The organism is Methylophaga muralis (assembly GCF_001720165.1).
In the GTDB taxonomy this organism is placed as follows: domain Bacteria; phylum Pseudomonadota; class Gammaproteobacteria; order Nitrosococcales; family Methylophagaceae; genus Methylophaga; species Methylophaga muralis.
Window position 1 is genome coordinate 1 of sequence record NZ_MCRI01000020.1, and the last position, 46,712, is coordinate 46,712.

Sequence of the window (46,712 nt, forward strand, 5' to 3'; positions counted from 1 at the left end):
AAGCCCCATTAACCATATCATTTCGGTATTAAGCATCAATAACACCTGTTGTAAAAAACACACACTTTTAGCTCAAAATGAACTAAGTCGCATTTTTTTGTTGTAAAAGTGTTGCAATGAATTCCCAGATATGGAAAATACACTCTTAACCGAGCACGACTCTGGTTACGAGAGAAACTTAAAGTAATCTGTTAACAATTATAAGGTGGACAGACATGAAAAAAACTACACTAGCTTCATTAGTCGGCGCAGCAGCATTTGCAGCAGCCGGCGCAGCTAACGCGACAATCGTTGTTGGCGGCGAAAACGGATATGAATTCAGCGTTGACGGTAACATCAACCAATTCTATATCTACACTGATCAAAACAGTAACGGCGGCAACCAAGATAACTCTCAAGTTGCTAACGGTCTGTTACCTACATTCCTGGGTTTCAACGTTAAAGCACCTGAAATCAATGGCCTGACTGTTGGTGCACGTGTTTCTATCTCTCCATCTACTAACAATGGCAGCTACCTGCAAAATGGTAACGCTATGGAGCAACGTGAAGCGTTTGCTACAGTTGACGGTGGCTTCGGTCAAATCCTGATGGGTAAAGCGTTAGGCCTGTACTCTGCTAACAACATCCTGTTAGACCAAACATTATTCGGTGTTGGTGCAACTAGCTTTACTGCTAATGGCACACAAAACACTGGCGCAACTTCTTTAGGTCGTATCGGTTACGGTTATGAGTACGCTTACTGGCGTTCACAAATCCGTTGGACTTCAGTTGACATGAATGGCTTCCAGTTTGCTGCCGCTATCGTTGATAACGACACAACTTTTATGCCAGCTACAGTTAACGAAAAAGATCCACGTTACGAAGCATCTTTAAGCTATGCAACTGCATTTGACGGTGGTTCTGCCAAATTGTGGTTAGATGGTATGACTTCAAGTGTTGAATTGGACGGCAGCAGCGAGCGTTCAAATGCTTGGACTTTGGGTGGTCAGTTAGTATTCGGCGGTTTCGAAGCCGTTGCAGCTTACTATGACAGCAAAGGCCAAGGCGTTGCTGGTTTGGGCGGCTTAGGTGCATACACAACTGATGGTAATGCACGTGATGGTGATGGTTACTATGCACAGTTAGGTTACCGTTTTGGTGGTCAAACATTTGTAGCCGCTTCATACGGTGAGTCTTCTTTGAAACGTGATAGCCTCAACACATTTGCAGCAGGTGCTGCGATTGATGCTGATACTAATGCCTTCTACGAAGATTTCGACAAAAACAGCATGTGGACTCTTGGTGTTTACCATGATGTAACAGCTAACCTGAAATTGGTTGCTGAATACTCACAAATGGAAACTGAATACCACTTGCGTTCAGGTAAAGACAAAGTTGATGTTATCGCTGTCGGTGGTTTCATTAGCTGGTAATAAGTTTCATACTGAATCGCAAGATTTAGTTTAAAGCTGATAAAAAGCCTCAACCTTCGGGTTGGGGCTTTTTTTTGGTTTCCAGCCGCTCGTATTAACTTAGTCGACATGTTAAGACTTACTTATAAACTTGCCAGCAAAAGCAAAGGCAACTCGCTTATACGTTGCCTTTTGTTTGCCAAATGAAAGACCTAAAACTTAGGTTTGCCCTCCCCAAGCCCAACTCGTTCTGAACCTTTAAGAAGCTCGGCGCATGCCCACTTTTGGGGCTTTCTTATCAAAAGAAATACTTTTTTAGTGCATAGCTTCCTTTTATGCTGTCCTTCAAACTCGTCCAATATTCTCAAAAATGATTGTTTTTGACATAAGAAATACCATGCCATTATTCCGCAACTCACGCTATATGGTCATTTACAAACGTTCAATATCATCACTTAACTTCAGCAAATAAGCAGCTATCTTTTTTTCTCGTCATGGCATACATACTGCTATGCCAGTATTACCACATTTGTAAATCGTAATAATGACGAGGAATCCCAAATGAAAAAAAGCGTTTTTATTTCACTTATCGCGGGTCTATTTTTTGCTGGCAATGCCTATGCACAACCATTAAAGATCGGTTACAGCGACTGGCCAGGATGGGTAGCGTGGGAAATAGCAATTGAAAAAAAGATGTTTGCAGAAGTCGGTGTCGATGTTCAGTTTGAATGGTTTGACTATGTCGCAAGTATGGACGCTTTTGCTGCAGGTCAGTTAGATGCCGTGACCATGACTAATGGTGATGCGTTGGTCACCGGGGCGACAGGTGCTCAAAATGTGATGATTCTGATTAATGACTATAGCAATGGCAATGACATGATCGTCGGTGGCCCAGGCATTAATTCAATCAGCGATTTAAAAGGCAAAAAGGTTGGTGTTGAGTTAGGTTTTGTTGTTCATTTGTTATTAATGAATGGCCTGGAAAAAGCGGGAATGAAAGAAAGTGATGTCAACCTGGTAAATGTCCCCACTAATGAAACCCCACAAGTTTTAGCATCTCGTCAGGTTGATGCTATCGGAGCATGGCAGCCTAACTCAGGACAAGCTCTGCAATTGGTACCGGATTCTAAACCAATCTATACCAGTGCTGATGAACCTGGTCTTATCTATGATGTTTTAGCAGTATCCCCTTCCAGCCTTGCAGCGCGGAGAGATGAATGGAAAAAAGTCATTGATGCCTGGTACATGGCAGTGGATTACTTGAACGATCCAGAAACACGTGATGATGCTATCAGCATTATGGCTGCCAGAGTCGGTATTGAGCCGGCAGAGTATGAAGCCTTTATCGATGGCACCAAAATCCTGACCAAACAAGAGGCCCAGTCTTTTATGAAAAAAGCAGACGGGTTTGGCTCTTTATATGGTTCAACAGCCATTGCGGATCAGTTTAATGTCGACAATAAAGTCTATGCCGATAAACAGCCTGTTGATAACTATATCGATCCCTCACTTCTGTTAGACGAATAAAGCGAATAAATCTGTAATCAGGTACCGCTGTGTATCGGTACCTGATTTCTCTCAAGGTATTTTTTTGGTCGTTAACTGGCAGCAGATCGTTTTGTCTGGAAATTGTAAAGGTACTGACTATGTCACTTTTTTCAGTGAACAAACCGCTTAACCCACGTAGCCGAAAAACGGTGACAATCTGTAGTTTTATCTTGCCGATATTACTGTGGTGCGTGGTGAGTTATGTGCCTTTTATCTGGCATCCCATGGTGGAAATCACCCAGCCAGGTTCGGTGAGTTATTTCCGTGAAAACATGCTGGTTGATAAAGTGCTGTTTAAAACAGAATCAATCAATGCAGCAGAAAAAGGGACTGAACTTCCTGCAGGCATTCCAGCTAACCCTGTTTATCTCCCAGCACCGCATGAGGTAGTAAAAGCGTTTTACGCTTCGTTTACTACGCCGCCAACGCGAAGTAGCGAACTGTGGCTGCACGAAAGTCTGTGGAGCAGTCTTCAGGTTATTTTTTATGGATTTTTACTCTCATCCATTATCGGTATTCCACTTGGGATTCTCGCCGGAACCTATGACTTTTTTTCGCGATTATTTGAACCCTTTATTGAGTTTTTCCGGTATTTACCTGCACCGGCTTTCGGTGCATTGGCTGTCGCCATATTAGGTATTTACCAAGCCCCCAAAATAGCCATTATTTTTATTGGGACGTTTTTTCAGCAAGTTTTAATTGTGGCAAACACCACCAGAAAACTTGATCCCGCTTTGCTGGAAGCAGGGCAAACCTTAGGTGCCGGTAATCGTTCGATGCTGTTTCGAATTGTTTTACCCGGCATTCTTCCTGATCTGTATCGCGATACCCGAATTCTGCTGGGCTGGGCTTGGACATACTTAATTGTGGCGGAACTAATTGGCACCAGCTCGGGGATAACCTGGTTTATCACTCAACAAGCCCGTTATAAAAATTTCGACAATGTGTTTGCCGCCATCATCATTATCGGCATTTTAGGTTTAACCATTGATCTGTTATTGGCCTGGCTGGGTCGACGTTTTTTCCCTTGGCAAAACACAAATTAGGAGCACGATATGAGCGACTTAATATTACCCGACTATCGTGTGCAGACAGATGCCGTTCGAAATCGTTTTGCTCGCATTAAAAAACGTCCTGTCACCATGGAAGTAAAGGGAGTAAGCAAATATTTCAGCAGCAAGCACGGCACGATAACGGCATTAAAAGATATCAACCTGACAATACATAAGCGTGAATTTGTTTGTGTGATTGGCCCATCAGGCTGTGGTAAATCAACCTTGATTAGAATCATGGCCGGCCTGGAGCAAGCTTCCGAAGGTGAAGTCAGACTGGATGGAAAAGCCGTTGATAAACCAGGACCAGAACGCGGCATGGTATTTCAGGGCTATACCTTATTTCCCTGGCTTTCGGTCAAACAGAACATCATGTTTGGTTTACGTGAGTCGGGTTATAACAAAGGAAGCGCTGAAGCAGAAGCTCGACAGTGGATTGAATTGATTGGTTTATCGCGGTTTGAAAACAGTTATCCACATCAATTATCTGGTGGAATGAAACAACGGGTCGCCATTGCCAGGGCTCTGGCAAATAAACCCAAAGTCTTGTTGATGGACGAGCCTTTTGGTGCATTGGATGCTCAAACTCGCAGCAAGATGCAATCGCATTTGATGGAAATCTGGAAAAACATTGATGTCACCGTGTTTTTTATTACCCATGATTTGGATGAAGCCATCTATCTGGCTGACCGTATTCTGGTTCTGAAATCCAACCCTGGTGAAGTACAGGAAATCATCGAAGTCCCAATTCCACAGCCGCGTCATCCAGATCAGTTTTTAACCGCTGAGTTTTTAGCCACCAAAAAACATTTGGAACAACTTATTCATCCGGCAAATCAGGACGATGATGAAGACCACCTTAACCTCATCCGGATGGTGCCTGTAAACGATGACGTTGGGAGTGTTTTTTAAATGTATGAATTGAATCAAATGACGTGGGAAGAAGTTGCAGATGCTGTCAAAAATGGTGTCGACACAGCTTTGCTTCCTGTTGGGGCAACTGAACAACACGGTCCACATATGGGCTGCGGTATGGATTCAGCTATCGCGGATACCTTATGCCGTGAAGTGGCAAAAAATACGCCTGTTTTTTTATTACCCACCTTGCCTTATGGTTGTTCAATCGGCCATTCGAAACGCTGGCCTGGAACCATGGCGCTTAATCCTAAAACACTGATTGATGTGATTTCTGATATCGGCGATTGGGTCGTGTCTTCAGGAATTAAACGACTGCTATTGATTAATGGCCATGTCACCAATGCTGCGCCACTTCGTTGTGCATTAGAAATGCTCCGAGCTCGTCATGACGACTTGATGATCGGACTCATCAACACTGCACAAATCTCTGATCGTGTAAAAAAAGCTCATCACGATGATGCTGAAGACTGGCACGCAAATCAGGCTGAGACTGCCTGATGATGGCCTTACATCCCGGGTTAGTTCGTGAAGATAAATTAGCTGACGCTGATGATCCAGATCGAACAGATGGTTGTGTGTTCAGCCATCCGGTTAATCGTACAAGCCTGAATGGCGTAACAGGAAAACCCTCTGCAGCAACCAAAGTCGACGGTGAAAAATTGTTCAACTGGATGTGTGAAGACTTAACGCAGTTGGTGATGAAAGCGATTAATGAACATCCACCGCTGGATCACAGCTATCACCAGTCTCTCGTATTAAATAATTAATCTACAAAGGTATAAACATGATTAACATCAAATCAGATGACGAAATCAAAAAAATTCAAGAAGATCTGAAAAGCAAAGGGGTGAAATATTGCATGGGCACCTATGTTGATATTCATGGTATTCCCAAAGGCAAAGTCGTTCCACTGTCACATTTGCATCATATGGCTCACGGTTCAGAGCTTTATACAGCTATGCCGTTGATGGTTTGGGCCAACAACCCAATGACGATGAGATAGCATCCGTTCCAGACCTGGACCATATTATTCAAATGCCCTGGCAGCCAGAAATAGCTTGGATGCCGGCAGATAATACCTTGTATAAACAACCTTATATGCTCAATACCCGGGTTTTGCTCAAATCCGTGTTGGAGCAGGCAAAAACCTTGGGTTATGGCATGAACCTGGGCATTGAAGCTGAGGTATATCTGGTTAAGAAAAATGCTGATGGCACGCTATCGGTTCCCGATCCAGATGATAAGTTGAAAAAACCCTGTTATGACACTCGAGCATTTTTAAGTAATTTCACCTGGTTGGACAAAATGGCAACCAGTATTGATGATCTCGGCTGGGGACTCTATTCATTTGACCATGAAGATGCCAATGGCCAGTTTGAATTTGACTTTAATTATGCTGATGCCGTGACCAGTTGTGACCGTTTCACCTTTTTGAAAATGATGGCAAAAGAATATGCCAAACAAGAAGACTTGTTAGCGACCTTTATGCCTAAACCGTTTTCCAACAAAACCGGGACGGGTGCTCACTTTAATATGTCGTTATATGATTTGGAGACAGGCGCAAACTTATTTCAATGTAAACCGGAAGAAGATGAGCATGGTTTAGGGCTCACTAAATTGGGATACCAGTTCATTGCCGGTATTCTCAAACATGGTCCCGCTTTATGTGCCGTGTTTGCACCAACAGTAAACTCATACAAACGTCTGGTTCGTCAGGGCGATATGCCTTATTTCACCTGGGCGCCAGTTTTTAACTCATTTGGTTCAAACAACCGCACCAACTCTGTTCGAGTGCCTATGGGCGGTGGTCGTTGTGAATCTCGAAACGCCGATGGTGCTGTTAATCCATATCTGGCTGCAGCATTAGCTTTGGCCGCCGGGCTGGAAGGTATAAAAGAAGGTCTGGATCCGGGTAAACCGCAAGAAGGTAATTTATACGAATTAAGCGAAGTTGAACGCGAAAAATTAGGTATTCAGTTTTTACCCAGAACGTTGGATGAAGCCATTCAAGCCTTCGCTGCCGATCCATTTGTCGAAAAAGTCTTGGGTAGTGAGTTACGAAACGAATTTATTCGTTACAAACAAGCTGAGTGGAATGAATACCATACCGTGGTCAGTGCATGGGAATTAGAACGCTATAGCCACTTGTTTTAGGCGCAATTCACATCACCCCAGCAGAAAACTGGGGTGATGGTTTTCTCCTCGCAGCGTATCAACTAAAATAAATCAGCCTTCAAAATTGATACCAAGGCTCTAGGAGTAATGATGAGTAAGGAAAAAGTCTGTCGTATTAGCATTTCGATGCCAGAAGCCCTCTTGGATGAACTGGACGAAATGGTTGGCAAACGAGGCTTTGACAGTCGATCTCAGGCAATCTGCGATATGATTAATTTACAAATCAATGAACACCGGACCCAGCAAGGTGACACGGTAATGACTGGTACCGTTAATCTGGTTTATAACCATTCCATTCCAGGCCTGCAAAAGCGGCTTCATGATCTTCAATTCGAATATATTGATGAGGTTATTAGTAGCCTGAATGTCAATTTGACACATACCAATACTTTATCGGTCATTCTGGTGCAGGGCCCTGCCAATCGATTAAATATGATTGCCGATCAAATGATTACGCTTCGTGGTGTCGTCTGTGGCCGTTTATTACTTAACGCTGAAATTATTCCGCCTATTCATCCATTGCCTCCAAAACAAAAATAGAAATCTTTAATTAGCATTTATTGAGACAATTTATTCCGCTGAAGCATTCCAAGCGTTGCCTAGCGAGTTGACCTGATGATACTGATTCAGTAATTTGGCTCTCAATAACAAAACTACTGGCAATACTAATGACTGATACCAACATCTTGCCCCATTTGATTCAGGCAATTCAATCTGAAATGCTCAATAACGAAGAAGAAATCTCTGCTCTGGACCGAGCAATAGGTGATGGTGATCATCTCACCAATCTTTTACGAGGATTGGATGCAGTAGCCAAGCTCAATAATGAATTAATTCAGCTTGATTGGTCTGCAGCGCTTATGAAAATTGGCATGACGTTGATGTCAACTATGGGCGGCGCCTCTGGATCATTACTTGGCTCCATGTTTGTCAGTATGGGTAAAACAGCTAAAGATCATCAGCTGGATCTTGCCGGTGTAACGGCTATTTATACGGCTGGTGTCGAATCCATAAAGGCCAGAGGGAAATCTGACATCGGTGAAAAAACTATGCTCGATACTCTGATTCCTGTTATGAACACTTTACAAACCGCCGTTTTAGAATCGCAAGATAGATCCAGCGTATTGAAAAATATCAAAACCGCGGCAATTGATGGAATGCTGTCCACCAAAGAAATGCTGGCGACTAAGGGACGTGCCTCATTTTTAGGCGAACGTGCCAGGGGGCACATTGATGCTGGTGCCCGAACTAGTCAATTAATCTTATGTGTTATCGCTGATGAGCTCGGTAAAAATTAACACCCCCAACGAAGCGCTGCGGTATTCACTGGAGCATCCCATAATGCAATCATTTCATCATCGAGCAGGGTCAATGTGACTGAACAGCCGGCCATATCCAGTGAAGTGGTAAAGTTACCTACTAAAGAGCGTTTGATTTCAACGCCCTTGTCTTCCCAGAATTTAGCCGCCAGATCATAAACCAGATAGAGTTCCATTAACGGTGTGGCACCAAAACCATTTACATGCAGCAAAATCTGTTGGCCTGATTGAGGATTTAGTTCTTTATCAATCGCTGCAGTAATATGCTGAACCAGCTCCTCCGCAGAAGCCATAGTCATCGGTTCACGGCCTCTTTCACCATGGATACCTACGCCCATTTCGATCTCGTTATCACTGATATCAAAAGTTGGTCGACCAGCAGCTGGCACAGTGCAACTGCTTAAGGCAAATCCCATCGAAGCAGTGTTTTTGGCAACGTGATCACCCAGGGCTTTGCATTGACTCAGATCCTGACCTTGCTCAGCTGCAGCACCGACAATTTTTTCAACTATCAATGTTCCTGCAACACCGCGACGACCAGTACTATGGTTTTCGGGTAGTGACACATCATCTTTGACCAATACAGTGTCATGCTGACAGTCGAGCATTTCAGCCGCGATCTCGAAGTTCATAACATCGCCCGCATAGTTTTTGACAATAAATAAAACCCCTGCACCATTTTCAACCGATTCTGCAGCAGCCAGCATTTGATCGGGAGTCGGTGAAGTGAAGATTTGACCGGGACAAGCGGAGTCCAACATACCTTTGCCAACTAAACCGGTGTGGAGTGGCTCATGTCCTGCGCCACCGCCAGAAATTAAAGCGACTTTGGGGGTTGATGAAGCCGTAAGACGACGAACAAAGGTTGGTTGTTGATTTAGCGCAACAATATCCTGATGTGCTTTGGCAAAGCCATTAAGGCTTTCATCAAGCACATTATCGACGTGGTTAATTATTTTTTTCATTACTCTCACTCCCTTTTTCAGAGCTGTTTTAATAATGTCGTTATTTCCTGAATATCCTGGAAAATCCAGTCAGGACGATAATCAATTTCTGCCAGATCAACTTCTGACGAAACACCTGTTAATACCATCATACTGCGCATACCAGCATTAACAGCCCCAAGAATATCGGTATCCAGTCTGTCGCCAATGGCAATAGTATTGTGTTTATCGGTACCAAGAATTTCAAAAGCCTGTTGATACAAAATAGGCTCCGGTTTACCAATTACAATAGGTTTTACCCCGGTTGCTGCAGTAAGTGCCGCTAATACCCCACCATTTCCCATAACTTCACCAAGTTCTGTAGGTAGCGTGGTATCCGCATTGGTCGCATAAAACTCCGCACCAGCACGAATATTCAAGGTTGCCGTAGCTAACTTATCCCAACTCAACTTTCTATCTAAACCTGAAACGACAAGATCTGCCCAAATATTATCGGTAGTAGCTTGTGGCTCAGTCGGATAATAAGTAGATGTCACCTCAAAACCTTGTTGCTGTAATGGCTCAATCAGGCCCGACTCTCCTATTACAAACACACGTCGTTTAGCTGGGGATAATGTGTCTTTGAGGTATCGTGCAGTTGCCATACTGGAAGTTAGAATCTCATTCGGGTGAACCTCAACCTCCATATTGGCTAATTTATCAATATATTGTTGTTGCGTGAGACTGGCGTTATTTGTCGCAAGAACAAATGGAATATTGACCTTGCGCAAAATCGAAAAAAATTCTGTTAACCCCGGCAGCGGTTTATTACCGTGCCACAAAACTCCATCCATATCGATGATAAAGCCACCCAGGTTATTGATTGTCAGCATGATTACCTGCTTATTAAATAAATTTATATTATGAGAATGTGTCAGAAGCCTCGCACAGAACAAAATAGACTGTCCAGTAATGAATGAACGCGAAAATCGTTAAAAAACCGGAAAAATTGACAGAAATGAACATAGTGCTTTATAGTCTGCGAGCGTATTTTCAACGTAAAACTACAAATTAAATCAATTATTAGGAGCATGTCAGCATGGCAAAAGCACTTATCCAAATGGCTCTGGATTCTCTGGACTTCGATCAAACTCTCGCATTGGCAGAACAAGTTGCCCCTTATGTCGACATTCTGGAAGTCGGTACTCCTTGCATCAAATACAATGGCTTGGAAATCGTTACTGCCCTGAAAACCAAGTTCCCTAACAACCTGATTCTGGTTGACCTGAAAACTATGGATGCTGGTGAATACGAAGCAACCCCTTTCTATGAAGCTGGTGCTGATATTTGTACCGTTTTGGGTGTTTCTGATAAAGCTACAATGGGCGGCGTTATTAAAGCAGCCAACGCAAACAATGCAGAAGCTCAAATTGACTTGATCAGCGTTAGAGATAAAAAAGCTGTTGCAACTGAAGCTGCAAAAAATGGCGCACAAATCATCGGTGTTCACACTGGTCTGGACGCACAAGCAGCTGGTCAAACACCTTTTGCTGATTTACAAGCAATTGCATCTTTGAATTTGGGTGTTCGCATTTCTGTTGCTGGTGGTCTGAACAAAGACACTATCCAAAAAACAATTCAAGCTGGCGCAACAATCGTTGTTGTTGGTGCCGCTATCTACGGCGCACCTTCTCCAGCAGAATCTGCTAAAGAACTGCGTGCATTAGTTGATGCTGCATAAGCAGAATAAACAGTAGCGCAAATAAAACGAGTGGCCCAGTGCCACTCGTTTTTTTTAAGCTTTACTGACTCATCCGATTTTTTAGTGTGTTAGTTGTACCAGCAGTAAGTTATTGACCATGCAGATAAATTGGTCAAAAACACCAGAGCGTGATTATAATCCTACGTCTGAGCCTGCTGGCTTGCCACAAAGAATCTAAAATAGTAATTTACCCGTTGCACCAACCTCATCATGTTGGGCAGATGGGGTTAAAAAATGTAACAGGGGTATACTCATGAGTGATAAAGGTTTTTTTGCTTCAATCTGCAGCTTTTTTAAAGGTTTGTTTTCATCTGACAGTGATAGTTGCTGCAAACCAGAATCCAAAGCAGCAGCTGCACCAGCTTCGAAAAAAGCGAATGATGGTTTAACTGGTGTAGAACGTTATATCCGTGCCCAATCAAACAGTGGCTCAAAATTAACGGGCGTCGAAAAATATATTCGCAGTCAGTTGTCTTCAAATAAAACGATGACAGGTGTTGAAAAATATATTCGCAGCAAAGCTAATGCAGCACCGTTGACTGGCGTTGAACGTTATATTCGCAGTAAAGCTTAATACAACCCTCTACTAGCGGGCCCTGTTTTAAAATCAGGGATGATAGCGACCGGATTAACATCTGGCCGTGTATTTCGCATACGAATTTTACTTAAGCTCAATAGCTCCACAAACTAACTCATAAAGGTAAGAAAATGGCGAATTTACTTGATCAATTAAAGCAAATGACCGTCGTTGTTGCTGATACCGGTGATATTCAAGCAATTGAAAAGTACACTCCTCGTGATGCAACAACTAACCCATCATTGATTACTGCAGCGGCACAAATGCCACAATATCAAGGTATCGTTGACGATACTTTGAAAGCAGCTCGTCAATCTTTGGGTGCCGATGCACCTGCATCAGAAGTAGTCTCTTTAGCGTTTGACCGTTTGGCCGTTTCTTTTGGTCTGAAAATTCTGGAAATCATTCCAGGTCGTGTTTCAACTGAAGTAGACGCACGTCTCTCTTATGACACTGAAGCAACTATTGCCAAAGGTCGTGACCTGATTGCTCAATATGAAGCAGCTGGTGTTTCACGCGATCGTATTCTGATCAAAATTGCGGCGACTTGGGAAGGTATTCAAGCAGCTGCTGTGCTTGAAAAAGAAGGTATCCACACTAACCTGACATTATTGTTCGGTCTGCACCAAGCTGTTGCTTGTGCTGAGAACGGCATTACCCTGATTTCACCATTTGTTGGCCGTATTCTGGATTGGTACAAAAAAGACAGTGGTCGTGATTCATACGAAGCACATGAAGATCCAGGTGTATTGTCTGTCACTGAAATCTACAGCTACTACAAAAAATTTGGTTACAACACTGAAGTTATGGGTGCAAGCTTCCGTAACGTTGGTGAAATCACTGAATTGGCAGGCGTTGATTTATTAACTATTTCTCCAGGCCTGTTAGATGAATTGCAAAAAACTGAAGGTACTCTGGAACGTAAATTGTCGCCTGAAGTTGCTGCAAAAGCAGATGTTGCAAAACTGAATTTGGACAAAGCTACTTTTGATGCGATGCATGCTGAAAACCGCATGGCGGCAGAAAAACTGTCTGAAGGTATTGATGGTTTTGCCAAAGCATTGGAAACATTGGAAGAACTGCTGGCTACACGTCTGGCAAATCTGGAAAGCTAATTTCTTGATTAGCAATCTGCAGTCAGGTTGCGGCTAACCCTGCAACCTGACTCAACAGTTTTTGGCTCAATTGACTTGCCGCCAAATTCTGAACTATAGTCCCGCTCGCACTATTGCAGCGTGACAATAATTTTTTTAAATCTTAGGAGTAAAATAACATGGCTGAAATTCAAATGGCTCTGGATTCATTGGATTTTGACGCAACTATGGCGCTGGCTGAACAAGTCGCTCCTTACGTCGATATTCTGGAAATCGGTACACCTTGCATCAAATACAACGGTCTGAAATTAGTTAAAGCTCTGAAAGCTGCTCACCCAGACAAAAAAATTCTGGTTGACCTGAAAACTATGGATGCTGGTGAATACGAAGCAACTCCTTTCTTTGAAGCTGGTGGTGATATCACTACTGTTTTAGGCGCTTCTGATATGGCTACCATGAAAGGCGTTATCAAAGCTGCAAACGCTAACAATGCTGAAGCTCAAATCGATTTGATCGGTGTTGAAGATAAAGCTGCTGTTGCTAAAGAAGCTGCTGCTAACGGCGCGCACATCATCGGTGTTCACACTGGTCTGGACGCACAAGCTGCTGGTCAAACTCCATTCGAAGATCTGAAAACCATCGCTGGTTTGGGTCTGAATGTTAAAGTTTCTGTTGCTGGTGGTATCAACAAAGATACTATCCAAAGCACTGTTCGTGCTGGCGCTGATATCGTTGTTGTTGGTGCAGCTATCTACGGTGCTCCTTCTCCAGCTGAATCTGCTAAAGAACTGCGTGCATTGGTTGACGCAGCATAAGGATTAGTAAAATGACAATGCATCGTGATCTAGTTGTAAACAAAATCACTGATATCCTGAAAGCCACTGACAGTTCGCTTGAAGCTGAATTTGTTGCTATGTGTGATGATGCCAAGCGTATCTTCATCACTGGTGCAGGTCGTTCAAGACTGGTAGGAAACTTCCTGGGTATGAGGCTGATGCATAGTGGTTACACTGTCTATGTTCAAGGTGAAATCAGTACACCAAGCATCCGCGAAGGCGATTTGTTAATCGTTATCTCTGGTTCTGGTGAAACAACACAGCTGGTTTCATTTGCAAATAAAGCTAAATCTGAGAAAGCAAAAGTGGTTTTGATTTGTTCAAAATCCAGTTCAACGATTGGTGATCTTGCAGATAAAACAATTCAAATTGGTACCGATGACAGCTTTGCTCCTACAAAGGGCATGCCGATGGGAACCATGTTTGAATTGTCTACATTGATTTTCCTGGAAGCTATCGTTTCTCATTTAATTCATGAGAAAGGTATTCCGGAAGAAGAGATGAGATATAGACACGCTAATATGGAATAACCACTTTCCTTAGCAATAAAATAAGAACGGGCAATCTTCGGATTGCCCGTTTTTTTATGTCTGTCGTTCTCGTGTCTCAAAACGGTATAATGTTCTGCTATTAAAATTAATCCGGTTTGAGATGATATGTCTGCCAAAACGCTTTACGATAAATTATGGGATCAACATGTTGTTCGCAGTGAACAAGATGGCACAGCGCTGATTTATATCGATCGCCACCTGGTCCATGAAGTCACCTCTCCACAGGCCTTTGAAGGCTTACGTCTGGCGGGTCGTATACCCTATCGTTTAAATTCTATTCTGGCGACCCCCGATCATAACGTGCCAACTTCTCATCGCGAACAGGGTATTGCTGATCCTATTTCACGATTGCAGGTCGAAACGCTGGATCAAAATTGCGCACAATTCGGCATTACTGAATTTGGCCTTAATGATTTACGTCAAGGCATTGTGCATGTCGTCGGTCCTGAACAAGGGGCAACTCTTCCCGGAATGACTGTAGTCTGTGGCGATTCTCATACTTCAACGCATGGTGCTTTTGGTGCTTTGGCATTTGGTATAGGTACATCCGAAGTTGAGCACGTCATGGCAACGCAATGTCTGATTCAACGTAAATCCAAAAACATGCTGGTCAAAGTTGAAGGCCATGTTAATCCAGGCATTACAGCTAAAGATATCGTGCTGGCAATCATTGGAAAAATCGGCACCGCCGGTGGCACAGGCTACGCAATCGAATTTGCCGGGGAAGCCATTCAGGCGCTATCAATGGAAGGCCGCATGACGGTTTGTAATATGACCATTGAAGCGGGTGCCCGTGCCGGCATGATCGCTGTCGATGACACCACTATCAATTACTTGAAAGGTCGTCCATTTGCACCGAAAGGTGAAAATTGGGACAAAGCTGTCGAACTATGGCGCGAGTTGCACAGTGATGTCGACGCGCATTTTGATAATGTGGTTACTTTGGATGCCAGCCAAATCAAACCTCAGGTTACCTGGGGAACATCACCTGAAATGGTGGTTTCGGTAGATTCCAATATTCCAGATCCCGATGCAGAGAATGATGCTGTAAAACGTAACGGTATGTTAAAAGCCTTGAAATACATGGGTTTAAATGCAAACCAGCCAGTTCAAGATATCCGCTTGGACAGAGTATTTATCGGATCTTGCACCAACTCACGAATTGAAGATTTGCGAGAAGCTGCAGCTGCAATTAAGGGTGGCAAAGTCGCTGCAACGGTCAAACAAGCGATGGTCGTTCCTGGTTCTGGTTTAGTCAAACAACAGGCAGAACAAGAAGGTCTGGATAAAATCTTTGTTGAAGCTGGCTTTGAATGGCGCGATCCAGGCTGTTCCATGTGCTTGGCAATGAATGCTGATCGTCTGGAAGCTGGTGAGCATTGTGCCTCAACATCAAACCGTAATTTTGAAGGCAGACAAGGGCAAGGTGGTCGTACGCACCTAGTCAGCCCTGCAATGGCTGCTGCCGCGGCAATTGCTGGTCATTTCGTTGATATCACTGCACATTAATGGCAACAGATTATCAGGCCGCTGAGGCTGAACTCAGCACCTTGCGTGATTTTTTACGTTGGACGACATCCCGCTTTGAAGAAGCCCGGCTCTTCTTTGGTCATGGCAATAATGATGCGTTTAATGAAGCGACCCAGCTTATCCTGCATAGCCTGAAACTTCCGGTAACCGAGTTACCGGAAATATTTCTTGATGCCCGTTTGTGTAGTGCTGAAAAACACGCTTTATTACAATTGGTCAAACGTCGGATCGAGCAACGTGTTCCAGTCCCCTACCTGACACATGAAGCTTGGTTTGCTGGTCTGCCGTTTTATGTGGATGAGCGAGTACTGATCCCCCGCTCACCTTTTGCCGAATTGATTGATAGCCAATTTGCCCCATGGTTGCAAAATGCCGATTCGGTTGAGCGCATTCTGGATATGTGCACCGGCAGTGCGTGCATTGCCATAGCCCTGGCAATGACATTTGAACATGCAGAAGTCGATGCCGTCGATATCAGCGAGGAAGCACTGAAAGTTGCCCAGATCAATAAAAACAAACATCTGCTAGGCGATGAACTTAAGCTTATCAAATCGGATTTATGGACGGAATTGAACAGCTCACGGCAATATGATCTGATTATCAGTAATCCGCCGTATGTAGGTGACTTGGAAATGGCCAGCCTGCCTGCTGAATATCATCATGAGCCGGTGCATGCGTTGCAGGCCGATGATAATGGGTTAGCGTTAGTTGAACAGATAATTATCGGCGCAGCCCAGTTTCTGACACCGCAGGGATTACTGTTTGTTGAAGTGGGCAATAGCGATCTGGCAGTTGATGAGAGATGGCCGGAAACCCATTTTTTATGGCTTGATATGGAACAAGGCGGTCATGGGATCTTTATGTTAACTCAGCCACAATGCGCTGAATTTGCTAACAATTATTCCTGAGTTTCACGGATAGGCAGTTCCGATTCAGCTTGATAGATCCTGACACAGTTTCGCCCGGCCATTTTCGCTTGATACATAGCACGATCCGCCATCTCAAATAAGCTATTAAGTGTGTCCTGCTTGTCATGGCGCAATGTTGCAACACCAACACTGATAGTGATGCTGATGCTTGCCGGATTGAATCGTGTCAGGCGCTTCTGCATGCGTTGCATTAGTAGTGATGCCATCTGCTCATCACATCCCGGTAATAACAAAACAAATTCCTCGCCCGACCAACGCGCGATCATGTCGACATCACGCACATGACGTTTCAACCAGTTACCCAATTCGGCCAGCAAATTATCACCACGAACAAAGCCATACTGTTCATTAATAGCCCGGAAATGATCCAGATCGATAACCGCCATCGCTAAATCACGTTTAAAACGATAGGCTTCGCTTAGATATTTACCAGCGAACTCTCGCAATGCATGGCGGTTGAAGAGCTGTGTCAATTCATCAAGCATCGCCAAACTGCACAAGGAATTTTGCTGTGCTCTCAATTCACGGAAATTCTGGTAGCTGGTAATGTGGTTAAAAACTCGTTGGCGAAGCTCTTCACGGACAATTGGTTTAGAAACAAAATCATTAACGCCAAGATGGAACAACTCAATCTTACGCGACACATTATCAAACCCGGAAGTCGCGATAATTGGCACATTGCCATAGTCTTCTCGCAAACGACGGATCTTCCTGACTAAAGTGATACCACTCATGCTGCCTTCCAGCATGATATCGGTAATCACCAAATCATAATCCCCACCACTGAAAGCTTCCCATGCCTCTTCTGCAAAGGTGTAGGCGTCAACATCGAGCCCCATATCAGTCAGTAAATCGATAATAATGGTTTGTAATACGCGGGAGTCTTCGATGAATAACACCCTACCGGATAATTGGCGGGTTTCACGTTGGGCAAGACGTTGTACATAAATACCCAACTCAGACTCATCATGCTTACTAAAAATATCGGTGGCGCCAGCCAGTAATGCCTGTTTAAGAACTCGCGCATTATCGCTTTCGGTCATGACTAGCACCGCAGCATAATCATAACCATTGATAGCGCGTAATTGGCCACAAAATTCACTGCCAGCGATATCTGGCAGATCATCACTGCAACAGACTAAGCGATAGCGAGTTTGTTGAGCATATTCCAGCCCTTGGTAGCCGGTTTCGGCGATGTCTGCTTCAAACCCTGCGGCTGATAGTAGTGCGCGGGCTTTATTTCTGAATTCTGAAGAAGCGTCTACAACTAATGCATTGAGTTTTTGCACTAAACCAATCCTTTTTACTAATGTGCATTCTGCCTGTTGCTGAACATTAACAGCAAGCTTTCCCTGACAGAATTTGTTGTGTAAAGCTGGTACGAAGGTAAAAACCGCATGGATGATGCAATTCTACCTCCCCATCATGACCAATTTGACGATTGGTGATGCGGCTATGTGCGGCCTTGGGACGAATTTGCAGATAGCGTCCTAATTTGGCGGTAACCGCGCCTTCTGCAATCATAATTTCCATCAATTCTTCCCAATCCTGCCGCAGAACCGTTTCCTGTTGCTCTGAAGGTTGCCACAATATTGCCTGTCCAACATAGCGCTCCTCAAGTGGAATAGAGTTGTCAGCCTCAATGGGCAACCATAAAACCTTGCTCAGTTTACGACGCAACCAACAGTTCTGCCAATGGGTTTCTGCTGCGCCTCGAGGTGAAACGGTACAAACATAGGTTGATTCTTTAGGCTCGCCTCGACTGTTCAAAGGAATGGTTTTGAGCTCAATCCCTAACGCAATAAAATCTGGTTCAGCCTGATTACCCGCATCGGCACCCAATACGCGTTCTAACAAATTTCCCAGCCAGCCTTTGTGTCGGCGCAAATCTGCAGGAACAGTGAGCTGGCATTGTTGAGCCAATTGTCCTACCGTTTTGCCCGCTATTTGCTGACAACGCAGCATCAACTCAGCTTCAGAGGCCGGTGGCGAAACAGGGTTTAAGTTGGGGTAAATATCATCAGACATGGGTGGCATGATAATCTAGTACGTTTAAATCTGCTTGAGGCGGTATCGGTGAAAGCGCTGACCATCGAACATCTGAATAAAACCTATCGTAATGGTTTTGAAGCACTGAAAGATATTAATCTGACAGTTGAAGAAGGCGACTTCTTTGCTTTGTTAGGGCCAAACGGTGCAGGTAAATCGACGACCATCAGCATATTGACCTCGCTGGTGACAAAATCCAGCGGCTCGGTGAAAATCTTCGATGCCGATCTGGATAGCCAAACCGAACTGGCAAAAAGTTATATCGGTCTGGTGCCGCAGGAATTCAATTTTAATGGCTTTGAACAGGTCAAACACATTCTGGTCACGCAAGCCGGATATTATGGCGTTCCGGCCAAACAGGCCGAACCTCGCGCCGATGCATTGTTGAAACAACTCGGCTTGTGGGAGAAACGTCATACCGCATCTCGCTCATTGTCGGGCGGTATGAAACGACGACTGATGATTGCCCGAGCGCTGGTGCACAATCCGCGACTGCTAATTTTAGATGAACCTACCGCTGGCGTTGATATCGAGTTACGCCGTTCTATGTGGGTGTTTTTACGCGAAATCAATCAAAGCGGCACCACCATTATTCTGACGACACATTATCTAGAAGAAGCAGAAAACCTGTGTCGCAATATCGCCATCATCGACAAAGGTCGAATTGTGGAAAATACCGATATGAAATCGTTATTAAACCGTCTGGATAAAGAAACATTTGTGTTGGATTTACTGGAGCCATTGAACGATAGTAGCCTGTTAAACGGGATTGCCTTTCATCAGGTTGATGCCCATACCATCGAAGTCGAGTTGCAGCGCCAGGAAGGTTTGAATGACTTGTTCAGTGAGTTAACTAAACGCGGCATCAAAGTGGGTAGTATGAAAAACAAGGTGAATCGTCTGGAAGAATTATTCTTAACACTGGTTGAACGTCCGGAGACAGTTGAATGAATCATCGTCGCCAACTACGTTGGATAGCCTTTTCAACGATTGTTACGCGGGAGGTCCGTCGTTTCCTGAGAATCTGGGCGCAAACCCTATTACCGCCAGCTATCACTATGACGCTCTATTTCATTATTTTCGGCAATCTGATTGGCAGCCGTATTGGTGAGATGGACGGCTTTAGTTATATGGAATATATCGCGCCCGGCATCATTATGATGGCGATTATTAATAACGCCTACTCCAACGTTGCCTCGTCATTTTTCAGTGCCAAGTTTCAAAATCATATTGAAGAATTGATGGTCTCTCCGGTGCCCAACTATATTATTCTCGCCGGTTATGTCGTTGGTGGTGTCGCCCGTGGCTTATGTGTGGGTTTGATTGTGACACTGGTATCGTTGATTTTTACCAAAATCTCAATTCAACATATTGGCATCACCATCAGCATGGTAATCCTCAGTGCCATCATGTTTGCGCTTGGTGGCTTTATTAATGCGCTGTATGCCCGCAGCTTTGATGAAATTTCGATTATCCCGACCTTTGTGCTGACGCCGCTTACTTATCTGGGTGGGGTGTTTTATTCGATCTCGCTGTTGCCGGAATTCTGGCAAAACGTTTCGTTATTGAATCCGGTTTTATATATGGTCAACGCGTTTCGTTATGGCTTGTTAGGTGTGTCGGATATTCCGGTGGCTGCTGCCTTTGCCATCATTCTGCTGTTTATCACCGCTCTGACCGCCTATGCGTTGTATCTGCTACATAAAGGTACTGGCTTGAGGAATTGATTTTTATTAAATTTAGCCAATTAATTTGAGCGCATCACGAACGACTTCAATCCCAACTCCAGGCAAATGGGCATTTTCACTTAAGTGCCGCCGCCAGCGACGAGCACCGGGCAAGCCCTGAAACAAGCCCAGCATATGCCGTGTAATGGATTTCAAGGGTCTGCCCTCTTTCATTCGCATCTCGATATACGGCAACATTAATTCCACTATTTCGTGCTGGCTCGGTATCACACGATCATCATTAAAAATTCGTTTGTCCGCTTCTGCCAGAATGTAAGGCTGATGATAAAGTGCTCGCCCCATCATCACGCCATCGACCTGTTGTAGATGTTTTTCGGCTTCATCCAGCGTATGAATGCCGCCATTAATATCCAGATGCAAATCTGGAAATTCCCTTCTAATCTGATATACCTTTTCATATTCAAGTGGCGGGATATCACGGTTTTCCTTTGGACTTAACCCTTTTAACCAGGCTTTGCGGGCGTGCAGAATCACTGCATCAACCTCGGCCTTATAAACAGCATCGACAAATTCTCTTAGAAATTCATAGTTATCATGTTCATCAATACCTAAACGGGTTTTCACCGTAATTGGGATATCAACGGCCTGTTTCATCGCTGTGACGCATTCTGCAACCAGCCGGGGCTCGGCCATCAGACAAGCTCCAAAGCGGCCATTTTGAACACGATCACTGGGGCAACCGACATTCAGGTTAATTTCCTGATAACCAGCCTCGGCGCCTAATTTGGCACATTTTGCTAATTCTGCCGGATCACTGCCACCCAACTGTAATGCCATCGGATATTCGATTACATCATGTGCCAGAAAACGTTGATGATCGCCATGCAACAATGCGCCTGTGGTGATCATTTCGGTATACAACAAGGTATGTTTGGAAATAAGTCGGCATAAATAACGGAAATCCCGATCGGTCCAATCCAGCATGGGCGCCAGAGATAGGCGATGGGCGAATTTAATATTTGTGGTCAAAGTCATAATAAAGCCTGTTTAATCCGACATTTTCGCAAATCAGTCGCTAAAATGCCCAGCTAATACGTTTTTAAGTCCTTCAATGAGCATTATTCACATCAACGATATTGCGCTGCAGGTTGTTCGCAGTGCGCGCAGAAAGTCGATTGCCATCAAAATCCAAGATGGTAAGGTCAGTTTGCATTTGCCTAAATTGATGCCGTTGTGGCTGGCAAAACAATTTGTGATGCGCAAACAGCAATGGATCGCTGACAAATTACTGCACTATCAAAAACGGCCGCCTGAGCGGCAATTTGTGCAAGGTGAATTGCAGCCGTTTATGGGCGAATATTATCCTTTAGATATTGTTTGCGAGACTAACCGCCAGCGAACTCATATCAAACTCGAACAAAAAAAATTGATCATGCTGGCGCCGATGAATGTGAGTTCACTGCAAGTGCGTCAGACATTGACCCGATGGTATAAACGCCAGGCTGAATCGCTTTTAATCGCCCGGGTAAAACTGCTGGCCGAACAAACCGGTTTATCGCCCAAACAGGTTAAAATCAAAAGTTATAAAGCTCGTTGGGGCAGTTGTAATCTCCGTGGCGAAATTCAACTGAATTGGCAGTTAGTTCAGGCCACTCAAGCGATTAATGATTACGTGATCATTCATGAATTATGTCATCTGCAGCAACATAATCATTCAAAAGCGTTTTGGGATTTGGTTGAACGATTTGACCCGAATTACCGCGAGCATCGAAGTTGGCTGAAAAATCATGGCCATCAACTAGTTATTTAATGTGACGGACTTAACTTGGTAATTTTTCAATTATCAATTACCATATGCCACATTGAATGAGGAACGCTGCGACAGAGAATGCTCTGCTAGGCTTATTCAATTTCACATTTCCAAACGGCGTTCATTATTAACAGGTCACTGGTAGTAATGGGCGTTTCATCCGAACTTTTCCCATAGCAAAACTATCATTACCTTATTTGAATTTTAATGAGGAAGTTGTCTATGAGTAATGCTTATCTTTTTACCTCTGAATCCGTTTCAGAAGGTCATCCAGATAAAGTAGCAGACCAAATTTCCGACGCTGTGTTAGATGCCATTCTGACCAAAGATCCCCACGCCCGTGTTGCCTGCGAAACCCTTATAAAAACGGGGGTTGCCATTGTCGCCGGTGAAATTTCAACTAATGCCTGGGTCGATTTGGAAGATATTGTTCGTAAAACTATCACGGATATTGGTTATAACAGCTCTGAAGTCGGTTTTGATGGACAAACCTGTGGCGTGATGTCGGTTATCGGTAAGCAATCCAGCGATATTGCCATGGGTGTGGATCGTGAAACTGAAGAAGATCAGGGAGCTGGTGATCAGGGCCTGATGTTTGGTTATGCCAGTAATGAAACCGAAGTGTTGATGCCAGCACCAATAACCTACGCTCACCGCTTGGTGAAACGTCAGGCAGAAGTGCGTAAAAGTGGTGAGTTGCCTTGGTTACGTCCAGATGCTAAAAGTCAGGTGACTTTCATCTATGAAAATGGCGTACCCGTTGGTGTTGATGCCGTAGTGTTATCCACTCAGCATAACCCTGAAATCAGCCAGGCCGATCTCAAAGAAGCGGTAATGGAGCTGATTATCAAACAGACACTTCCAGCCGAATGGCTCACTAAAAATACCCGTTACCATATCAATCCAACCGGACAATTTATTATTGGCGGACCAGTGGGTGATTGTGGTCTGACCGGCCGTAAAATTATCGTTGATACATACGGTGGTATGGCCCGTCATGGTGGCGGGGCATTCTCCGGTAAAGATCCATCGAAAGTGGATCGCAGTGCGGCTTATGCGGGCCGTTATGTAGCAAAAAACATCGTTGCTGCCGGGCTTGCTGACCGTTGTGAAATCCAGGTTTCTTACGCCATTGGTGTTGCTGAGCCCACCTCAATCAGTGTCGATACATTTGGCACCGGCAAAATTGCTGAAGATAAACTTGTCGCATTAGTTCGCGAGCATTTTGATCTTCGCCCGATTGGTCTTATCAAAATGTTGGATTTAGTCCGTCCTATTTATCAGCAAACTGCCGCATATGGCCATTTTGGACGTGAAGAAGCTGACTTCAGCTGGGAACGAACCGATCTTGCTCCCGTCTTACGTGAAGCAGCAAAAATCAACTAATTACAGGAATTTATCATGCAATCAGCAGTAGAAAATCTAAAACCAGATTACAAAGTTGCCGACATCAGTCTGGCGAAATGGGGTCATCAGGAAATTAAAATCGCCGAAAGTGAAATGCCTGGGTTGATGGCGTTACGCGAAGAATATGCTGGTCAATATCCGCTGAAAGGTGCGCGTATCGCTGGTTGTCTGCATATGACCATTCAAACAGCCGTGTTGATCGAAACATTGGTTGAACTGGGTGCAGAAGTGCGCTGGTCTTCATGCAATATCTTTTCAACTCAGGATCACGCCGCTGCGGCGATTGCCGATCAAGGTATTCCGGTATTTGCCTGGAAAGGTGAAACCGAAGAAGAAGCCATCTGGTGTATTCGTCAGACTATTATGGGCACTGACGGCTGGCGCCCGAATATGATTTTGGATGATGGTGGTGATTTAACCACGATGATGCATCAGGATTACCCTGAATTGCTGGCTGATGTTAAAGGTCTGTCTGAAGAAACTACTACTGGTGTGCATCGTTTATACGAAATGATGAAAGCAGGTGCCTTGAAAGTACCGGCTATTAACGTTAACGATTCAGTTACTAAATCTAAATTCGATAACCTGTACGGCTGCCGTGAATCGTTGCTTGACGGAATCAAACGTGCAACCGATGTTATGGTTGCCGGCAAAATCTGTGTTGTTTTAGGTTACGGCGATGTCGGCAAAGGCTGTGCTCAAGCCTTCCGCGGTATGGGGGCCACCGTTATGGTCACCGAAATTGATCCGATTTGTGCATTACAAGCAGCAATGGAAGGTTACCGGATTGTCACCATGGATGAAGTGGCTGATAAAGCCGATATCTTTGTCACGGCAACCGGTAATATCAATGTCATCAATCACGACCATATGGCCGCGATGAGAAATGAAGCTATCGTTTGTAACATCGGTCACTTTGATAACGAAATTGATGTTGCTTCAATTCGTAAATATCAGTGGGAAAATATCAAGCCTCAGGTGGATCATGTAATTTTCCCTGACGGCAAACGCATTATTCTGCTGGCGGAAGGTCGTCTGGTAAATCTGGGTTGTGCAACTGGTCATCCGAGTTTTGTGATGTCAGCCTCATTCACCAATCAGGTAATGGCGCAAATCGAGTTATGGCATAACAGTGCCAACTACGAAAACAAGGTTTATGTGTTGCCGAAACGTCTGGATGAAAAAGTGGCTAGATTGCATTTAGGTCGTATCGGTGCGAATCTGACCGAATTAAACGCAGAACAAGCCAAATATCTGGGTCTTGAACAGAATGGTCCATACAAACCGGAACATTACCGTTACTAAGTTTAAATGGGGGCTAACTTTTCAAGTTAGCCCTTTTTCCTTTTTCTGTTGAAGTCAAGCATCATGTCCAAACAACCTGTTATCAGCTGCGAATTTTTCCCGCCTAAGACGGAAAAAGGCGCCCAGAACCTTTTATTGGTACAAGAGCAATTGTCCGTATTAAAGCCTGAATTTTATTCTGTGACGTTTGGTGCAGGAGGCTCAACCCAAGACAATACTCTGGAGGCAGTAGTCGCCATACAGCAACGTGCTGCTGAAACCGGAATTGGCGCAGCACCACATCTCTCGTGTGTGGGTTCTTCAAAAGAACGCATTCGCACTATTTTACAAACCTATATTGATAACGATATTTCCCGTGTGGTGGCATTAAGAGGAGATTTACCTTCAGGAATGCGCGATCCAGGTGACTTTCGTTATGCCAATGAACTGGTGGAATTTATCCGTAAGGAAACTGGCGATCATTTCACCATTGAAGTTGCCGCTTACCCGGAAGTGCATCCGCAGGCACAGGACGCCAACAGCGATTTTGACAACTTCAAACGCAAAGTTGATGCCGGTGCTGACAGTGCGATCACACAGTATTTTTATAATATTGATGCCTACCTGTATTTTGCAGATCGCTGTATGCAGGCCGGTATTGAAATTCCGATTATTCCCGGCATTATGCCGATCAATAATTATTCACAACTGGCCCGTTTTTCTTCCGGCTGTGGGGCAGAAATTCCACGCTGGCTGCGTAAAAAGCTGGAAGCCTATTACGACGACATTCCGTCCATGCAGGCGTTTACCACTGATTTTCTGACTGATTTCACCGAACAGTTAATAGAAATCGAGGTACCCGGTCTGCATTTTTACAGCATGAATAAATCCGAGCCGGTATTAACCGTTTGCGAGCGGCTGGGATTAGTTCGCTGACACTTGGTCTAAATTAGTCGTGGATTTTTTCGGTGCATCTTTCGTCGCAGCAATCAAACTGTTGATGGCATTTGATGCCACTGTCTGGGAGATCATTCAGACTTCCGTCAGTATTTCGGTTGCAGCCGCATTCATCGCCGCATTACTGGCGATCCCTGCAGGAGTGTTTACTGCATTAACCGAATTTTCAGGCAAAGCGGCTCTACAACATATCCTCAATACCTTGATGGCCATGCCCACCGTGGTTATTGGATTGTTACTCTATGGGCTGTTCAGCCGAATGGGGCCATTGGGTGAATTAGGGTTGCTTTACACCCAATCTGCCATGATCATTGCCCAAAGTATTTTGATCTTTCCGATCATGATGAATCTGACCTTAGTCACTGTTAATGCGGCTGATCCCCGATTGATTCTGACCTTAAAAAGCCTGGGCGCCAATAAATGGCAACAATGCTTTCAAGTATTAAAAGCCGTGAGATTAGCTGTATTAGTCGCTATTTTGACTGGATTTGGTCGGGCAATAGGTGAAGTTGGTGCCGCAATGATGTTGGGCGGCAATATTGAAGGCTACACCCGTACCATGACCACCGCCATTGCCTTGGAAACCAGTAAGGGCGAGTTCGAATTGGCGTTGGCACTGGGTATTGTGTTGTTGCTAATCGCCTTTATATTGAATTTTGCGTTGTCCTGGCTCAATCGGCGATTAACATGAGCTACGCTTATCAACTCAACAACGTCAAAGTGCATTACGGTAATCAGCTAGCCTTGGATATTGAACAACTCAATATCCCATTAAATGAATGTCTGGCCGTATTAGGCGAGAACGGCGCTGGCAAGTCCACTTTGTTTCATCTACTGGCATTATTACAACGACCGGATGCAGGGGATATGCTGGTCTTTGGTGATAATATCGCGACGTCAAAGACGCAGCATCGTCAGCGAATCGGTCTGGTAGATCAACATCCGTATATGCTTCCTGGCACAGTAACAGACAATATTCAATTGGCGCTGAAACTGCAGAAAGTCGATAAGTCATTGCATGCATCTCGACTGCAACAGGTTTTGGAAACCGTCAATTTGACCCGGCTGGCCGATCAATCCGCCAGCACGTTGTCAGGTGGTGAACAACGCCGTGTAGCCATCGCCAGGGTTTTGGCCTTTGAACCAGATATTCTGTTACTTGATGAACCGTTTGCTAACCTCGATAGCTTTCATCAACGGCAGCTTGAAGATGTAATTAATTGCTTAAACTCAGGTGGAAATCGTACGGTATTGTTTTCAACACATGATCGATTGCAGGCTTTGGCTATAACACCAAATGCCTTGCAGCTGGTAAGAGGAAAGCTGGTTTCCGCCCCACTACTGAATTTATTTCATGGTCATTATGATGGTGAAATATTTCACACCAACTCGCTTAAGATCTTCGCAGCAGAAGGCTCTTCGTCCGCCAGACATATTGCCATTGATCCTCTGGCGATCACGGTTAGTACTCATGCCCACTCAGATAGCAGTGCTCGCAATCAACTACCCGGCAGGCTTATCAGCATCAGCGAAGCCGACAAAGCCATCCGCTTGACCATTGATTGTGGTGATAAATTTGAAGTCATCATCAGCCGCCAGGCACTGTCCGCTTTAGAACTGTCAATCGGTCATTCTGTCTGGATAAGTTTTAAATCCACCGCTGTAACCTTAGTGTGATTTTTATTTTAGAAACACGTATAGGCAACGGCGCGACGATTGCGGTAACATAAACTCATGGTCACAACATTAAAACAAAAAATTAAGTGAAGCCCTCATTACAGCTACGCATTGGTCAGAGCCTGTCGATGACACCTCAGTTGCAACAAGCGATCCGTTTGTTGCAATTATCTTCGTTAGAGCTGCAGACTGAAATTCAGGAAGCGCTGGAAACCAACCCCCTGCTCGAAGTTGAGGAAGAATACGATTACGGTGAACCAGGCGTTGCTCGTCGCGATGAAGATAATGGTAGCCGCGAAATAAGTGAGCTGGAAAATACCGATATCCCTGAAGATCTGCCCGTAGATAGCAAATGGGAAGATACCTACGATAACACTCAAAGCATGAGCAGTTCCGGTCCATCCGGCGATAGTGATTATGAGCGTGATAATCAAGATGAGAGCAGCGATAGCCTGCAACAACATTTGCTCTGGCAAATGCGTCTCACCCCATTTACTGAAACTGAACAAGCTATTGCCACCACCATCATTGATTCAATTGAAGATGATGGCTATTTAAAAACCACTCTGGAAGAAATTCAGCAAAGTCTTGGTGAAGAATTTGCTGAGGTAGAATTGGATGAAATTGAAACTGTATTACATCGGATTCATCACTTTGATCCGGTTGGCGTCGGCGCCCGTGACCTACGCGAATGTCTGTTAATTCAACTGCGACTATATGAATCCTCTGTCGCTCTGAAACATATTGAATTACTGACCGAGCTTATCGACAAACACCTGGATACACTCGCCAAACGTGATTACGCTCAGATAAAACGCATGCTGAAAGTCAGTGATGATGAGTTAACCGATCTGGTCCGTTCAATTCAATTGCTCAATCCGCGTCCTGGCAGTAGTATTCAAACTGAAAAAACCGAATATATCGTGCCGGATGTTTATGCGATAAAAGTGAATGGAAAATGGCAGTTATCACTTAACCCGGACAATGCACCAAAACTGCAAATTGCCGAGCATTACGCCTCACTAATTAACCGGGCAGATAGCAGTGAAGAAAATACCTATCTGAAAAACAACCTGCAGGAAGCACGCTGGTTTCTGAAAAGCTTACAAAGTCGTAATGAGACCCTATTGAAGGTCACCCAAGCCATTGTTGAACGGCAAAGAGACTTTCTTGACCATGGCGAAGAAGCGATGAAACCGTTGGTGTTAGCCGATATCGCTGAGACAGTGGAAATGCATGAATCCACTATTTCCCGTGTCACCACACGTAAATATCTGCATACTCCGCGCGGCATTTTTGAATTGAAATTCTTTTTCTCCAGCCATGTCGGCACTGAAAGCGGCGGGGAATGTTCAGCTACAGCCATTCGCGCGATCATAAAAAAACTGGTCGCGGCAGAAAACCCAAGAAAACCCCTGAGTGACAGCAAAATTGCTGATATTCTCGGAGAACAGGGCATTAATGTCGCTCGCCGTACCATTGCAAAGTACCGCGAAACGTTAGCGATAGCGCCCTCAAATGAGCGTAAGCGACTGGTGTAACGCCAGTTTTAGTCCACCAACAGGAGCAATGCATTATGCAATTAAATCTAAGCGGACAACATATCGATATCACTGACAGCCTTCGGGATCATGTCAATAAAAAATTCGAGAAACTTACTCGTCATTTTGATCATATGACTAACGTGCATGTGGTGCTATCTGTTGAAAAACTACGGCAGAAAGCTGAAGCAACCGTGCATGCCAGTGGAGCAGACTTATTTGCTTCTGATGAGCAGGAAAATATGTATACCGCTATTGAAAATCTGGTTGCCAAACTGGATCGACAAATCATTAAACACAAAGATAAAATCACCAACCACCATCAAGCCGATGGTGCTATTCAAAAACATAACGCTAGTTAAGGGGCGGGATTTTTCATGCTTATCGCTGCACTGCTCGTAAATGCCGACAACATCAGTTTTCACGATGAAGCCACCAGTAAAAAACGGGTGATCGAAAATCTCAGTCGTATGCTGGCAGCCAATACCAGTGCAGCGACAGCTGAAAAAATCTTTCAAGTACTGCTCGAACGCGAGCGTTTGGGCAGTACCGGTTTAGGCAAGGGCGTGGCAATTCCCCACGCCCGAGTCCCGGACCTCACTCATACCGTCGCCGCCATGTTAACTCTGGAAACCCCCATCGATTTTGAGTCGGCTGATAGCAAACCAATTGATATCGCATTTGGTTTATTAGTGCCCGAAGATGATACCGAACATCATCTGCAACACCTCTCTCGGCTGGTGACGTTGTTTCGTGATGAAGATATCTGCAGCCGTATTCGTCAGGCTTCAAGCGCCGACGCCATTTTTGAATTATTGCTCTCGATCGACGAAGAATAATCTATCCATGTCTTTGCCAACAGCCATTGAGCGTCATCATGGCGTTATGCTCAATTATCGAGGTAAAGGCTTACTCATCTGTGGTGAAGCGGGAATTGGTAAAAGCAGTCTCGCACTTGAATTAATTCATCACGGGGCAATACTGATTGCTGATGATGTGGTGGATTTTTCCATTGAAACTGACCAACTTGTCGCACATTGCCCTGAAAGTCTTACAGGCTTGTTGCACACCCGAGAGTTGGGTCTGCTGGATATCCGCAGGATCTGTGAACAAAATAGTTGGCAAGCCAGTTCATCCGTTGATTTATGTATAGAACTCACACAACAAAATCAATTACCAGCTAGCCTTAGCACCCCATATTTATCTAAAGAAATTCTAGGTAAACCCTTGGTTATGCTGTCCTTAGTCGTGAATAACCCTGCTTCATTAAAAAACCGCATTGATAGTTGGTTAACTATGTATGAAAGCCAGGCAAACAGTATTGAAAACCTGCAACTTTGGCAGTTAGGGAAATTGCGTTTTTCAGCATAGAATTTGCCTATAACGCTGATATCCATTACATTCATTGGCGGTAAACTGCCCTTCCAGTCCGACTTTTACTGGTGACCAAGAGAAGCATAATGACAGTAGGTATTTTAATCGTTTCGCATAACCATATCGGCACCGAGCTGATTAACACGGCAAGACAAATGTTGTCTTGCTGTCCATTGCCTACCAAAGTTATCTCTATCGAGGTAAAAGATAATCCTGATGCGATTCGCAAGCAGCTTGATGGTGAATTAATTGGACTGGATCAAGGCAATGGCATTTTAATTTTGACCGATATGTTTGGCTCAACCCCGAGTAATATCGCCTGTGCGGTCTCAGATCGCGAAGACATAAGAATAGTTTCAGGGCTCAATCTTCCCATGTTAATCCGTGTTTTAAACTATCCAACTTTAACTCTTGATGAGCTTGAAAACAAAGCGGTAAGCGGTGGTCAAGAAGGCATTGTGCGTTGTCACCACTCAGGATACCGTCCATGAAACACGAACAGACATTTACCATCATTAACCGCTTGGGTTTGCATGCCCGTGCCGCAGCTAAATTTGTTACCACGGCCTCTCAGTTCAATGCAGATATTCACGTCTCGCGAGATAGTCGTCAGGTAAACGGCAAAAGCATTATGGGTGTGATGATGCTAGCAGCCGCTAAAGGAACAGAGATAGAGGTCACTGCGGAAGGCGATGATGCAGAATCAGCCTTACAAGCAATCGGCGAATTGATTGCTAATTTCTTTGGGGAAGGTCAATGACGCTCGAGCTCCAGGGAATTGGTGTTTCTCGAGGCATTGCTATCGGACGTGCCCATATACTGTTTCACAATCAGCCAGATGTTCGCGAATATCTGATTCCAGCATTTTCAATTGAGCAGGAAGTTGAACGCCTGCTGGATGCGATTGAACAGGCCAAGCAACAACTTAAATCCATCCGCAATCATATCCCGGCAAATGCACCGGCGGATGTGACATCCTTTATTGATACACATATTCTGATGCTCAATGACTCATCATTGACCAAAGTACCGGTCGATATGATCCGCCAGCGTCGTTGTAATGCTGAGTGGGCATTACAATTGCAACGTGATGCACTGATCAACGTTTTCAATGAAATGGACGATCCTTATCTGCGGACCCGTCGTGATGACGTCGATCATGTGGTCAATCGTATCCATCGAATTCTGGCCGATCAGGAAGTGGCTGATCATGAAATTGCTGATGGACGGCTAAAAGGCCACATCATCATAGCTGAGGATCTGACCCCAGCCGATACTGTGTTGATGCAGCATCAAGGAATTGCTGCCTTTGTCACCGAACATGGTGGTGCTACATCACATACGACCATTTTGGCGAGAAGCCTGGGCATTCCAGCGATAGTCGGTGTGGAATCGGTCCGTCGTTATGTACAGGATAACGAGCCTCTAATCATCGATGGTGAAGCCGGCATTATGATTGCCGGCGCTGACGAAAGTACCCTCAAAGAATATCAACAGCGGCGTATTGCCTTCGATGAACACATTTCATCATTAAGCCGCTATAAATCCCAACCTACCCGTACCCGTGATGGCAAAACCATCACCTTGTTGGCAAACGCCGAATTACCTGAAGACATTACCACCATCAGTAATGCCGGCGCGCAAGGTATTGGATTGTATCGAACTGAATTTCTCTACATGAACCGGCTGGCTCCACCAGAAGAGGAAGAGCAGCTCGCGGCTTATCGCGATGTTGTTGAGGGCATGAATAACCAACCGGTGACCATTCGCACCTTTGACTTAGGTGCAGACAAAACCGTTGATGGCGGCCGCCACCTCACCCAAACAGTAGTTACCAATCCGGCTTTGGGCTTGAGGGCTATTCGATTATGCCTGACACAACCCGCTATGTTCCGTACACAGTTAAGGGCGATTTTACGTGCATCGGCCTACGGCAAAATTAAAATCATGTTCCCAATGATCTCCACCATGCATGAATTATTGCAGGCGCGAAATTTACTGGAGCAATGTAAACTCGAACTGGACAAAGAAGGCATGGAATATGATCGGCAGGTAGAAATCGGCGCGATGATTGAAATCCCTGCCAGCGCCGTTTGTGCTGAGATGTTCGCTCGTCACGTTGATTTTCTGTCTATCGGTACCAACGATTTGATTCAATACACTCTGGCAATTGACCGTATTGATGACACGGTCAACTACCTTTATGACCCGTTGCATCCAGCCGTTTTACGCTTAATTCATATGACGCTTGAAGCGGGCAGAAAATTTAATGTGCCGGTATCCATGTGCGGTGAAATGGCGGGTGATCCTCGCTATACGCGTTTATTGCTGGCGATGGGACTGGAACATTTCAGTATGCATCCAAATGCCTTGCTGGAAATCAAACAGATCATCAACGAAACCGATCTAAGTTTACTACCGGCAAATACACTCAGCATCATGGAAGTTTCTGATGCGTTGGAAGCCGATATGTTGCTTGAGCAGATCAACGCACCAATCATCATTAAGATTTGTTTATCTTTCGGGTTTTTAATCCGGACAGATAAACGGATCCTAATAATTTAAAGCTATCCACTACCAGACAAGCAGGCTAAAATACAGCCTGAAAATCACCCCCCCTTCAAGTACCGACGCCCTCTGGAGCCGGATATGTCTGAGCTGGACCGACATCGCAGTCTCAATCACTCGCTGAATGCGTTTTCCGAAGCGCTTAAAAGTGGACGCTTCGTCAGAATGCGCCGCTTATTAGCCAGCTTACATCCCGCTGAAACAGCTCATTTACTGGAATCTTTGCCACCAGCAGAGCGTCAGGTTTGCTGGCCAATCATCAATCCCGAGTTACGCGGTGAAGTGCTTTCCTATATTCGTGAAGATGTTCGTACCGGTCTGATGACCGGCATGGATACCGCTGACTTATTAAGCGCGACAGAAGATCTCGATACCGATGACGTCGCTGACATTCTGCAGGATCTACCCGGTCACGTGATGCAGGAAGTGTTGCGAGCCATGGACTCGCAGCGTCGTCGTCGTGTAGAAGCTATTCTGGCCTTTGAGGAAGATACTGCCGGTGGTTTGATGAACACCGATGTGGTCACGGTGCGTTCGGACATAACCCTTGAAGTGGTTTTACGTTATCTGCGAATGTACGGTGAATTACCGGAAAATACTGACAGCTTGTACGTTGTTGATCATCAGGATAAATATCTCGGCACGTTGCGATTGTCCCAAGTTGTTAGCCGCAGTCGATCTCTTACCGTTCGTGAAGCGATGTCGCATCAGGTCGAAGCTATTCCGGCGAATATGTCGGATCACGATGTTGCGCATCGATTTGAAAAACACGATCTGCTTTCCGCCCCAGTCGTCGATAAAGATAATCACCTGCTAGGTCGGATTACTATCGATGACGTGGTAGACGTTATCCGTGATGAAGCCGAGCACTCTTTTTTGAGCATGGCCGGTTTAAGTGAAGATGAAGATACCTTTGCTCCTGTCAAAAAAAGTATCCATCGCCGCTCGGTTTGGCTAGGAATTAATCTGATCACCGCTTTTTTAGCGGCAGGAGTTATTGGGCTGTTTGATACCACGATCGAAAAACTGGTGGCATTAGCTGTATTGATGCCAATAGTTGCCAGTATGGGCGGTATTGCTGGCAGTCAGACTTTGACACTGGTCATTCGCTCAATGGCTTTGGGTCAACTGAATGATAAAAACCAACGCTGGTTATTACGTAAAGAATTTCTGGTGGGGATGGCTAATGGTGTCATTTGGGCTTTTGTTATCGCCTTTATGACCTACCTTTGGTTTGGTAATTTTTTACTGGGCGTTATGATCGGTGCGGCCATTATTGTTAATATGACAGCTGCAGCCATCGCAGGCGTCACGATCCCTTTGGGATTAAAACGTATCGGTATTGATCCGGCTTTATCCGGCAGCGTGTTATTAACCACTGTCACCGATGTGGTTGGATTTATGGCTTTCCTTGGATTTGCTACTCTGTTTATCGTTTAACTCGGATTTTATTATGTCAGGCAACAGTTTTGGAAAACTCTTTACCGTCACCACCTTTGGCGAAAGTCACGGCACAGCGCTGGGCTGCATTGTGGATGGCTGTCCTCCAGGACTGGAATTGTCTGAAGCGGATCTGCAAGGCGATCTGGATCGTCGACGTCCCGGCAAAAGCCGCCATGAAACCCAGCGTCGCGAACCCGATCAGGTCAAAATCCTCTCAGGCATTTTTGAAGGTAAAACCACCGGCACACCGATTGGTTTATTGATTGAAAACGTTGATCAACGCTCAAAAGATTACGGCAATATTGCAGAGCAGTTTCGCCCAGCACATGCCGATTACGCCTATCAACATAAATACGGATTTCGTGACTATCGTGGTGGTGGTCGCTCATCTGCACGTGAAACCGCCATGCGTGTCGCAGCAGGCGGGATTGCTAAAAAATTCCTCAAGCAACGTTATGGCATCGAAATACTGGGTTATCTGAGCCAACTTGGCCCGATCAAAGCGGAAATAATGGATTGGACCCATATCGAAAATAGTCTGTTTTTCAATCCGGATCCAAACATTGAAAGTCAGTTGGAAGACTATATGGACGCCTTACGCAAGGAAGGTAATTCAATTGGTGCACGTATTAACGTAATTGCCCGTCATGTTCCGCCAGGTTTGGGAGAACCGATTTTTGACCGGCTGGATGCTGATATTGCCCATGCGATGATGAGCATTAATGCGGTAAAAGGTGTGGAAATCGGTGCCGGATTTGACTCTGTCACTCAGAAAGGCACAGAACATCGTGATGAAATGACCCCGCAAGGTTTTTTAAGTAATCACGCAGGTGGCACTTTAGGAGGTATTTCCAGCGGACAAGACCTACTGGTGAGTATGGCCCTTAAACCCACATCCAGCCTGCGTCTCCCTGGTAGAAGTATCAATACACGTGGTGAACCCATAGAAGTCGTAACCCACGGTCGACATGATCCCTGCGTCGGTATTCGTGCCACACCTATTGCAGAAGCCATGCTGGCATTGGTATTAATGGATCATGTGTTGCGTCATCGCGCGCAGAATATGGATGTAACTACCGACACTCCTATCATTCCGGCGCAAGCCTGATCTGATCCTTGGTGCCTTTTTCCGGTCTTCCCTACTGGCGACTGTCAGGGTTTTATCTTTTTTATTTTGCAACCTTGGGAATTCTGGTGCCCTATTGGGGCCTCTACCTGCAATGGGAAGGTTTCAGCGCCAGGCAAATTGGTGAGTTAACCGCCATTTTGTTGGCAACCAGAATCATCGCACCTAATGTCTGGGGTTGGATTGCCGATCATCGTGGTCAGCGAATGCGCATCGTTCGACTGGCAAGTTTTCTCAGCATTTTGGCTTTCTCTGCCATTTTTATCTCACAAAGTTATTACTGGATTGCAGGCGTGATGGTGCTGTTCAGTTTTTTCTGGAATGCTTCGCTACCCCAATTTGAAGTCACTACCCTGCAACATCTGGGGGAGCATAGTCACCATTACAGCAAAATCCGTGTATGGGGCTCAATTGGTTTTATCTGTGTGGTAGTAATACTAGGCTGGCTATTGGATCGGTATGATGCGGGCATAGTGCCTTATGCGTTACTGATCTCTATCTCCGGGATTTGGCTAATCAGTTTGAGCGTACCCGAATCGGCCAGTCGGCACCTTAGTTTGAATCATATTCCGATCAAAACCTTGCTCAAACAACCTTCCGTACGCGCTTTTTTAGCCATCTGTTTTTTAATGCTGGTCAGCCATGGCCCCTACTATACTTTTTATAGCATTTATCTGGAGCAGCATGGCTACAGTCGAACCCTTATTGGACAGTTATGGGCATTAGGCGTCATCGCGGAGTTAATGGTATTCCTGGTGATGCATCGCTGGTTACCACGTTTTGGTATCCGTAAGGTATTGCTGGCGAGCTTATTATTGGCTGCGCTTAGATGGTTGCTGATCGCCTTTTATGCTGATCAGATATTGATTTTAATTGTCGCACAATCATTACATGCCGCAAGCTACGGAGCCTATCATGCCGCTTCAATTGCCTGGGTGCATCACCACTTTATCGGATGCAACCAAGGACGAGGCCAGGCGTTGTATAGCAGCATGAGTTTTGGTGCTGGAGGCGCGGCAGGGAGTCTCTTGAGTGGTTATTTATGGCTCACCCCTGGGCCTCAAATAACATTCATACTGGCAGCTTTAACCGCGAGCAGTGCTTTTTTAATTGGCTTTATCTGGCTCAAAACAATTAAAACGCCCGCTGTTAAATAACCATTCAAATAACGTGGTAAGCTTCCCATAAGTACCGCAAAGCCGCTATACTCCTGCGTTGAAAATTTCGAAAGCCAACAGTGCTTAAGCACTGCTTCTGACTAGGTGGGATATGCATTTCTCAATTAAGAAAGGGCTGACATTGCCCCTTGCTGGTGCCCCGGAGCAAAAAATTAGCCAAGCTAATCCGGTGACAACTGTTGCTGTGTTGGGTCACGAATTTGTCGGCATGAGGCCGACCATGCTGGTTGAAGAAGGACAACGGGTTAAATTAGGTGAAGCGTTATTCACCGATAAAAAAACGCCTGGAGTTACTTTTACAGCACCTGGTTCAGGCGTGATTACTTCCATCAATCGTGGTGCTAAACGCGCTTTGCAATCAGTCGTGATTCAGCTCGAAGGTGATGAACAAGTTACTTTTCAGCATTATTCTGCGAAAGAACTACCCTCTCTAAAACGTGAGCAAGTACAGCAGAATCTGGTCGAATCCGGTCTATGGACAGCGCTGCGTACACGTCCGTATAGCAAAACACCTGAGCTGGACAGTGAACCCAAAGCAATTTTTATTACTGCTATTGATACCAATCCCCTTGCTGCCGACCCAAATCTGATCATTAATGAATATGCTGAAGATTTCAAAAATGGACTGACTGTGCTCAGCCATTTAACCAGTGGCAAGCTGTATCTCTGCCAAGCTCCACAAGCAGCATTACCCACTCCTGATATTCAGAATCTAGAAACTCCAACCTTCTCCGGCCCACATCCTGCGGGATTGGTTGGTACACATATCCATTTCATCGAACCAGTCAGTGTCAAAAAAATGGTTTGGCATATTGGTTATCAAGATGTTATTGCCATTGGCAAACTGTTCACCACTGGCCACCTCTGGGTTGAGCGAATCGTCTCACTGGCCGGTCCGATGGTGAATTCACCACGATTAATTCGTACCCGCCTTGGCGCGAACACAGAAGATTTAGTCCGTGGTGAATTACAAAATATCCGTTCACGCGTTATTTCCGGCTCAGTTTTTAATGGCCATACCGCTAATAATTGGGCAGCCTTTGTTGGCCGTTTTCACAACCAAATTTCAGTGCTCGAAGAAGGCACTCACCGTGAAATATTAGGCTGGATTCGTCCGGGCGGTGCTAATAAATATTCTGCTTTGAATGTTTTCTTTAGCAAGCTGCTGGGTAAAAAAGACTTACCGTTGACCACGTCTCAGAATGGTAGTCCACGCGCCATGGTGCCAGTAGGTGTATTTGAAACCGTTATGCCTCTGGACATTTTACCAACGCAACTGCTGAGAGCTTTATTGGTCAGAGATACAGATTCTGCTCAAGCCCTGGGGTGTCTTGAGTTGGATGAAGAAGACTTGGCCTTATGTTCATACGTTTGCTCTGGCAAATATGATTATGGCCCAGCGCTTAGAGCCAATCTTACACAAATAGAAAAAGAAGGATAACCATGGCGCGTTTAAGACGATTCCTTGACAGGATAGAGCCGTCATTCCAAAAAGGCGGACCATACGAGAAGTATTTTGCCGTCTATGAAATGATCGATACGTTCATTTACAGCCCGGGTGATGTGACTCGTGGCTCTCCGCATGTTCGAGATGGTATCGACCTTAAGCGGGTAATGAGTTACGTCGTGCTCGCAACCTTACCGGTTTTGATGCTGATGTTATGGAATACCGGCTATCAGGCTAACAGTGCCATGGCCCAATTGGGTATGTCGACGTTGGAAGGCTGGCGTGGCTGGATCTTGACCAGTTTTGGTATCGGTTATGATCCCAACAGCATGTTCTCTAACATGTTCCACGGGCTTTTATACTTTTTGCCGATATACCTGACGACATTGATTGCCGGTGGCACTTTTGAGGTCATTTTTGCTGCAGTGAGAAACCATGAAGTCAATGAAGGCTTTTTGGTCACTTCAATGCTCTACAGCTTGACACTGCCACCCTCAACGCCATTATGGCAGGTGGCTCTGGGTATTATCTTTGGTGTCGTCATTGGCAAAGAAGTATTTGGCGGTACAGGCAAAAACTTCTTGAACCCCGCATTAACTGGCCGGGCATTTTTGTACTTTGCCTACCCTGCACAAATGTCCGGCGATGCAATCTGGACAGCGATTGATGGTTACACCGGTGCAACACCTCTGGCTCTGGCAGCTTTAGGCGGTTTGGATGCGATCACCGAAGCGGGTTATACCTGGTCACAAACCTTTATCGGTCATATGCCTGGCTCTTTAGGTGAAACCTCAACACTGGCCATCCTATTAGGTGCCGCGTTCCTGCTTTATACCCGAATCGCTTCTTTCCGAATTATTTTCGGGGTGTTTATCGGTATGGTTGCTACTACCTGGCTATTCAACATGATAGGCAGTGAAACTAATCCAATGTTTGGTCTGCCCTGGTACTGGCATTTATCTCTGGGTGGTTTTGCCTTTGGTATGGTCTTTATGGCAACAGATCCCGTGTCCGCAGCGATGACGAATAAGGGGCGCTGGATCTACGGCATATTGATAGGTTTTATGACCGTTTTGATAAGGGTAATCAATCCCGCTTTCCCAGAAGGCATTATGTTAGCCATTTTGTTTGCCAATATATTCGCACCTCTTATCGACTATTTTGTCGTTCAGTCCAACATTAAACGAAGACTACAAAGAAGCTAACTATGGCAGAAATTACTCAGAAAAAAGGTTTTTTGGGACAGCTGATGCAGCGACCCAATGATGACCCGACAAAAACCATATTCATTGCAATAATGCTTTGTTTAGTGTGTTCGGTAATGGTGTCAACAGCTGCCGTAGCACTTAAATCCAAGCAGATTGTGAATAAGCAGAATGATATACGCCAAAATATTTTAGCGGTGACTGACCAATATGAACCCGGAATGGACATGGAAACCGCCTTTGAGAAATTTGAAGTCAAACTGGTAGATATTGCTGCTGGCGAGTTTGCAGAAAATGATATCAACCCCGCAACATTCGATCAGCGTAAAGCTGCCGGTTCTCCCGATTTAGGTGTTCGTCTGAGTAACCGGGAAGATATTGCTGGAATTGGTAGTCGAGCTAAATATGCACCCGTTTATATTCTGCGCCAGGGTGATGAGATCGAGCAGATCGTCATTCCGGTGCATGGATATGGATTGTGGTCGACCATGTATGGTTTTCTGTCTCTGGAAAACGACTTTAATACCATTCGCGGTTTAAGGTTTTACGAACATGCTGAAACACCCGGTTTAGGTGGTGAAATAGAAAATTCACGCTGGTTGGCCAAATGGGAAGGTAAAAAAATATTTGATGAAAATGGCAATGTGGAGTTTAGAGTTGTACGCGGTTATGTCGACAACAATACTCCACAAGCTGAATATAAAGTCGACGGTCTATCTGGAGCCACGCTGACCAGTCAGGGCGTATCCAATATGATGGTTTTCTGGTTAGGTGAAAATGGATTTGGTCCTTTTTTGCAAAACATGCGTTCAGAGGTGGGGAATAACTGATGGCTAGCCAAGCAAAAACAAATGTTATCGACCCGTTAATCGATAACAACCCAATCACATTACAGGTTCTTGGTATCTGCTCAGCGTTGGCAGTTACCACCAATATGACCGCTGCCTTGATAATGTGTATCGCACTGACGACGGTCGCCGCATTTTCTGGTGCCATCATCAGTATGATTCGACACCACATTCCGTCGAGTATTCGTATCATTGTGCAAATGACGGTTATTGCCTCTCTGGTAATCATCGTTGACCAGATCCTCAAAGCCTATGCTTATGAAGCCAGCAAACAATTATCGGTATTTGTTGGTTTGATAATCACCAACTGTATTGTTTTGGGTCGTGCAGAAGCGTATGCGATGAAAAACTCTCCTGGCATGAGTTTTCTTGATGGTTTAGGTAACGGCTTGGGTTACAGCGTAGTGTTACTTGTTGTGGCATTCTTCCGTGAATTGCTGGGCGCCGGTAAGTTGTTTGGTCAAACCATTATTCCAGTTGCCAATGAGGGTGGTTGGTATATGCCGAATGGCTTGATGCTGCTGCCTCCTAGTGCGTTTTTTATTATTGGTCTAATGATTTGGGCTATTCGTACCTGGAAACCTCGTCAAGTTGAGGCGCCCGATTATCAGATTCATCAAGTACATCGCACGGAGGTTTTGTAAATGGAGCATTATCTCAGCCTGTTTATCCGCTCAATTTTCGTTGAGAATCTGGCGCTGGCCTTCTTTTTGGGTATGTGTACCTTCCTCGCAGTGTCGAAAAAAATTGAAACGGCATTGGGCTTAGGCATAGCGGTTATTCTGGTTCAGGCAATTACTGTCCCAACCAATAATCTGATTTATCAGTATCTGCTTAAAGAAGGTGCATTATCCTGGGCCGGTTTACCTGATGTGGATTTAAGCTTCTTGGGGCTTATCAGCTACATCGGCGTAATTGCTGCCATGGTGCAAATTATTGAAATGGCCATGGATAAATACGTGCCAGCTCTCTATAACGCTTTAGGTATTTTCTTGCCTTTAATCACTGTGAACTGCGCCATTTTAGGTGGCACATTATTCATGGTTGAACGTGATTACAATCTTGCCGAAAGTGCGGTTTACGGTGTAGGTAGCGGCTTTGGTTGGGCACTGGCTATTACTGCAATTGCAGGCATCAGAGAGAAACTTAAATATTCCGACGTTCCTGACGGCCTACAAGGCCTTGGCATCACCTTCATTACTGCGGGCTTGATGGCGTTAGGATTCATGGCATTTTCGGGGATTCAACTCTAATGGAAATCATTTTAGGCATCGTTTTATTCACGCTGATCATCATGGCGTTGGTATTCGTTATTATCAGCGCGCGCTCCAAACTGGTAGCGACCGGTGATATCGAAATTATCGTCAACGATGAAAAAACGATTAAAACCAAGGCTGGTGGCAAGCTTTTAGGAGCTTTAGCCGATGCCAACCTGTTTGTATCTTCAGCTTGCGGTGGTGGTGGTACGTGTGCACAGTGCAAAGTAAAAATCTTCGAAGGTGGTGGCTCGATTCTGCCCACCGAAGAATCACATATCACCAAACGTGAAGCCGCTGAAGGTGACCGCTTATCTTGCCAAGTTGCCGTTAAACAAAATATGCGGATTCAAGTACCTGAAGAAGTATTTGGCGTAAAAAAATGGGAATGTACGGTTCGTTCCAACGATAACGTTGCAACCTTTATTAAAGAACTCATTCTTGAATTACCGGAAGGTGAAAGCGTTAATTTCCGTGCCGGTGGTTTTATACAGATTGAATGTCCACCACACACTGTTGAATATAAAAACTTTGTGATTGCTGATGAATATCGTCCTGATTGGGATCGTTTTGATTTATGGCGTTATAAATCAGTTGTGAAAGAAAATGTCGTACGCGCTTATTCAATGGCGAACTACCCAGAAGAAAAAGGGATTGTGATGCTGAATGTTCGTATAGCATCTCCGCCTCCAAACGCAGATGATGTTCCACCGGGCATCATGTCTTCGTATATTTTTGATCTGAAACCTGGCGATAAGGTCACGATTTCAGGTCCTTTCGGCGAATTTTTTGCCAAGGATACCGATAAGGAAATGGTCTTTATTGGTGGTGGTGCCGGTATGGCACCAATGCGTTCGCATATTTTTGATCAACTGCGTCGTTTGAAATCCAAACGTAAAATGACCTTCTGGTATGGCGCTCGTAGTCTTCGAGAAATGTTTTATACCGAAGATTTCGATGAGCTGGCAGCTGAAAATGATAACTTTACTTGGCATGTCGCATTATCAGACGCCTTACCGGAAGATAACTGGACGGGTTATACAGGCTTCATTCATAACGTTATCTATGAACACTATCTTAAAGATCATCCGGCACCTGAAGATTGTGAATATTACATGTGTGGTCCACCAATGATGAACGCCGCCGTCATCAAAATGCTCGAAGATTTAGGTGTAGAACCTGAGAACATTATGCTTGATGATTTTGGAGGCTAAAATGAATACTTTCCTAGCCACATTTTTGATTATTTTACTTGCAGTATTTGCCATGGCTATCGGGGTGATCTTTGGCCGTTCTGCAATCAAAGGTAGTTGTGGCGGTTTGAACCAGGTAGGACTATCAGGAAGCTGTGGTGGTGCCTGTTCAACACAGGAAAAACAAGAGTGTGAGGCCCGAAAGCGGGCAAAACAACAAAACTAATCAGCGTCAGGGAGAAACTCATGCTTGCATCACTCAAAGTTAAAGATCACATGAATGGCACCAAAATCACCTTCACACCTGAAATGGATGTTTTACGGGCAATTCATCAGCTGATTGAGTTTAAAATTTCCGGTGCCCCGGTGATTGACCAACGAGGCAACCTTATTGGCTTTCTTTCTGAAAAAGATTGTATGCAAGTTGCACTAAATGCAGCTTATCAGGGTGAAGCAGCCGGCCGTGTCGAAGAGTATATGCATAACAAAGTAGAAACAATTGATTATGAGGCTTCAATTATTGAAGTCGCTCAGAAGTTTTTACAAACAGCCTACAAGTGCTTGCCCGTGATTAAAGAAAACAGACTTGTCGGTTCAATTACCAGACAAAATATTTTGAAGGCTCTAGAGCTGACGTCGAATCCTGATGCAAAACAACCAGCCAAACAATCAACCAAACAGAACATTCATGTCAGTAATAATGTTTCCTGACAATTGAGTTATCAAATTGCTATAAAAATTACAGCCGCCTCGCGGCTGTTTTTATTTCCGAGTTTATAATTTTTCTCTTGGATTTTTTACACAGGCGATTTAGTGTAAGCTTTTGACTATCGTCATCAAACCGACTGAGTATTTATGATTTATAACAGTATCCTCGACACTATCGGTAATACCCCAATTGTCAGACTCAATAATATCGCTCCTGACCATGTTGAGATGTATGTTAAGGTTGAGGCCTTTAATCCAATGGCTTCTGTTAAAGACCGACTGGCATTTGCAGTAATAGATGACGCCGAAAAACGTGGCGTATTAAAACCAGGTCAGACAGTTATTGAAGCCACTTCAGGTAATACAGGTATTGCATTAGCGATGGTCTGTGCAGCAAAAGGCTATCCTTTTGTCGCCACTATGGTTGAAACATTTTCGGTTGAACGACGCAAAATAATGCGAGCCATGGGCGCCAAAGTAATATTGACACCGGCAGCCGAAAGAGGCACTGGAATGGTAAAAAAAGCGGAAGAACTCGCTGAAAAACATGGCTGGTTTCTCGCTCGACAATTTGAAAACCCAGCGAATCCTGCTTTTCATCGCAATACAACAGGTCCAGAGATTCTTCGTGATTTTGCCTGCAAAAAACTCGATTACTGGGTTTCTGGCTGGGGCACAGGCGGCACATTGACGGGTGCTGGTGAAATGATAAAACTCGCCAGACCAGATACTAAAATAGTTGCAACAGAACCTGCTGCTGCTTCAATGCTGGCTGGCGATGATTGGCATCCCCATAAAATTCAAGGCTGGACGCCGGATTTTATTCCTGATGTTTTAAATCGTGATGTCTATGACGAGTTATATCCAGTGACAGATGAAGAATCGAAAAACTGGGCATTACGCTTAGCCAGTGAAGAAGGAATCTTCTGTGGACTCTCCTGTGGTGGCACTGTAGCTGCAGCGATGAAAGTCGCTGAAACAGCCCCTGCAGGCTCTGTAATTCTAGCGATGCTACCTGACACGGGCGAACGATATTTATCAACTTATCTGTTTGAAGGTATGAACGAAGGCTCTGATGATGAGTGGCTGGCTAGCCTCGGCTAGCCAGCCATTTGAATTACTGGTGAAGAACTGCTGCAACTGCCATAGACCAACAGCATGTATGATCAGCCCCACCGACTAAATAACTTTTCACTTTTTCACGGCTTTTAAATTTCGACAAATAAGACATTAAGACTGAACCAGGTACCACAAAATCATGATCACCTATTAAATGCACTTGCGGTACCGCTTCCAATGCCGCACTGAAGTCAACCGGGTTTAATGATCCATATAAGGGATCTGATGCATTAAAATCCGTCCACCACCGATGATCAAGATTACCTGCAACGGTCACTAATAGTGCAACATCGCCCCTTTTTGATGCAATAATTGAAGCAATAGCACCACCACCTGAATATCCTACTAAACGAATATTTTCAGCTTTATAACGTTGTTTAATTTCAGTAATAGCCAAGTCCATCGAATCGACAACGGCCTGTGAATAGCGATGCGATGTCCATAGTTCGCGATTGCAAGAATTAAATCTTGTGGCTTTCAAATATTGACAAGGACGCCCTATATAAACGCTGTGCCCCGCTGATTCTTGGGCTAGTTTTAAGGCAATACCAGGCTCTCCATCACCCTCAATAAAGATATTAAGCGTCTCCGCTTGGATTAAATCCGGTGGGACAAAACCAATCATAATGTGTGAACCGCCAGATAGAATTATACGGTTCCAAGATGTTGAATCATTTGCTTGAACAGCGAAAGATAGAAAAAACAGCAGCATGAATTTTTTCATGGAACACCTCCTTAAAGGGTGACATGAAAACTTCTGCATATAAGGTGCCAAATACGTATTTTGTAGTTTCTGACTATACAAACCACTTACTAGGATTCCAGTTTACTTATGAAACCACAAATCAAACGATTTCAGACCAGTAATGAATACTTTTTTGTTGAGGGATGTTATATCAATGAACTATCCAACACCCCAGAGGATTCTGATCTTTCCATTGCTCTTGCCAGAGTTGAACCAGGAGTTACCACCCAGTGGCATCAGTTAAAGGAAACAACTGAACGCTATGTAATTCTTGAAGGTAAGGGTGTTGTAGAGATCGGTGATCTGGACCCACAAACAGTTCAAATGGGAGATGTAGTGATCATCCCGGCGTTTACCCGTCAAAGAATTACTAATATAAGCAGCGATGATCTTGTTTTTCTCGCCTTGTGTACACCTCGTTTTGCAACAGATAACTATCAATCTGTCTGCACTTAGAACTACTTTTACCCGGATTACCCGAACACTTCACTGATCTCGATAATTGTCCTGGCTATTGTCCATTATCATTAGTGATTACCACTTAAAGTGGATTTATTCCGATACCAGTTAATTGCGAAACTTGAGTCTTTGCTTATATGCACGGAGTTCAGAGAGGAAAACGATTACTTTTGGAAGCTTCTCGTCGCCCAGCGTCACACCAATCACGTCAGATCTTGATGGTTGGGTACCCTATGCAGGTTCCCCAACAATGACCACCTGGCTTGAACATGTCTCTGAAGACGGTAAGTTATTAACGGGTTTTTGGGAAGCCACACCGGGTACTTATCGGGTTACCTATAATGCTGATGAAATGGTACATATTTTCGAAGGTAAGGCCACATTAAAGGCTGATAATGGCGATCCTGTTACCTATATTGCCGGTGACAGTTTTCTGGTTAAGGCCGGCTTTAAGGGTACCTGGATGACGCAACAAACAGTACGCAAGATTTTTGCGATTCGAGTACCTCAGGATGCGACGTCACCCTTTGGTGAGTAATAAATATTTAGCTGGTGATCCATGCTGTTAATCATTAATGTTAACAACATTAAGTTCATACATTAATGGATTGAAGACATATCAGATATAAAAAGAACCCGTCTCATTTGAGACGGGTTCTTTTTATATAAAAGCCCGGCAGTTATTTACATGGATATCATGGTCGCTATCGCTATCCTGCTAGCGCGACACTTGAACATTCAGGTTCATCCTATGTCGGTTTTGTAGGAGCAACAACTTACCACTCCGTTCAATTAGGTCACATTATCTAAACTCTAGATAATAAAAAAGGCCACCCTTTTCGGGTTTATCTTGGGTTTCAGACCTACTTTGATGAGATGCATCCCTGCATCTCACCCTTTAGGCAGCTACCGCTGCCCAAATCTGTTCCAGACGATTTTGTTATGTCCATGGATGGAAGGTATGCCGCTAATGCAGGAGCAATTTGCGGCCACATGGGGGTTACCATGCTCAGGCAGGACACTGT

Annotated in this window: 50 protein-coding genes, 1 pseudogene and 1 riboswitch; of the genes and pseudogenes, 45 read left to right on the top strand and 6 right to left on the bottom strand. The window is 44.7% G+C overall.

Annotated elements, in window-relative coordinates:
- Window positions 1-215 precede the first annotated feature (215 nt).
- The 9 genes and pseudogenes from A9E74_RS08940 (at window position 216) to dhaL (ending at window position 8,382) form a co-directional block, all read left to right on the top strand.
- Window positions 216-1,412: a porin gene (locus tag A9E74_RS08940; protein WP_069296287.1), complete on the top strand. Its 1,197-nt coding sequence runs from the start codon at window positions 216-218 to the stop codon at window positions 1,410-1,412.
- A gap of 540 nt (window positions 1,413-1,952) precedes the next feature.
- Window positions 1,953-2,918, top strand: a complete 966-nt coding sequence (locus A9E74_RS08950; protein WP_069296289.1) for an ABC transporter substrate-binding protein — start codon at window positions 1,953-1,955, stop codon at window positions 2,916-2,918.
- Window positions 2,919-3,037: 119 nt separating this feature from the next.
- On the top strand, window positions 3,038-3,985 hold the full coding sequence (locus tag A9E74_RS08955) for an ABC transporter permease (RefSeq protein ID WP_069296290.1): 948 nt from the start codon (window positions 3,038-3,040) through the stop codon (window positions 3,983-3,985).
- 9 nt (window positions 3,986-3,994) lie between these two features.
- Window positions 3,995-4,903 carry an ABC transporter ATP-binding protein gene (locus A9E74_RS08960; RefSeq protein ID WP_069296291.1) on the top strand — a complete coding sequence of 303 codons (909 nt, stop codon included), beginning with the start codon at window positions 3,995-3,997 and terminating at the stop codon, window positions 4,901-4,903.
- Between the two features lie 18 nt (window positions 4,904-4,921).
- Window positions 4,922-5,676, top strand: a pseudogene (locus tag A9E74_RS08965) (creatininase family protein).
- Between the two features lie 17 nt (window positions 5,677-5,693).
- Window positions 5,694-5,912, top strand: a complete 219-nt coding sequence (locus A9E74_RS14780; RefSeq protein ID WP_245652127.1) for a hypothetical protein — start codon at window positions 5,694-5,696, stop codon at window positions 5,910-5,912.
- A complete protein-coding gene (gene glnT, locus A9E74_RS08970; RefSeq protein WP_245652128.1) occupies window positions 5,882-7,063 on the top strand; it encodes a type III glutamate--ammonia ligase in 1,182 nt (393 codons plus the stop codon). Before A9E74_RS14780 ends, glnT begins: the two co-directional genes overlap by 31 nt.
- A 108-nt stretch (window positions 7,064-7,171) precedes the next feature.
- Window positions 7,172-7,624 carry a nickel-responsive transcriptional regulator NikR gene (nikR, locus tag A9E74_RS08975; protein ID WP_069296292.1) on the top strand — a complete coding sequence of 151 codons (453 nt, stop codon included), beginning with the start codon at window positions 7,172-7,174 and terminating at the stop codon, window positions 7,622-7,624.
- Window positions 7,625-7,752: 128 nt separating this feature from the next.
- Complete coding sequence (gene dhaL, locus A9E74_RS08980; RefSeq protein WP_069296293.1) at window positions 7,753-8,382, top strand: dihydroxyacetone kinase subunit DhaL; 630 nt, start codon at window positions 7,753-7,755, stop codon at window positions 8,380-8,382.
- On the opposite strand, the gene dhaK is transcribed toward dhaL, so the two are convergent.
- Entirely contained in the window at window positions 8,379-9,368 is a 990-nt protein-coding gene (dhaK, locus tag A9E74_RS08985; protein ID WP_069296294.1) for a dihydroxyacetone kinase subunit DhaK, read from the bottom strand. The genes dhaL and dhaK overlap by 4 nt on opposite strands.
- Before the next feature lie 17 nt (window positions 9,369-9,385).
- A complete protein-coding gene (locus A9E74_RS08990) occupies window positions 9,386-10,219 on the bottom strand; it encodes an HAD-IIA family hydrolase (protein ID WP_069296295.1) in 834 nt (277 codons plus the stop codon).
- Between the two features lie 206 nt (window positions 10,220-10,425).
- Between A9E74_RS08990 and hxlA (A9E74_RS08995) the strand changes: the two genes are divergently transcribed.
- From hxlA (A9E74_RS08995) to prmB, 7 genes are all read left to right on the top strand, one after another.
- Entirely contained in the window at window positions 10,426-11,067 is a 642-nt protein-coding gene (gene hxlA / locus A9E74_RS08995; RefSeq protein WP_069296296.1) for a 3-hexulose-6-phosphate synthase, read from the top strand.
- 274 nt (window positions 11,068-11,341) lie between these two features.
- Complete coding sequence (locus A9E74_RS09000; protein ID WP_069296297.1) at window positions 11,342-11,662, top strand: hypothetical protein; 321 nt, start codon at window positions 11,342-11,344, stop codon at window positions 11,660-11,662.
- 134 nt (window positions 11,663-11,796) lie between these two features.
- Window positions 11,797-12,780 carry a transaldolase gene (locus A9E74_RS09005; RefSeq protein WP_069296298.1) on the top strand — a complete coding sequence of 328 codons (984 nt, stop codon included), beginning with the start codon at window positions 11,797-11,799 and terminating at the stop codon, window positions 12,778-12,780.
- Between the two features lie 158 nt (window positions 12,781-12,938).
- Window positions 12,939-13,574, top strand: coding sequence for a 3-hexulose-6-phosphate synthase (hxlA, locus tag A9E74_RS09010; protein ID WP_069296299.1), 636 nt, complete (start codon window positions 12,939-12,941; stop codon window positions 13,572-13,574).
- A gap of 11 nt (window positions 13,575-13,585) precedes the next feature.
- Window positions 13,586-14,125 carry a 6-phospho-3-hexuloisomerase gene (gene hxlB / locus A9E74_RS09015; protein WP_084003021.1) on the top strand — a complete coding sequence of 180 codons (540 nt, stop codon included), beginning with the start codon at window positions 13,586-13,588 and terminating at the stop codon, window positions 14,123-14,125.
- Between the two features lie 126 nt (window positions 14,126-14,251).
- Entirely contained in the window at window positions 14,252-15,655 is a 1,404-nt protein-coding gene (gene leuC, locus A9E74_RS09020; RefSeq protein WP_069296300.1) for a 3-isopropylmalate dehydratase large subunit, read from the top strand.
- Entirely contained in the window at window positions 15,655-16,584 is a 930-nt protein-coding gene (gene prmB, locus A9E74_RS09025; protein WP_069296301.1) for a 50S ribosomal protein L3 N(5)-glutamine methyltransferase, read from the top strand. Before leuC ends, prmB begins: the two co-directional genes overlap by 1 nt.
- Here prmB and A9E74_RS09030 read toward each other — a convergent pair.
- Together A9E74_RS09030 and mutH are read right to left on the bottom strand one after the other, a co-directional pair.
- On the bottom strand, window positions 16,575-17,894 hold the full coding sequence (locus tag A9E74_RS09030; protein ID WP_069296302.1) for a GGDEF domain-containing response regulator: 1,320 nt from the start codon (window positions 17,892-17,894) through the stop codon (window positions 16,575-16,577). The genes prmB and A9E74_RS09030 overlap by 10 nt on opposite strands.
- Window positions 17,895-17,940: 46 nt before the next feature.
- A complete protein-coding gene (gene mutH / locus A9E74_RS09035; RefSeq protein WP_069296303.1) occupies window positions 17,941-18,633 on the bottom strand; it encodes a DNA mismatch repair endonuclease MutH in 693 nt (230 codons plus the stop codon).
- Between the two features lie 48 nt (window positions 18,634-18,681).
- Here mutH and A9E74_RS09040 point away from each other — a divergent pair, with 48 nt between their 5' ends.
- Both A9E74_RS09040 and A9E74_RS09045 read left to right on the top strand, forming a co-directional pair.
- Window positions 18,682-19,605 carry an ABC transporter ATP-binding protein gene (locus tag A9E74_RS09040; RefSeq protein WP_069296304.1) on the top strand — a complete coding sequence of 308 codons (924 nt, stop codon included), beginning with the start codon at window positions 18,682-18,684 and terminating at the stop codon, window positions 19,603-19,605.
- Window positions 19,602-20,381 (top strand): ABC transporter permease, encoded by a 780-nt coding sequence (locus A9E74_RS09045; protein ID WP_069296305.1) that lies wholly within the window; start codon window positions 19,602-19,604, stop codon window positions 20,379-20,381. The genes A9E74_RS09040 and A9E74_RS09045 overlap by 4 nt, the downstream gene beginning before the upstream one ends.
- Before the next feature lie 12 nt (window positions 20,382-20,393).
- On the opposite strand, the gene dusA is transcribed toward A9E74_RS09045, so the two are convergent.
- Window positions 20,394-21,377, bottom strand: coding sequence for a tRNA dihydrouridine(20/20a) synthase DusA (dusA, locus tag A9E74_RS09050; RefSeq protein WP_069296306.1), 984 nt, complete (start codon window positions 21,375-21,377; stop codon window positions 20,394-20,396).
- 76 nt (window positions 21,378-21,453) lie between these two features.
- On the opposite strand from dusA, the gene A9E74_RS09055 reads away from it, so the two are divergent.
- From A9E74_RS09055 to cysK, 25 genes are all read left to right on the top strand, one after another.
- Window positions 21,454-22,152: a M48 family metallopeptidase gene (locus A9E74_RS09055; RefSeq protein WP_069296307.1), complete on the top strand. Its 699-nt coding sequence runs from the start codon at window positions 21,454-21,456 to the stop codon at window positions 22,150-22,152.
- Window positions 22,153-22,204: 52 nt separating this feature from the next.
- A riboswitch (S-adenosyl-L-homocysteine riboswitch) is annotated at window positions 22,205-22,282 on the top strand.
- Window positions 22,283-22,374: 92 nt separating this feature from the next.
- The gene (metK, locus tag A9E74_RS09060; protein WP_069296308.1) at window positions 22,375-23,538 is read left to right on the top strand and encodes a methionine adenosyltransferase; all 1,164 of its coding nucleotides are present in this window, start codon (window positions 22,375-22,377) and stop codon (window positions 23,536-23,538) included.
- Window positions 23,539-23,553: 15 nt separating this feature from the next.
- On the top strand, window positions 23,554-24,864 hold the full coding sequence (gene ahcY / locus A9E74_RS09065; RefSeq protein ID WP_069296309.1) for an adenosylhomocysteinase: 1,311 nt from the start codon (window positions 23,554-23,556) through the stop codon (window positions 24,862-24,864).
- Window positions 24,865-24,927: 63 nt separating this feature from the next.
- Entirely contained in the window at window positions 24,928-25,779 is an 852-nt protein-coding gene (gene metF, locus A9E74_RS09070) for a methylenetetrahydrofolate reductase [NAD(P)H] (protein WP_069296310.1), read from the top strand.
- 19 nt (window positions 25,780-25,798) lie between these two features.
- Window positions 25,799-26,491 carry an ABC transporter permease gene (locus A9E74_RS09075; protein WP_069296311.1) on the top strand — a complete coding sequence of 231 codons (693 nt, stop codon included), beginning with the start codon at window positions 25,799-25,801 and terminating at the stop codon, window positions 26,489-26,491.
- Window positions 26,488-27,477, top strand: coding sequence for an ABC transporter ATP-binding protein (locus tag A9E74_RS09080; RefSeq protein WP_069296312.1), 990 nt, complete (start codon window positions 26,488-26,490; stop codon window positions 27,475-27,477). Before A9E74_RS09075 ends, A9E74_RS09080 begins: the two co-directional genes overlap by 4 nt.
- 86 nt (window positions 27,478-27,563) lie before the next feature.
- Window positions 27,564-29,018, top strand: a complete 1,455-nt coding sequence (locus A9E74_RS09085; RefSeq protein ID WP_069296313.1) for an RNA polymerase factor sigma-54 — start codon at window positions 27,564-27,566, stop codon at window positions 29,016-29,018.
- Window positions 29,019-29,053: 35 nt separating this feature from the next.
- Window positions 29,054-29,380, top strand: coding sequence for a ribosome hibernation-promoting factor, HPF/YfiA family (gene hpf / locus A9E74_RS09090; RefSeq protein WP_069296314.1), 327 nt, complete (start codon window positions 29,054-29,056; stop codon window positions 29,378-29,380).
- Between the two features lie 15 nt (window positions 29,381-29,395).
- A complete protein-coding gene (locus A9E74_RS09095; RefSeq protein WP_069296315.1) occupies window positions 29,396-29,857 on the top strand; it encodes a PTS sugar transporter subunit IIA in 462 nt (153 codons plus the stop codon).
- Between the two features lie 7 nt (window positions 29,858-29,864).
- A complete protein-coding gene (locus A9E74_RS09100) occupies window positions 29,865-30,389 on the top strand; it encodes an HPr kinase/phosphorylase (RefSeq protein ID WP_069296316.1) in 525 nt (174 codons plus the stop codon).
- Between the two features lie 89 nt (window positions 30,390-30,478).
- Window positions 30,479-30,883 carry a PTS sugar transporter subunit IIA gene (locus tag A9E74_RS09105; protein WP_069296317.1) on the top strand — a complete coding sequence of 135 codons (405 nt, stop codon included), beginning with the start codon at window positions 30,479-30,481 and terminating at the stop codon, window positions 30,881-30,883.
- Window positions 30,880-31,152 (top strand): HPr family phosphocarrier protein, encoded by a 273-nt coding sequence (locus A9E74_RS09110; RefSeq protein ID WP_069296318.1) that lies wholly within the window; start codon window positions 30,880-30,882, stop codon window positions 31,150-31,152. Before A9E74_RS09105 ends, A9E74_RS09110 begins: the two co-directional genes overlap by 4 nt.
- Window positions 31,149-32,957: a phosphoenolpyruvate--protein phosphotransferase gene (gene ptsP, locus A9E74_RS09115; RefSeq protein WP_245652130.1), complete on the top strand. Its 1,809-nt coding sequence runs from the start codon at window positions 31,149-31,151 to the stop codon at window positions 32,955-32,957. The genes A9E74_RS09110 and ptsP overlap by 4 nt, the downstream gene beginning before the upstream one ends.
- An 84-nt stretch (window positions 32,958-33,041) precedes the next feature.
- The gene (gene mgtE / locus A9E74_RS09120) at window positions 33,042-34,400 is read left to right on the top strand and encodes a magnesium transporter (protein WP_069296319.1); all 1,359 of its coding nucleotides are present in this window, start codon (window positions 33,042-33,044) and stop codon (window positions 34,398-34,400) included.
- 13 nt (window positions 34,401-34,413) lie between these two features.
- On the top strand, window positions 34,414-35,511 hold the full coding sequence (gene aroC, locus A9E74_RS09125; RefSeq protein ID WP_069296320.1) for a chorismate synthase: 1,098 nt from the start codon (window positions 34,414-34,416) through the stop codon (window positions 35,509-35,511).
- 11 nt (window positions 35,512-35,522) lie between these two features.
- Window positions 35,523-36,686 (top strand): MFS transporter, encoded by a 1,164-nt coding sequence (locus A9E74_RS09130; protein WP_069296321.1) that lies wholly within the window; start codon window positions 35,523-35,525, stop codon window positions 36,684-36,686.
- Window positions 36,687-36,798: 112 nt separating this feature from the next.
- Window positions 36,799-38,148, top strand: a complete 1,350-nt coding sequence (locus A9E74_RS09135) for a Na(+)-translocating NADH-quinone reductase subunit A (protein WP_069296322.1) — start codon at window positions 36,799-36,801, stop codon at window positions 38,146-38,148.
- A 2-nt stretch (window positions 38,149-38,150) separates the two neighbouring features.
- Entirely contained in the window at window positions 38,151-39,359 is a 1,209-nt protein-coding gene (locus A9E74_RS09140; protein ID WP_069296323.1) for an NADH:ubiquinone reductase (Na(+)-transporting) subunit B, read from the top strand.
- Window positions 39,360-39,361: 2 nt separating this feature from the next.
- Window positions 39,362-40,189 carry a Na(+)-translocating NADH-quinone reductase subunit C gene (locus A9E74_RS09145; RefSeq protein ID WP_069296324.1) on the top strand — a complete coding sequence of 276 codons (828 nt, stop codon included), beginning with the start codon at window positions 39,362-39,364 and terminating at the stop codon, window positions 40,187-40,189.
- Window positions 40,189-40,851: an NADH:ubiquinone reductase (Na(+)-transporting) subunit D gene (locus tag A9E74_RS09150; RefSeq protein ID WP_069296325.1), complete on the top strand. Its 663-nt coding sequence runs from the start codon at window positions 40,189-40,191 to the stop codon at window positions 40,849-40,851. Before A9E74_RS09145 ends, A9E74_RS09150 begins: the two co-directional genes overlap by 1 nt.
- Window positions 40,852-41,460, top strand: coding sequence for an NADH:ubiquinone reductase (Na(+)-transporting) subunit E (gene nqrE / locus A9E74_RS09155; protein WP_069296326.1), 609 nt, complete (start codon window positions 40,852-40,854; stop codon window positions 41,458-41,460).
- The gene (gene nqrF / locus A9E74_RS09160; protein ID WP_069296327.1) at window positions 41,460-42,677 is read left to right on the top strand and encodes an NADH:ubiquinone reductase (Na(+)-transporting) subunit F; all 1,218 of its coding nucleotides are present in this window, start codon (window positions 41,460-41,462) and stop codon (window positions 42,675-42,677) included. The genes nqrE and nqrF overlap by 1 nt, the downstream gene beginning before the upstream one ends.
- A gap of 1 nt (window position 42,678) precedes the next feature.
- A complete protein-coding gene (nqrM, locus tag A9E74_RS09165; RefSeq protein ID WP_069296328.1) occupies window positions 42,679-42,882 on the top strand; it encodes a (Na+)-NQR maturation NqrM in 204 nt (67 codons plus the stop codon).
- 20 nt (window positions 42,883-42,902) lie between these two features.
- A complete protein-coding gene (locus A9E74_RS09170) occupies window positions 42,903-43,367 on the top strand; it encodes a CBS domain-containing protein (protein WP_069296329.1) in 465 nt (154 codons plus the stop codon).
- Between the two features lie 144 nt (window positions 43,368-43,511).
- The gene (gene cysK / locus A9E74_RS09175) at window positions 43,512-44,468 is read left to right on the top strand and encodes a cysteine synthase A (RefSeq protein WP_069296330.1); all 957 of its coding nucleotides are present in this window, start codon (window positions 43,512-43,514) and stop codon (window positions 44,466-44,468) included.
- A gap of 13 nt (window positions 44,469-44,481) precedes the next feature.
- Here cysK and A9E74_RS09180 read toward each other — a convergent pair whose 3' ends face one another.
- Window positions 44,482-45,207 (bottom strand): alpha/beta fold hydrolase, encoded by a 726-nt coding sequence (locus tag A9E74_RS09180; RefSeq protein ID WP_069296331.1) that lies wholly within the window; start codon window positions 45,205-45,207, stop codon window positions 44,482-44,484.
- 108 nt (window positions 45,208-45,315) lie between these two features.
- Here A9E74_RS09180 and A9E74_RS09185 point away from each other — a divergent pair, with 108 nt between their 5' ends.
- Window positions 45,316-45,684 (top strand): cupin domain-containing protein, encoded by a 369-nt coding sequence (locus tag A9E74_RS09185; RefSeq protein ID WP_069296332.1) that lies wholly within the window; start codon window positions 45,316-45,318, stop codon window positions 45,682-45,684.
- A 253-nt stretch (window positions 45,685-45,937) separates the two neighbouring features.
- Window positions 45,938-46,225 (top strand): cupin domain-containing protein, encoded by a 288-nt coding sequence (locus A9E74_RS09190; RefSeq protein ID WP_245652131.1) that lies wholly within the window; start codon window positions 45,938-45,940, stop codon window positions 46,223-46,225.
- The last annotated feature ends 487 nt before the right edge of the window (window positions 46,226-46,712 follow it).

Coding starts and splice junctions, on each gene's coding strand:
- metK (WP_069296308.1), top strand. CDS start 22,375: ATGAGTAATGCTTATCTTTTTACCTCTGAATCCGTTTCAGAAGGTCAT.
- A9E74_RS09095 (WP_069296315.1), top strand. CDS start 29,396: ATGCTTATCGCTGCACTGCTCGTAAATGCCGACAACATCAGTTTTCAC.
- prmB (WP_069296301.1), top strand. CDS start 15,655: ATGGCAACAGATTATCAGGCCGCTGAGGCTGAACTCAGCACCTTGCGT.
- A9E74_RS09080 (WP_069296312.1), top strand. CDS start 26,488: ATGAGCTACGCTTATCAACTCAACAACGTCAAAGTGCATTACGGTAAT.
- A9E74_RS09135 (WP_069296322.1), top strand. CDS start 36,799: ATGCATTTCTCAATTAAGAAAGGGCTGACATTGCCCCTTGCTGGTGCC.
- dusA (WP_069296306.1), bottom strand. CDS start 21,377: ATGACTTTGACCACAAATATTAAATTCGCCCATCGCCTATCTCTGGCG.
- metF (WP_069296310.1), top strand. CDS start 24,928: ATGTCCAAACAACCTGTTATCAGCTGCGAATTTTTCCCGCCTAAGACG.
- nqrE (WP_069296326.1), top strand. CDS start 40,852: ATGGAGCATTATCTCAGCCTGTTTATCCGCTCAATTTTCGTTGAGAAT.
- A9E74_RS08990 (WP_069296295.1), bottom strand. CDS start 10,219: ATGCTGACAATCAATAACCTGGGTGGCTTTATCATCGATATGGATGGA.
- A9E74_RS09045 (WP_069296305.1), top strand. CDS start 19,602: ATGAATCATCGTCGCCAACTACGTTGGATAGCCTTTTCAACGATTGTT.
- A9E74_RS09005 (WP_069296298.1), top strand. CDS start 11,797: ATGGCGAATTTACTTGATCAATTAAAGCAAATGACCGTCGTTGTTGCT.
- leuC (WP_069296300.1), top strand. CDS start 14,252: ATGTCTGCCAAAACGCTTTACGATAAATTATGGGATCAACATGTTGTT.
- aroC (WP_069296320.1), top strand. CDS start 34,414: ATGTCAGGCAACAGTTTTGGAAAACTCTTTACCGTCACCACCTTTGGC.
- hxlA (WP_069296296.1), top strand. CDS start 10,426: ATGGCAAAAGCACTTATCCAAATGGCTCTGGATTCTCTGGACTTCGAT.
- nikR (WP_069296292.1), top strand. CDS start 7,172: ATGATGAGTAAGGAAAAAGTCTGTCGTATTAGCATTTCGATGCCAGAA.
- A9E74_RS09105 (WP_069296317.1), top strand. CDS start 30,479: ATGACAGTAGGTATTTTAATCGTTTCGCATAACCATATCGGCACCGAG.
- mgtE (WP_069296319.1), top strand. CDS start 33,042: ATGTCTGAGCTGGACCGACATCGCAGTCTCAATCACTCGCTGAATGCG.
- A9E74_RS08960 (WP_069296291.1), top strand. CDS start 3,995: ATGAGCGACTTAATATTACCCGACTATCGTGTGCAGACAGATGCCGTT.
- A9E74_RS09185 (WP_069296332.1), top strand. CDS start 45,316: ATGAAACCACAAATCAAACGATTTCAGACCAGTAATGAATACTTTTTT.
- A9E74_RS08950 (WP_069296289.1), top strand. CDS start 1,953: ATGAAAAAAAGCGTTTTTATTTCACTTATCGCGGGTCTATTTTTTGCT.
- A9E74_RS09145 (WP_069296324.1), top strand. CDS start 39,362: ATGGCAGAAATTACTCAGAAAAAAGGTTTTTTGGGACAGCTGATGCAG.
- A9E74_RS09000 (WP_069296297.1), top strand. CDS start 11,342: ATGAGTGATAAAGGTTTTTTTGCTTCAATCTGCAGCTTTTTTAAAGGT.
- cysK (WP_069296330.1), top strand. CDS start 43,512: ATGATTTATAACAGTATCCTCGACACTATCGGTAATACCCCAATTGTC.
- nqrF (WP_069296327.1), top strand. CDS start 41,460: ATGGAAATCATTTTAGGCATCGTTTTATTCACGCTGATCATCATGGCG.
- A9E74_RS09110 (WP_069296318.1), top strand. CDS start 30,880: ATGAAACACGAACAGACATTTACCATCATTAACCGCTTGGGTTTGCAT.
- hxlB (WP_084003021.1), top strand. CDS start 13,586: ATGACAATGCATCGTGATCTAGTTGTAAACAAAATCACTGATATCCTG.
- A9E74_RS09140 (WP_069296323.1), top strand. CDS start 38,151: ATGGCGCGTTTAAGACGATTCCTTGACAGGATAGAGCCGTCATTCCAA.
- hpf (WP_069296314.1), top strand. CDS start 29,054: ATGCAATTAAATCTAAGCGGACAACATATCGATATCACTGACAGCCTT.
- A9E74_RS09190 (WP_245652131.1), top strand. CDS start 45,938: ATGACCACCTGGCTTGAACATGTCTCTGAAGACGGTAAGTTATTAACG.
- mutH (WP_069296303.1), bottom strand. CDS start 18,633: ATGTCTGATGATATTTACCCCAACTTAAACCCTGTTTCGCCACCGGCC.
- dhaL (WP_069296293.1), top strand. CDS start 7,753: ATGACTGATACCAACATCTTGCCCCATTTGATTCAGGCAATTCAATCT.
- ahcY (WP_069296309.1), top strand. CDS start 23,554: ATGCAATCAGCAGTAGAAAATCTAAAACCAGATTACAAAGTTGCCGAC.
- ptsP (WP_245652130.1), top strand. CDS start 31,149: ATGACGCTCGAGCTCCAGGGAATTGGTGTTTCTCGAGGCATTGCTATC.
- nqrM (WP_069296328.1), top strand. CDS start 42,679: ATGAATACTTTCCTAGCCACATTTTTGATTATTTTACTTGCAGTATTT.
- A9E74_RS09055 (WP_069296307.1), top strand. CDS start 21,454: ATGAGCATTATTCACATCAACGATATTGCGCTGCAGGTTGTTCGCAGT.
- dhaK (WP_069296294.1), bottom strand. CDS start 9,368: ATGAAAAAAATAATTAACCACGTCGATAATGTGCTTGATGAAAGCCTT.
- A9E74_RS09150 (WP_069296325.1), top strand. CDS start 40,189: ATGGCTAGCCAAGCAAAAACAAATGTTATCGACCCGTTAATCGATAAC.
- A9E74_RS09100 (WP_069296316.1), top strand. CDS start 29,865: ATGTCTTTGCCAACAGCCATTGAGCGTCATCATGGCGTTATGCTCAAT.
- A9E74_RS09170 (WP_069296329.1), top strand. CDS start 42,903: ATGCTTGCATCACTCAAAGTTAAAGATCACATGAATGGCACCAAAATC.
- A9E74_RS14780 (WP_245652127.1), top strand. CDS start 5,694: ATGATTAACATCAAATCAGATGACGAAATCAAAAAAATTCAAGAAGAT.
- A9E74_RS08940 (WP_069296287.1), top strand. CDS start 216: ATGAAAAAAACTACACTAGCTTCATTAGTCGGCGCAGCAGCATTTGCA.
- hxlA (WP_069296299.1), top strand. CDS start 12,939: ATGGCTGAAATTCAAATGGCTCTGGATTCATTGGATTTTGACGCAACT.
- A9E74_RS09180 (WP_069296331.1), bottom strand. CDS start 45,207: ATGAAAAAATTCATGCTGCTGTTTTTTCTATCTTTCGCTGTTCAAGCA.
- A9E74_RS08955 (WP_069296290.1), top strand. CDS start 3,038: ATGTCACTTTTTTCAGTGAACAAACCGCTTAACCCACGTAGCCGAAAA.